The sequence below is a fragment of the Mycobacterium sp. ITM-2016-00318 genome (assembly GCF_002968285.2).
Lineage (GTDB): Bacteria > Actinomycetota > Actinomycetes > Mycobacteriales > Mycobacteriaceae > Mycobacterium.
On sequence record NZ_CP134400.1, the window covers coordinates 574,468 to 630,055 of the forward strand.

Consider the following 55,588-nt stretch of genomic DNA (forward strand, 5'->3'; position numbering starts at 1 on the left):
GCCTTCTTGCCCTTGAATCCCGGGGTGGCGCTGGTGTCGACGTCGGACACCAGCGCGCCCTGCCGATACACCAGATGGTCGTGCGGTTCGTGGGTCCACAGTTCGGGTAGTTCGGTCGAGGTACTCATCTCTTGAGCAACTGTGGCGGAAGAAGCGGCGACGGGTGTGGCATTCCCCGGAATTCCTCCAGGGAGCCGCCCACCTCGACGATGCCGCACAGGGCATTCCACGACAGCATCGTCAGATAGTCGATCAGCTCGTCGCTGCTCATCCGCGGATGCGACATCCACGAGTGCGTGGCCAGCTGCACGCCGCCGACGGTGTGGTAGGCCCACGGCTCGACACCGCCGGTATCCATGCCGACAGCGTTCATCTGCCTGCGCAGCATGACCGCCAGCATGCGGGCGATGATCTCCTCGCTGTTGGCGATGACCTTGTTCTTGCTCGCCGAGTTGTTCGCCATCACGAAGCGGTAGGGCTCGGGTTCGGCCGCGACCGTCTCGACGTAGACCTTGATGACCTCGCGGGTCAGGTCGTAACCCTGCAGGTTGGATGAGAGCGCGGCGGCCATGTTGGGGATCAGCGTGGTCTGGGCGAACCGCATCATCACCGCGGTCGTCAGGTCGTTCTTGTCGACGAAATAGCGGTAGAGGACCGTCTTCGAGACGCCGATTTCGGCGGCGATCTCATCCATGCTGACGTTGCTGCCGCGTCGCCGAATGGCCACCAGCGTGCCGTCCACCAGCTCATTGCGGCGCTCCACCTTGTGTTGGTGCCAGCGCCGCTTTCGGCCATCGGTCTTGACCGCCGCCTGCGGAGTCTGCTGTGCCACTATCGCGCTAGTCCGTTCGTCTAGATCAACTCGATACTACGGCGAATGATCACTGCATCGCCGATGGGCACGGCCGACACTCCACGATGTAGCGGATGATGGAGAAGTGGCACACAGACCCGACGCAGGATCCAGCGGTTTGCAGGCACTTCCTGCGCCGCAGGCGGACCGGCTGAGCTTCGCGGACTCGCTGGCCGGCGCCGACAGCGCCGCCGACGAGGAACGCCGCAGCGGACTGCGACGGATGAAGCTCGTCGCGCTGAGCTTCCTCGTCGGTGCGACCGTGCTCTTCCTGTTCTGCCGGTGGGCCGAAGCCAACGGCGCCGGCGCGTGGGCCGGTTACGTCGCCGCCGCCTCGGAGGCCGGCATGGTGGGCGCGCTGGCCGACTGGTTCGCGGTGACCGCGCTGTTCAAGCACCCGCTGGGCATCCCGATCCCGCACACCGCGATCATCAAACGCAAGAAGGACCAGCTGGGCGAGGGGCTCGGCGCCTTCGTCCGGGAGAACTTCATGTCGCCGGAGGTCGTGGAGACCAAGCTGCGCGACGCGGAGGTGGCCGGCCGGTTGGGTAAGTGGCTGTCGGAGCCTGCGCACGCCGAGCGGGTGGCCGCCGAGGCATCCACGGCGTTGCGGGTGCTGGTGGAGATGTTGCGCGACGAGGACGTCCAGGCGGTGCTGGACAGGATGATCGTCAAGCGGATCGCCGAGCCGCAGTGGGGGCCGCCGATCGGTCGTGTCCTATCTACCCTGCTTCAGGAGCGCAGGCAGGAGGCGCTGCTGCAACTGCTCGCCGACCGCGCCTTCCAGTGGTCGCTCAACGCCGGTGAAATCATCGAGCGGGTGGTGGAGCGTGACTCGCCGACCTGGTCGCCGCGCTGGGTCGACCACCTCGTCGGCGACCGCATTCACCGTGAGCTGATGGACTTCACCGACAAGGTGCGGCGCAATCCCGATCACGAACTGCGCCGCTCGGCCACCCGCTTTCTGTTCGAGTTCGCCGACGACCTGCAGCACGACGAGACGACGATCGGCAAGGCCGAAAACGTCAAGAACCAGATCATGGCCCGCGACGAGGTCGCCCGCGCAGCCGAGACGGCATGGAATGCCGCCAAGCGGATCTTCCTCGAATCGGTCGACGACCCGTCGTCGGCCCTGCGCGCCCGCATCGCGGACTCCGCGGTGCACATCGGGGAGTCGCTGCGCGACGACGCCGACCTACGCGACAAGGTGGACAACTGGATCATCAGGGCGGCTCAGCACCTGGTCGGCCAATATGGGGCGGAGATCACAACGATCATCACCGACACGATCGAGCGGTGGGACGCCGACGAAGCCAGCCGACGCATCGAACTCCATGTCGGCCGTGACCTGCAATTCATCAGGATCAACGGCACCGTGGTGGGCGCCCTGGCGGGCCTGGCCATCTATTCGATAGCCCAGCTACTCTTCTGACCTGCGCTAACTAGTGCTTGCAAAAGTTAGCACCCCCATCGTACGGTGGTGTCGTCGCAACGAATAACCGAGGCACCGAGGGGGTAACCCATGTCGCAGGACGAGAAGCTCGTCGATGTGGTCTCCAGCGCTGCGCAGGACATCGGGAGCTTCATCCGGTCCCAGCGTGAGGCGGCTCAGGTATCGGTGCGGCAGCTGGCCGAGAAGGCCGGCGTGAGCAATCCCTATCTCAGCCAGATCGAGCGGGGATTGCGCAAGCCCTCGGCCGATGTGCTGAGCCAGATCGCCAAGGCGTTGCGGGTCTCTGCGGAGGTGCTCTACATCAGGGCCGGAATCCTGGAGCCCAGTGAGGCCAACGAGGTGCGCGACGCGATCATCACCGACACGGCGATCACCGAGCGGCAGAAGCAGGTGCTGCTCGACATCTACACATCGTTTTGTGAGCAGAATGAGGCTTCCCTTGTCATAGAAGACGGGCCATCACGTGAGGAGCCGACGACTGACTGAGACAAGACGAACCGCTGTTCAGACGACCGAGTGAAATCAGTGAAAGGAATTACCGACATGGCGAAGAAGACTGCCAAACCCACCAATACTCAGCCGACCGTTGACGACCTGAAGGCCCCGCTGCTCGCCGCGGTCGGTGCCGCGGATCTCGCGCTCGAGCGGGTCAACGAGATCGTCGCGACGCTTCGCGACCGTGCAGGCGAGGCTCGCACCGACGCCGAGGCGCGCGTCGGGGAGAGCCGTGCCCGAATCACCAAGCTGCAGGAGGACCTGCCGAACCAGTTCGGTGACCTGCGCGACCGGCTGAGCAGCGAGGAACTGCGTAAGTTCGCCGAAACCTATGCCGAGACCGCGCAGACCACCTACAACAAACTCATCGAGCGCGGTGAGGTCGCCCTCGAGCGGCTTCGGAACCAGCCCGCCCTCGAAGAGGCCGCCGGACGCGTGCAGACCCGCACCGACCAGGCCGTCGAGCTGACCCAAGAAGCGCTGGGCAACGTTGCTTCGCAGACCCGCGCGGTCGGCGAGCGCGCCGCCAAGCTGGTCGGCGTTGAGCTGCCCAAGAAGGCGCAGAAGGGCGCGGCGCCGGTGAAGAACGCCGCCAAGAAGGCGCCGGCCAAGAAGACCCCGGCCAAGAAGGCTCCCGCCAAGAAGGCGCCGGCCAAGAAGGTCACCCAGAAGTAAATTCGACGCCAACGGTGGCGCCCGCTTAGGCTGGTGAGGTGATCCTTGCCGACCTAGCGGGCGTCATTGTTTTGGTCCTCGTCGTTGCTGCATTCGCCGTGGCCGCCTACGCCTTCGTCCATGCAGCCATGCAGAGGCCCGACGCGTACACCGCGGCAGGCAAGCTCACCAAGCCGGTCTGGTTGATGATCATCGGGGGCAGCGTGCTTCTGCTGCTGGTGTTCCGCGATCCCTTCGGCGCCGCGATCGCCGCCGTCGCCTCGGGCATCTATCTCGTCGACGTCCGCCCCAAGATCCTCGATATCCAGGGAAAGTCGCGGTAGTTCGATGCGCCGTATCGTTGCCGCCTCGGCGGCGGCCATGACCGCTGCCCTCATCCTCGCCGGAACCGCCACGGCCGACACCGTGCCCGGCCCGCCCTACGTCGCACAGGCCGAATGGGCCAAGTGGGCCGACTTGTCCAGTCTCCGTGTGTATCCCACCGACGCCGCACGCGTCGCGTCGGCCCAGACCGGCACCACCGCTGCGGCCGACGAGGCCTGGACCGAAGTGCTGACACTGTCGCCCGACGCCGACATCCCCGGGATGCGCGAGCAGTTCATGTGCCACTGGTCCTACGCCGAACTGGCTTACCCCGGTAAGTCCAGCTGGAATCTCGAACCGTGGCGGCCCGAGGTCTCCGGCGACGAGATGGTGGCCGCACACTGCAATCCCGGCGGCACAGAAGAACCGTTCTAGTGGCGCAGACGTTGCACCGCGACGATGTCGCCGCGGTGGTCGACCACACGCTGCTCAAACCCGAAGCGACGCAACGCGATGTGACGGCGCTGGTGTCCGAGGCCGCCGAGCTCGGCGTCTACTGCGTGTGCGTATCTCCGTCGTCGGTGGCGGTCGCAATGATGTCGGCGCCGGCAGGTCTGCACATCGCCTCGGTGGTCGGTTTCCCATCGGGCAAGCATCTTTCGGCGATCAAGGCGGCCGAGGCAGCCCACGCCGTCGCGGCGGGCGCCGACGAGATCGACATGGTAATCGACGTCGGATCCGCGGTGGCCGGCGAATTCGACGCTGTCCGTGCCGATGTCGCCGCAGTACGCGCCGCCGTTCCCGGCGCCGTGCTCAAGGTGATCGTCGAGTCGGCGGCGCTATTGGACCTTGCAGGCGAGGACACCCTCGCCGCAGCGTGCCGGTCTGTGGTCGACGCAGGCGCCGATTTCGTCAAGAGCTCCACCGGATTTCATCCCAGCGGGGGTGCATCGGTCCGAGCCGTCGAGCTGATGGCGGCGACCGTCGGACCCGGCGTCGGGGTCAAGGCCAGCGGCGGTATCCGCACCGCCGATGACGCCGTCGCGATGCTGAGCGCGGGCGCGACCCGGCTGGGGCTCTCCGGCACCCGCGCGGTGCTCGACGGGCTGGCCTAGGGTGAATGACCGCGCTTCACAACGCGGCTCGTTTCTCGCCGCTTGATCGTCGCGCGGCTAGAGGTTTGCGAAGCAGGGGTCGGTGTTGCCCTTGGGGATCGAGGCGTTACGGGTGGAGAAATGCGCGGACACCCCGTTGTCGCTGACCGTGACGTCGTCGGCCTTGACGCCGAGCGGATAGTCCTTGGTCAGCGTCGCCGAGAAGGCGTCGAGCGCGGGCTGCACCATCTCGCGAGGCAGGGTGAAGCCGAGGCCGTTCAGGCGGACCATCTGCAACGCGATACCGCCATCCTGCACCGTCGGCTTGGTGGTGACGCTGCTGCCGAGCGCGGCCTCCAGCTCGATGGTGCCGTCCGACGGATTGGTCTTCACGTCGGTGATGAAGCTGCCGATCACGGGGATGGCGTTCTGCACCGTCTGCTTGATGCCCTCGGCGGTCCAGGTGATCGTCGCGTCAAGGGCGCCGATGGTGCCCTTGGAGTCGCCGCTGTCCTGCAGCCGGACATCGTCGATATTGATCTGCGCCTTCATCCCTTTGGCCTCGCGGAGCTGGTTGCCCGCGGTCTCGATCGAGATGTTGCCGTAGTGCCCGGTCATGTGCTGGATCAGAAACGGGGACGCGCCGAACGAGACGGTGACGTCATCCTGCACCACGCATTCCGTGGCCGAGGCGACCACGTCGTCGGCCCGGCTGCGCGCGTAGAGCTCCGCGGCGAGCACGCCCGCGGCGACGAGTGCCACGACGATGACCACCACCAAGACGATGGTGAGCGGGTCGCGGAAGAGGTTTTTGACCTTCCCGGCCAGCGAGGAGTCCTTCTGCCCGGGGCCGCCGGGCGGGCCAGCCGGCTGACCCGGTAGGTTCGGCGGGTACTGCGGCGGGCGAGGCTCTTGCGGCGCTTGGCCAGGCTGGGGCTGGTTGGCCGGGCGAGCCCAGGGATCAGTCACGCCCGCGATTCTGCCCTATGAACATCAGCGAAGTCTGAGCGGTTGCGGAGCACCGCGATCGTGTCCCTGACCGAGGCCACCGTGTCGGTGTCGATATCGGTGACGAGCAGCGACGGTTCGGCGCCCTCAACGTCGAGAACCTCGCCGAGCGGGGAGGCCACCACGCTGCCGCCAACCCCGGTCGGCCCGATCGCGGCGATCTCGTCGCCGGGATACGCCTGACCGACGGCGGCGACGAAGCTGCCGGTGTCCAGCGCCCGTGCGCGGGCCAGCAGCGTCCACTGCTCGAGCTTGCCCGGCCCGGTGCCCCACGACGCATGCACGGTTATGACCTGCGCGCCGCGCCGCGCCAACTCGACATACAGCTCGGGGAAGCGGACGTCGTAGCAGAGCGTCAGCCCCACCCCGACCCCGTCGACGGTGATCACCACGGGTTCGTGACCGGGCGCGACGGTGCGCGACTCGGTGAAGCCGAACGCGTCGTACAGGTGAATCTTGTCGTAGTGCGCGTCCACCCCCGGCCCCGCTGCGATCAGCGTGTTGGTGACGCGCACCTGCCCGTCGTGTGAGTCGGCGGGCACGAACATCCCGGCGACCACAGTGATTCCCGCACCGGCCGCGATGGCCCGAACGCGGTCGGCCCACGGCCCGTCAAGCGGCTCGGCGACATCAGCCAGCGGCACCCCGAAGCGACACATGGTGGCCTCGGGGAACAGCACGAGGCCCGCGCCCGCGTCGGCGGCGCGACGGGTGTACTCCTCGACCAGGCCGAGGTTGGCCGCGGGCTCGGTGCCCGCCTGGATCTGCGCCAGCGCGATTCGCATGTGACCAGGGTAATGCCGGGATCACGGCCCCCAGGCTGGCCGATCCAGGGATGCGGACTTCTTGCCGAGTTTGCCGGACCGCACCTGCGCGGCGAGGCTGTCCAGGATCACCCGCGAGCTCATCAAAGCGGTCTGTTCGGCCCAGTCATAGGGCGGCGAGCACTCGACGACCTCGATGCCCGCCAAACCGGGCTCGGAGACCATCTTGACCAGGTTGAGCGCCTCGCGGGGCAGCAGCCCGCCCGGCTCCGGCCAACCGGTGCCGGGGACGAAGCCGGCGTCGATGACATCGATGTCGAACGACAGGTACACCGCCTTGGCGCCTTTCCAGGCGATCTCGAGCGCCATCTCGGCGATGTTCTCGACGCCCACGCGTTCCACGTCGCCGACGGTGATGACCGTCGACTTGCGGTCCCGGCCCACCTTCACGCCTTCCCGCGGGCTCTGCCAGCCGCCGATCCCTATCTGGACCAGGTTGGTCGCAGGGGCGTTCTTGATGTTGGTCGCGTGGAACCACGGGGTGGTGTGCATCCGCTCGTCGAGGTCGGTCTCCTGGGTATCGACGTGACGGTCGAAGTGGATGATGCCGATGTTGCCGTCCATGTACGGGGCGAGCCCGCGGACGGTGGGAAAGCCGATGGAGTGGTCGCCGCCGAGCACGATCGGCATCACGCCCTTCTGTGCGACGTGCGCCATCGCCTGGCTGATCTGGTCGAACGACTTCTCCAGATTGCCCGGAATGGTGAACACGTCACCGATGTCGACGATGTTGAGCTGCTCGCGCAGGTCGACGCCGGACTCGTAGTTGTAGGTGCCGAACAGGTTGGTCGAGCGCCGGATGCCCTGCGGGCCGAACCGGGTGCCGGGCCGGTAGGTGGCGCCGGCGTCCAGCGGCACGCCGAAGACGGCGACCTCGGCGTCGTCGACCTCGTTGACGTCCTCGATGAACGGACACTTCAGGAACGTGCCGCGTTCGCCGGCGAAGTGCGGCTTCTCGCCGCGGACGAATGTGGAGATGGTCCGGTCGTTGATGGTCGGCGCGGCCTCGAGGCCGAAGCTCAGACCACGCTCGATCTCCTCGCGCAGCCGGCGATCGCCGAGGTTCGCCTCGGCCTGCTGCGCCCAGGCACCTTCGGCGTTGAGGGGTGGATTGTCGCTGCCGTCTGCTCTTCGCCCGAGCGGCTCATCGGTGGTCACGGGGTGCTCCTCACGCGTCGTCTTGTCGCTTACCGGGTACGACGCACCTCGTCCGGGGAGTCCGTGGGGCTCCTGCTGTCCTATCTTGGCAGCGATCGGCGAACCCGCCACCGGAAGAAATCGCAACGAGCCGTTAACACGGTTCGCAATTCGCCGTAACGGGGCGGGGTTTGTCTGGCTGACGACTCACAAGCGGTTGTGAGGCGCGTCTAGGGTTCCGCCGATTCACGGGTCTGGTCCGAGAGACGCAGGCGGACGGCGACGAGGCCGGCTGTTCCACGGCGGGATAAAAGCCCGGGAGGCTCCACGTGCAACAAGGAGGCTCCCCAATGATTCTTCTCGGTGTCGGACTCAGCATCGCCGTCGTCGTCTTCGTCGGCTTCATGGTGTCGAAACGAATAGCGGGCGACAGCGCCAACTTCCTTGTCGGCGGCAGGATGTTGCCGTTGATGTTGGTCGGCGGCGCGCTGATGGGCTCGGCGGTCGATACCAACGCCACCCTCGGAAACACCGACCTGGCAGCCCAATTCGGGTTCTGGGCGGGTGCCTGCCTACCGCTCGGCCTGGCACTCTGCCTGTTCTTCACGGGCCTGTTCTTCGCCAAGCCGATGAACCGGATGGGGCTGACGTCGTTCCCGGATTACTACCGCCTCAGGTTCGGTCGGGCCGTGGAGAAGGCGGCCTCGGTGATGCTGATCATCGGGTTCTGCATCCTGGTCGCAGGAAACCTGGTGGCGGGCGGCTTCCTGTTCAACTACTTTCTTGGCTTTCCGTATTGGGTGGGCACGGTGCTCATCGCCGTCCTCGCGGTCGCCTACACCGGCACCGGCGGCCTGCTGGCCGATGCATACACCGCGATCATCCAGATGGCCCTTGTGCTCATCGGCGCGGTCGGTCTGCTGATCTGGATGGCCGTCACTCACGGGCTCGCCTTCGCCGACGGAATGGGTCCGCTGGACCTCGGTCAGATGACCGATCCGGCTCAGGGCGCCACCATCAACTGGGCGACGCTGATCGCGCTCGGTATCGGCGATATCGTCGCAATCGACTTCATGCAAAGGGTTTTCGCGGCGAAGTCGCCCGAGACGGCCCGCCGGGCCTGCTTCGGCGCGGCGACCGGCGTTGTGGCGATCTGCGTACCGTTCGGTCTCGTCGTGCTCTCGGCAAAAGCATTCCTGCCCGCAGAACTGGACGGGCCGATCCTTTTCGTCCTGCTGGACCGGTACGCGCCGCTCTTCCTGACGATCATCGTGTTGTGTGGTCTGGTCGGGGCGTCCATGAGTACCGCCAACGGCGCCATCTTGGCCATCTCGAATGTCTCGGTCCGCAACCTGGGCGGTGTTCGGCGTGTGCACGTGCCGGGCCAACCGGACCCGCTGTTGCGGGCCACCCGCATCGCGATGGTTCCGATGACGCTGGTGTCGATCCTGATCGCCATCTACGTCAAGCAGACTGGAATCCTCCTGACGCTGGCCTTCGACCTTCTGTTGGCCTGCCTTGTCGTGCCGTTCATCCTCGGGCTGGTCTGGCGCAGGGGCACCGCCACCGCGGCCCTCGTGTCGATCGTCGTCGGTCTGGCCGTGCGGCTGGTGCTGTTCGTCATGACGCCGACGATGTACGGCCTGGACAACACCATCCTCTACATCCCCAACGGCGTCTTCGACGCGACGTTCGACGGCTGGCCGACGTTCATCGCGTTCGGCGCGTCATTGGTCACGTACGCGGCCATCGCACGGCTCACCCCGCCTGCGCCGATTCGCGGCCTCGACATCCGGGTCGCCGAGGATGTCGACGACGCACTCGACGAGGTGGACGACGCCCAACCGGACCTGGTCAGGATCGAGGCGGGGCAACAGTAGCCCACGGCACGGTGAGCACCCCGTCGCGCATGCGGCGGCGGGGCGGCTCGACGGGTAACCCGCTCTCGCGCAACATGTTCAGCATCGCCCGCCACCGCTCCCTCGGGCCGAACACGCCGTGACCGGCGACGCTGGCCCACCCGTGATCGGCGGCAGCCAGGAGCGTGTTGATCGGCTGACCCGAGACATTGTGGTGGATAAGGATTTTGGGTAGCCGCTCGGCGAGGTCTGACGGACGCTCGATGGCGAACGGATCGCACGCCATCGTGAGGCTCACGGGACCCTGGCTGTCGAGCAGTACCCAACCGCACCGCCTGCCGATCTCGTCGCAGGTGCCGTCGATGATCAGGCCCCCTGGCGCCAGCCGTGTCCGCATCAACGTCCACGCCTCGTCGACCGCGTCCTCCGGATACTGCCGCAGCACGTTGAACGCCCGCACCAGCACGGGCCGATGGCCGGCCAATTCGAAGCCGCCGAGCCCGAATTCGACGGCGTCGCTTCCCGCGGCGCGCGCGGCGCTGACGCGCTCCTGATCGATCTCCAGCCCGATCACGCGAACATCGAGACGAACCGTCCGCAGCCGACTCGCCAGTTCGAGCGTGGTGACGGGCAATGCGCCGTAGCCGAGATCGACGACCAGCGGGTCAGCGGCCGATTGCAGTGCGGTGCGCACCCTCGGCGAGTGCACGAGCCAGCGGTCGCAGCGGCGAAGCCGGTTGTGCCCGGTGGTGCCCCGCGTCAGCTGTCCGACCGGAGCGCCCATGGTTCGATTTTAGGTGCTCGGGCGTCATTCACACTGATCCACGCCGTGGGGCAACGGGTTTCCCGACGGATCAGGTGTGGTAGTCGAGCCACGCCGTGGTGAACCGCTGCTCGGCGATGAGCAGTTCGACCAGTTGGCTGCCGATGAAGTTCTCGATCTTGCCGCCCACGAGCGGGATGCGCACCTCGACGGTCGCGGTGAACTGCAACCGCGAACCGCTTCCCGCGGGCGCCAGCACTGCGGTGCCGGTCAGCGAGACGGGCGCGCCGGGAGTCGCACCGGTCACCGTGGCCCTCGCCGTGCCGGCGTCCACCGGACTCCACGCCTCCTGCCGCACGATCGACAGATCACCGGGATGGAACTGCGCGACCACGCCGGGTAGCCGGCCGCGGCGCAACACCTGCGTGGTGACGACGTCGATGCCGCCGCCTGCGTCCACCGTCATCGAATCCAGCGTGGCCCGATCGGCGCCGGAATCGGCCAGCCGCTCGAGCCAATAGGTCCGATCGCCGAATGCCCGGTGTACCTGTTCGACGGTGCGCTCGTACTCGGCGGCCATGTCGAATGAGCGCGGCATAGCTGGCCAGGCTACCGTTACGGGCCGTGGTCAGTTCGCGCGTACGGGGTGTACCCGTCGCCGTTGAGGTGCCGCTGGCACCGCTCACCACGCTGCGCATCGGCCCCGTCGCACGCCGGATGTTCACCTGCGAGACCACCGATCAAATCATCGCCGTCATCCAGGCGCTGAACGGCGAATCCGATGCGCGAAGCCGTCCGCTGGTGTTGGCGGGCGGCTCCAACGTCGTGCTGGGCGACGACATACCCGACCTCACCGTGGTGCGGATCGCCAACACCGGCATCCACGTCGACGGTGACATCGTGCGCGCCGAGGCGGGCGCGGTGTGGGACGACGTCGTCGTCGCCGCACTCGAAAAGGGCCTCGGTGGCCTGGAGTGTCTATCGGGCATCCCGGGCTCGGCGGGCGCGACACCCGTGCAGAACGTCGGCGCGTACGGCGCCGAGGTGTCCGACACCATCCGGCGGGTCCGGCTGCTCGACCGCGCTACCGGCGAAGACCGCTGGGTCGGCAACGCAGAACTCGGATTCGGTTATCGGACAAGCATTTTGAAGCACTCCGAGGCGACCATCGCGCTCGAGGTCGAGTTCGCCCTCGACGCGTCGGGCCGCAGCGCGCCGTTGCGCTACGGCGAACTGGCGGCGACGCTGGGCGCCGATCCGGGCACCCGCGCCGATCCCGCCGCGGTGCGAGAAGCGGTGCTGACGCTGCGTAGGCGCAAGGGCATGGTGCTCGACGAGGCCGACCACGACACCTGGAGCGTCGGGTCGTTCTTCACCAACCCGGTCGTCACCGTGGCGGACCTGGACCGGATCACGGCGCGGTCGACGGCACCGGTGCCCAACTATCCCGCGCCGGGCGGCGTGAAGCTGGCCGCGGGCTGGCTGGTCGAGAACGCCGGCTTCGCGAAGGGTTATCCCGGCCCCGATGCGCAGGCCCGGCTTTCCACCAAGCACGCACTGGCCCTGACCAACCGTGGCGCAGCCACCTCCGCTGACGTGACCGACCTGGCCAGAAGGGTGCGCGACGGGGTGAAGTCGGAATTCGGGATCGAACTCACACCTGAGCCGAGCCTGATCGGCGCTGCACTCTAGGTATCTTTGGAACACGTGAGTGCAGCTCCCGACAAGCAACCCCCGCTGCCGCTGGTGAACAGGCGGCGGGCCTTGACCGCGCTCGCGGTCGGGGTGGTCGCTCCCGGTGTGCTGGCCGCCTGCTCAGGCAAGGAGAAGGCGTCGTCGCAGGCTGCCGAGGCGCCGGCCGCGCCGTCGCTGACCTACAGCCCGGAGAACGCCGCCTCCGACGTCAACCCGACCACGCCCGTTCGCGTCGAGGTGCGCGACGGCTGGTTTCAGCGGGTCACGCTGACCAACACCGACGGCAAGGCCGTCGCCGGCGCCGTCAACCGCGAACGCACCGTCTTCACCGTGACCGAGCCGCTGGGCTACGGCATGGAGTACACCTGGGCGGGCTCGGTGGTCGGCCGCGACGGCAAGGCCGTCCCGGTGGAGGGCAAGTTCACCACCGTGAACCCGTCGACTCAGGTGAACGGCCAGTTCCAGCTGGCCGATGGGCAGGTCGTCGGCGTCGCCGCCCCGGTGATCATCCAGTTCGACGCGGCGATCGCCGACGAAAACCGGGCCACGGTGGAGAAGGCGCTCAAGGTCACCACCCAGCCGCCTGTCGAGGGCAGCTGGGCCTGGCTGCCCGACGAGGTCGGCGGCTCGCGGGCGCACTACCGCACCAAGGAGTACTACCCGGCCGGCGCGACGGTGAATGTCGACGCGAAGCTCTACGGGCTGGAGTTCGGCGACGGCGCCTACGGCGCGGAGGACATCTCCCTGAACTTCGCCATCGGTCGGCGCCAGGTCGTGAAGGCTGCGGCCCCGTCACACCGCATCCAGGTGGAGACCGACGAGGGCATCATCATGGACTTCCCGTGCAGCTACGGGGAGGGCGACCAGCCGCGCAACATCACCCGTAGCGGAGTGCACGTCGTCACCGAGAAGTACGAAGACTTCTACATGACGAACCCGGCCGCCGGCTACAGCAATGTCCACGAGCGGTTCGCGGTGCGCATCTCCAACAACGGCGAATTCATCCACTGCAACCCCAACAGCCTTGGCGCGCAAGGTAACACGAATGTCACCAACGGCTGTATCAACCTCAACCTCGAGAACGCCCAGCAGTACTTCAGCACGGCGGTCTACGGTGACCCCGTCGAGGTGACGGGCACCTCGATCGAGCTGTCCTACGCCGACGGCGATATCTGGGACTGGGCCGTCTCATGGGAGGACTGGACTGCGATGTCGGCATTGTCGTCGCAGGATCCGCCGTCCGGCATCCCGAGCTCCGCGCCCGCCACGCCGACGGGTGCACCGCAACCGGTCGACGACCGGCCGCCAGGCGGCTAGCCGAGCCGGCCCGCGCTTCCGCGAACAGCATCGATGGTCGTAGTTTTCGGGCGGGTCCAGCCCTGACTTCTCTTTCGCGGGTCGAGTCAGGCTTTCATTTGCTGATCTTGACCCGGCCGCGCGGTTCACGCGTGCGTGATCGCCTACTTCACTCGCGGCGGTTGAAGCGTGACCCGCTCGCCCCGGTGACCTGGTCGCGGGGCCGCACGACGATCAGGTCGAGGTCGACGTGCGACGGCCTGCTGGCGACGAACCCGATCACCTCGGCGATGTCCTCGGCCACCAACGGGTTGACACCCTTGTATACGGCGTCAGCGCGGTCCTGGTCGCCGTCGAAACGGCGCAGCGAGAAGTCCGTCTTGACCATGCCCGGCGCCACCTCGGTGAGCCGCACCGGTTTCCCGATCAGCTCACTGCGCAGCGTGCGGTGCAGCACGCCCTGCGCATGTTTGGCTGCGGCGTAACCCGATCCGCCGTCATAGATCTCGAGGGCCGCAATGGATGTCACAGTGACGACCAGCCCGTCGCCCGACTCGACGAGCTTCGGCAGCAGCGCCCGCGTCACGTGCAGCGTGCCCAGCACATTGGATTCCCACATCCACCGCCAGTGGTCGACGTCGGCCCCGGCCACCGTCTCCAGGCCACGGGCGCCGCCCGCGTTGTTCACCAGGACGTCGACGCGGTCCAACCCGGCGGCAAGTGCGGCCACGGCCGCCTCGTCGGACACGTCGGCGACGACCGCGCTGCCGCCCAACTCCGCGGCGAGCTGCTTGATCGGGGCCTCGCGACGCGCCACGCACACGACGTGAAAACCCTGAGCGGCAAGGGTTTTGGCGGTTGCTTCGCCTATGCCTGCGCTGGCGCCGGTGACCACCGCTACTCGGTCCGCATCGGGTTTCGTCATGCGACCAACTGTAGTTCGCGTGAGTCGAGTAGTCGGCTACTCGTGTGCGGACGCCCGCAACGGCGAAGCGTTGAGCCGTCCGCTCCACCAAACGAAGGAACACACCGATGAAGAACCACACCGTCCAGCCGGGCGAAACCCTGTTCGGCATCGCCACGCACGAGTACGGCGACGGCGACCTGTATCCGGTGATCGCCCGCATGAACAACCTGGCCAATCCCGACCTGATCCTGGTCGGGCAGGAGTTGCTTGTCCCGTTCGTCACGCGCCGTCACCTGTTCACCACCACCGACAGCACTGCCGCACGGGCGCAGATCACCCAGCATTACTACGGCACCCAGGACACCAAGATGCAGCTGATCTGGGAGGTCGCCAGCGGGGTCGCTCAGCGGCCGATCGAACCGGGCGCATGGCTGCTCATCCCGGATCTGAGCGACGTCGGCCACCACACCGTCGTCGACGGCGAGAGCTTCGCGGGCCTTGCGGCCCGCTGGTACGGCGACGACCACCTGGCCGTCGTGATCGCCTTCGCGAACGAGATGGACCCGGCCACCGAACCCGCCCCTGGCACGGTGTTGATCAGGCCGGGGATGAACTTCTCGATGAGAATCGCCGGTGACACGCTGGAGTCGGCATGCCGCTTCGTCTACGGCGACTCGGACCTGATTCCCACGTGGATGGGTGTCGTCGCAGCGGCGAACAACCTCAGCAGGCCGCACAAGCTGTTCTCCACGCAGACGGTGCATTTCCCGCGTTAGTGGCCGACGTCACTGGGCAGCGAGCTAGTTGGCTGTGCTAAGTTCACGGCGTGACCCGCAGTAGTCAGGCTCTCGGCGCACGGCGCGCATGTTGTTGTTGTCGCCGCGCAACCCGCCGCGCCTGACCGAGTCCGGACTTCCGCTGTCCTAATTGAGTCGCAGGTGTGGCACAGACCCACCAGCCGACTACGACGAGGACACGCCGTGCGCACCACCACTCTCCGCCCCGCTTCCACCCCGGCTCACACCAAGCGCGCGCTGTTGTCGCGCCACCACATAGTGGCGCCGTCGCTGTGCGTCGCCGATGCGGCTGCGGCGTCGGTGTTCAACGCGGCCCGCTCGCGGGGGCCGATCGCGCGGGACGTCATCGCCAAGGTCACCCAGCTGTCGATCGCGACGGTGAACCGTCAGGTCACGGCGCTGCTCGACGCGGGTGTGCTGCGTGAACGCGCCGACCTCGCGGTCTCGGGTGCGATCGGCAGGCCGCGGGTGCCCGTCGAGGTCGACCATGAGCCGTACCTGACGCTCGGTATCCACATCGGTGCGCGCACCACCTGCATCGTGGCCACCGACCTGTTCGGCCGCACGCTCGACGTCGTCGAGACACCGACGCCGCGCGGCTCCCAGGACGCTGCACTGGCGTCGCTGGCTGCCAGCGCGCGTCGCTACCTCAGCCGCTGGCACCGCCGTCGCCCGCTGTGGGTCGGTGTCACTGCGGGCGGTGTCGTGGACAGCGCGACCGGCTACCTCGACCACCCGCGACTTGGCTGGGCCGATGCGCCCGTCGGTTCCGTCATCGCCGAGACGCTCAGCCTTCCGGTCTCGGTCGCCTCCCACGTCGACGCGATGGCAGGCGCCGAACTGCTGTTGGGCACGCGCCGGTCGTCGCATCCGGCGACGAGCCTCTATGTGTACGCCCGCGAGACGGTGGGTTACGCGCTGTCGATCGGCGGCAAGGTCCATTCGCCCGCCAGCGGCCCGGGAACCATCGCGGCGCTGCCCACCCAATCGGATCTGCTGGGCGGCACCGGCCAGTTGGAGTCGACGGTCAGCGACGAGGCGGTGCTGATCGCCGCACGCAGGCAGCGGGTGATCCCCGCGCAAGGGCCGGCCTCCACCATGACGGCCGTGTTGCGGGCGGCGAGGCAGGGCAACGAACAGGCGCGCGGCCTGCTCAGCGAGCGCGCGCGAGTGCTTGGTGAGGCCGTTGCGCTGTTGCGCGACATGCTCAATCCGGACGATCTGGTCGTCGGCGGTCAGGCGTTCACCGAGTACCCGGAGGGCATGACCCCCGTCGAGGAGGCCTACCGTGCGCGCTCGGTGCTGCCCGCGCGTGACATCCGGGTGACGTCGTTCGGCAACCGGGTCCAGGAGGCGGGCGCGGGTGTGGTGTCGCTCGGCGGCATCTACGCCGACCCGATCGGTGCAATGCGGCGCGCACTTGCGCGTCGGCCGGAAGCGACCGCTTGAATCTCCGCGAAATTGCATTCCAGCAGGCGCCGACTCGACATTTGCCTGCCTGGATGCAGTCTCGCGGCAGATGCTCGGCGGCCTGGCCCTGCGGTGGCGGTGTAGACATGTCTGTGTGCGCCTAGCGACGGAAGTTGTTTCGCCCCGCAGGGTGGCCGTGTTGTCGGTGCACACCTCCCCGCTGGCCCAGCCGGGCACCGGCGATGCCGGCGGCATGAACGTCTACGTGCTGCAGAGCGCGCTGCAGATGGCCCGTCGCGGCGTCGAGGTGGAGATCTTCACGAGGGCGACGTCATCCGCCGACCCGCCGACGGTGCGGGTGGCGCCCGGCGTGCTGGTGCGCAACGTCGTCGCCGGACCGTTCGAGGGGCTGGACAAATACGACCTGCCCACCCAGCTGTGTGCGTTCACCGCAGGCGTGCTGCGTGCCGAGGCCACCCACGAGCCCGGCTACTACGACATCGTGCATTCGCATTACTGGCTGTCGGGTCAGGTCGGCTGGCTGGCGCGCGATCGGTGGGCGGTGCCGCTGGTGCACACCGCGCACACCCTCGCCGCGGTCAAGAACGCCGCCCTCCCCGACGGCGACGCACCCGAGCCTCCGTTGCGCGCGGTCGGTGAGCAACAGGTGGTCGACGAGGCGGACCGCTTGATCGTCAACACCGAACACGAAGCGCAGCAACTAGTTTCACTGAATCACGCCGATCCCGAGCGCATCGACGTCGTGCATCCGGGCGTCGACCTGGAGACGTTCACTCCCGGGGAAAAGCGTGGGGCGCGTCACGTGCTCGGCGTCTCCGAGACCGAGCGCGTTGTGGCGTTCGTCGGCCGCATACAGCCGCTCAAGGCGCCCGACGTGCTGCTGCGCGCGGCCGCCAAGCTGCCCGACGTCCGGGTGTTGGTGGCCGGCGGCCCTTCGGGGAGCGGGTTGGCCGCACCCGATGGACTTGTTCGGCTCGCCGACGAATTGGGTATCGCCGATCGGGTGACGTTCCTTCCTCCGCAGTCGCGCGATGAACTCGTCAGCGTCTACCGCGCCGCCGACGTCGTCGCGGTGCCCAGCTACTCCGAATCGTTCGGCCTCGTCGCCGTCGAGGCCCAGGCCTGTGGCACCCCGGTGGTGGCCGCCGCGGTCGGCGGGTTGCCCGTCGCGGTCCGCGACGGTGTCAGCGGCGCACTGGTCGACGGCCACGATTCCGACGACTGGGCGCAGGCGATTGCAGGCGTGTTCGACCGCGGCCCGGAAACGATGCGGCGCGCGGCCGTCGAGCACGCCGCCACGTTCTCGTGGGCGCACACCGTAGACGGGCTGCTGGCCAGTTACGGGCACGCGATCAGCGACTACCGCGCGCGTCACCAGCGCAGCGTCGGCCGCCGCACCGGGCGCCGGTTCTCGATGCGGCGCGGAGTTCGCGCATGAGCGAGACGCGCGCGAGTGAGGACCGCTGGGCCCACGCCCGCAGGGCAGGGGACGAGGCACGAGCGAGGACCGGTGGGCCCACGCCCGCAGGGCAGGGGACGAGCGGGAAGTCGAGCAAATGAGCAGCGTCCAACAGGTGATCGAGGACGCCTGCAGGGAGAACGACCTCGTCTGCACGCGTCACGAGGGCGCGCACGGCGGGCTGCCGGGGATCATCGTCGAACTGCCAGGTGAGCGGCGGCTGAAGACGAACACGATCCTGTCCATCGGTGAGCATTCGGTGCGCGTCGAGGCCTTCGTCTGCCGTAAGCCCGACGAGAACCACGAGGGTGTCTACCGGTTCCTGCTCAAGCGCAACCGCCGGTTGTACGGGGTGGCCTACACCATCGACAACGTCGGGGACATCTACCTGGTGGGCCGGATGGCGCGGCACTCCGTCACCCCCGAGGAGATCGACCGCGTGCTCGGCCAGGTGCTCGAGGCCGTCGACAGCGACTTTAACACCTTGCTTGAGTTGGGTTTTCGCACATCCATCCAGAAAGAATGGGAGTGGCGGGTGTCGCGCGGCGAGTCGCTGAAGAACCTCCAGGCGTTCCAGCACCTGATCGACGACGACGACTGATTTCCCCACTAGGGATAGTCTCTTCGCCATGGGAGATTCCACGCTGATCCTGCTGCGCCACGGCGAAAGCGAGTGGAACGCGCTGAACCTGTTCACCGGCTGGGTCGACGTCGACCTCACCGAAAAGGGCAGGGCGGAGGCCGTAAGGGCGGGCGAGCTCATGAAGGAACTGGAGCGTCAGCCCGACGTCCTGTACACCTCGCTGCTGCGGCGTGCGATCACCACTGCGAATCTGGCGCTGGACAAAGCCGACCGGCACTGGATCCCGGTGCACCGCGACTGGCGGCTCAACGAGCGCCATTACGGGGCATTGCAGGGCCTGAACAAGGCCGAAACCAAGGAGAAGTACGGCGAAGAGCGGTTCATGGCCTGGCGGCGCAGCTATGACACGCCGCCCCCGCCGATCGAACCGGGCAACGAGTACAGCCAGGACGGCGATCCGCGCTACGCCGACATCGCGGGCGGCCCGCCGCGCACCGAATGCCTCAAAGACGTCGTGGAGCGGTTCGTGCCCTACTTCACCGAGACGATCGTGCCCGACCTCAGGGCCGGCAGGACGGTGTTGATCGCCGCGCACGGTAACTCGCTGCGGGCGCTGGTGAAGCACCTCGACAAGATGTCCGACGAGGACGTCGTCGGCCTGAACATCCCAACCGGCATCCCGCTGCGCTACGACCTCGACGGCGACCTTCAGCCGACGGTCGTCGGCGGCACGTACCTGGATCCGGAGGCGGCCGCTGCCGGCGCCGCCGCCGTCGCGAGCCAGGGTGCGAAATAACCCGGCAAAGGGCTTTCCCGGGCAAACGCTGGGTGAACGGGAACCGAACACCTGCACCAGCGTGTGTGACATGTCCCGTTTTGGCCGCACGCTGCTGGGATGACGTTCACCAGTTTCGTACCATTTGCTCGTGAGTGTGCTATCCGCACTGCTGCTGATGGCAGGCGTGGCACTGCTCGCGCTGGCGATCGGTGCGGTTGTCGGAATGCGTCTGGTTCCGAAGCTGACGGAGCACAGACAGCGGCGGGCAGTGGAGGAGTCGGGCATCACCGTCTCCCAGATGCTCGCCCACATCGTGTCGCAATCGCCGGTTGGCATCGTGGTGGTCGACACCTACCGTGACGTCGTCTACACCAACGACCGAGCCCGCGAGCTGGGCCTGGTGCGTGACCGCCTGCTCGACGACCGCGCCTGGCTAGCGGCGCAGCGCACCCTGACCACCGGCGACGACGTCGAGGTCGATCTCTCCCCGCGCAGGCGGGCGCAGCCCGGTCGGTCCGGCCTGTCTATTCGAGGCCACGTCCGGTTGCTGACCGAGGACGACCGACGGTTCGCCGTCGTCTACGTCGACGACCAGTCCGAGCACGCGCGCATGGAAGCCACCCGACGTGACTTCGTCGCCAACGTCAGCCACGAGCTGAAGACGCCCGTCGGGGCGATGGGTGTGCTCGCCGAAGCGCTGCTCGCCTCCGCCGACGAACCGGATACCGTCCGAAGATTCGCCGACAAGATGGTCATCGAGTCCAAGCGGCTGGCCGACATGGTCGGCGAACTCATCGAGTTGTCCAGGCTGCAGGGCGCAGAACCACTGCCCGACCTCGAAGCCGTCGACGTCGACACAGTTGTCGCCGAGGCGCTTTCGCGATACAAGGTGGCCGCCGACAACGCCGAGATCGCCATCACCACCGACGCGCCGACCGGCTACAAAGTGCTCGGCGACCAACCCTTGCTGGCCACTGCGTTGGCCAACCTGGTCTCAAACGCAATCGCCTACTCGCCCAAGGGAACTCCGGTTTCGATCAGCCGTAGGCGCCGAGGCGACAACGTCGAGATCGCTGTCACCGATCGGGGAATCGGCATCGCCCCCGCCGATCAGGAGCGGGTGTTCGAGCGGTTCTTCCGTGTCGACAAAGCCAGATCACGGGCAACCGGAGGCACCGGCCTCGGGCTTGCGATCGTCAAACATGTTGCAGCCAATCACAACGGCTCCATCCGGCTGTGGAGTCAGCCCGGTACGGGATCGACATTCACCTTGTCGATTCCGGCCTATCCGGACCGCGTCAGCGAGTCCGACGAACGAGAGGAACCAGAACGGCCATGACCAATGTATTGATCGTCGAGGACGAGGAGTCCCTGGCCGATCCTCTGGCTTTCCTGCTGCGCAAGGAGGGCTTCGAGGCCACCGTGGTGACCGACGGGCCTTCTGCGCTTGCCGAATTCGAGCGCGCCGGCGCGGACATCGTGCTGCTCGACCTGATGCTGCCGGGGATGAGCGGGACCGACGTGTGCAAGCAGCTGCGGTCGCGCTCCAGCGTCCCGGTGATCATGGTGACCGCACGGGACAGTGAGATCGACAAGGTCGTCGGGCTGGAACTCGGCGCCGACGACTACGTCACCAAGCCGTATTCGGCGCGCGAGCTGATCGCACGCATCAGGGCGGTTTTGCGCCGCGGCGCCGACCCCGACGACTCCGCCATAGCCGACGGCGTACTGGAGGCGGGACCGGTGCGGATGGACGTCGAACGCCATGTCGTGTCGGTCAACGGCGAGGCGATCACGTTGCCGCTCAAGGAGTTCGACCTGCTCGAGTACCTGATGCGCAACAGTGGGCGCGTGCTCACCCGCGGACAGCTCATCGACCGGGTGTGGGGTGCCGACTACGTCGGCGACACCAAGACGCTGGATGTCCATGTCAAGCGGTTGCGCAGCAAGATCGAGGCCGACCCGGCCAACCCGGTGCACCTGGTGACGGTGCGCGGGCTGGGTTACAAGCTGGAAGGCTAATCGCTCGACTCGGCCAGCCGGGTGGCGGGGTGCACGGCTATCAGCCCTAAACCACTGCGGCGCTTACACATCGCCGCCAACTCGGCGTAAGCCTTCTCGCCGAGCAGTTCTTTGAGTTCTGGCTCGTAAGACTGCCATACCTGCTTCTGGCCGACGTGCACGTTCGGGTCGCCGGTGCAGTACCAGTGCAGGTCTGCGCCGCCCTCGCCCCAACCCCGCCGGTCGTATTCGGTGATCCACGTCTTGAGGATCTCGGTGCCGTCCGCCAGGGTCACCCACTCCTGGGTGCGCCGGATCGGCAACTGCCAGCACACGTCGGGCTTCATCGTCAGGGGTTCGACACCGATCTTGAGTGCCTTGCTGTGCAACGCGCAGCCGATGCCGCCCTCAAAGCCGGGCCGGTTGAGGAAAATACAAGCGCCCTTGTACTTTCGGGTGCGCAGGTTGGGCTTGTCCTCGAACTCGTCCATTTCGAGGTAGCCCTTGCGGCCGAGGCCCTTGTCCCGGAACTGCCAGTCCTCGTCGGTCAGCGTCTTCACCGCGCGGTCGAGGCGCTTGCGGTCGTCCTTGTCGGAGATGAACGCGCCGTGGCTGCAGCAGCCGTCGTCGGGCCTGCCCTCGACGGTGCCCTTGCACGCGGGGGTGCCGAAAACGCACGTCCAGTGCGACAGCAGCCACGTCATGTCGGCGGCGATCATGTGCTCGGGATTATCGGGGTCGTAGAACTCCACCCACTCGCGGGCGAAATCCAGCTCAACCTCGCCGGGATGTTCTGACGTCACGGGAATCAACGCTAGCGCTCGAACCCGCAGAACGCTAAGTAGCCACGGCGGTCGGGACGTGAACATCTCGATGATCATGATTGCGGCGGCGACCTGTGAAATCTCGTGCCCTCACGCCACACCGCGATGCGATCACGAAGTTCACTCGCCGAACGGTTAGGTTGAGTGCGTGCGGCTGGGTGTGCTCGACGTGGGCAGTAACACCGTCCACCTGTTGGTGGTGGACGCGCGCCGCGGCGGCCATCCGACGCCGATGAGTTCCACCAAGGCATCGCTGCGGCTGGCCGAGGCCATGGATTCGTCGGGGAAACTGACCCGCAAGGGTGCCGACAAACTGATCGACACCATCGACGAGTTCGCGAAGATCGCCGCGAGTTCGGGCTGTGTGGAGTTGATGGCCTTCGCCACCTCCGCGGTACGCGATGCGAAGAACTCCGAGGACGTGCTGGCCCGCGTGCTGGCGGAGACCGGGGTAGCGCTGCAGGTGCTCAGCGGGGTCGACGAATCCCGTCTCACGTTTCTCGCGGTGCGCCGTTGGTACGGCTGGAGCGCCGGCCGGATCATCAACATCGACATCGGCGGCGGTTCGCTGGAATTGTCGAACGGGGTCGACGAGGAGCCGGAGGTGGCGTTGTCGCTGCCTTTCGGCGCGGGTCGGCTGACCAGGGAGTGGCTGCCCGACGATCCGCCCGGCCGTAGGCGGGTGGGGATGCTGCGCGACTGGCTGGCCACCGAGCTGGCCGACGCGGGCGCCGAGATGCTCAAGGCGGGCGCCCCCGACCTCGCGGTCGCCACATCGAAGACCTTCCGGTCGCTTGCGCGGCTCACCGGGGCGGCGCCTTCCGGTGAGGGACCGCGCGTGAAGAGGACACTGACAGCTACCGGCCTTAGGCAGCTCATAGCTTTCATCTCTAGGATGACCGCGGCTGACCGAGCAGAGTTGGAAGGGGTGAGTGCCGAACGGGCGCCACAGATCGTGGCAGGAGCTTTGATTGCGGAGGCGAGCATGCGAGCCCTGGCGATAGATTCCGTGGACATCTGCCCGTGGGCGTTGCGGGAGGGCCTCATTCTGCGGAAACTCGACAGTGAAGCCGACGGAACCGCACTGGTGGAGACATCCGTACGCGATGCCGACCGACCCGCCGCCAAACCCAGAGGCAACAGACGATGACAGGACCAGAAGAGAGCCACAGCAACACCCGACCGATTTCGGTCGCCGAGTTGCTGGCAAAGAACGGGACCATCGGCGCACCGCCCGTCGGCGGCAGACGCCGTCGCCGCCGCGGCAACTCCGACTCGGTCAGCGTCGCCGAGCTGACCGGTGAGATCCCGATCGTCACTGCAGATACCCCCCGCGGCGCCGCCGATCCCGCCACCGACCAGCTCGAAGAGGTCCGCGACGACTACACCGGGCCGCTGCCGGCCAACGGCGCAGACAGGTACACCGACGAGGTCGAAGAAGTCGAGCAGATCGAAGACCTCCAGGGCAGCCACGACGCGTATGACATTCACGACGACTACGACGTGCATGACGCGCCGGTCGCCGCCGTTCCGCTGACCGACGAGGAAGCCGACTACGCTGCGCACCTCGAGGAGCGCGAAGCGGCGCCCTTGTTCTTCGAGCCGCCTGCCCGCAGGCCGCAGTACGGCCTCGGGCCCAAGCGCTATCCCGGTGGCGTCGGCGCCGAGGAGATGAGCCCGGATCCGCTGGACGTCGACGACGACGATGTCAGCGACTCCGATTCCGCCGATATGACCAGGCCATCGATGGCCGCCGCCACCGCACCGGACACCGACGCCGACGAGCTGCCGTCGTATCTACGGTCCTCTGGCGGCACGCTGTTCGGCGGCGACTCGGTCGCCGACGACCTGGCGCGGCGCAACCGCTCGAACCTCGATGACCTCGAGTTCGGCGAGGTGGAACACGACGACGATGTGGACGCCGACGACGTCGCGGACGTGTCGGCGATGTCGTCGATCGCCCACGGCGCCCTTGTCGTCGGCCAGTGCATCCTCGCGGTGCTCTTCGGTGCGGGCCTGTTCATCGGCTTCGATCAGCTGTGGAAGTGGAACAACATCGTCGCGTTGGTGCTGTCGGTGCTGGTCATTCTCGGCCTCGTGGTCGGCGTGCGGGTGGTGCGCAAGACCGAGGACATCGGCAGCACGCTGATAGCGGTCGCGGTCGGCGCGCTGGTCACGCTCGGGCCGCTTGCGCTGCTGCAATCGGGATAGCCGCAAGCCGACAAGTGCGCCCCGCCATCCAGGTCGGTCTCTCGACGGCCTCGGTCTATCCGTTGAGGACCGAGGCCGCTTTCGAGTACGCGGCCAAGCTCGGCTACGACGGTGTCGAGCTGATGGTGTGGGCCGAAACGGTCAGCCAGGACATTGACGCCATCGAGGCGATGTCGGCGAAGTATTCGATGCCGGTCCTGTCGGTGCATGCGCCGTGCCTGCTGATCTCGCAGCGGGTGTGGGGAGCCAACCCGATCACCAAGCTGGAGCGCAGTGTGCGCGCCGCTGAGCAGTTGGGCGCGCAGACGGTCGTGGTGCACCCGCCGTTCCGCTGGCAGCGCCGCTACGCCGAGGGATTCTCCGAGCAGGTCGCCGAGCTCGAGGCGGGCAGCGACGTGATGGTGGCGGTGGAGAACATGTTTCCGTTCCGCGCCGACCGGTTCTTCGGCGCGGGCCAGACGTCCATCGAGCGGATGCGCAAGCGCGGGGGTAAGCCGGGACCGGGCATCTCGGCGTTCGCGCCGTCCTACGACCCGCTGGACGGTGATCACGCCCACTACACGCTGGACCTGTCGCACACCGCGACGGCGGGCACCGACGCTGTCGACATGGCCCGCCAGATGGGCATCGATGGTCCCGACGGGCTGGTGCATCTGCATCTGTGCGACGGCAGCGGCGCGTCGGCCGACGAACATCTGGTGCCGGGCCGCGGCACCCAGCCGACGGTCGAAGTCTGCGAAATGCTTGCGGGAAGCGATTTCTCCGGCCATGTGATCCTGGAGATCACCACCTCGGGCGCGCGGACCGCCGCCGAACGCGAGGGCCTGCTCACCGAATCGCTTCAGTTCGCCCGCAAGCACCTGCTGCGCTGACCAGCGCGCTGACAAACGAAGGACACCTGTTGGCTGGATCGACTCTGTTCACCGACGCGATGGCGCTCACACCCGCAGGCGACGGCCGCTACGACGGAGAACTGAACGAGCACTGGACGATCGGCCCGAAGGGTTCCGGACCGAAGGTGCACGGCGGGGCGATGCTGGCGTTGTGTGCAAACGCTGCACGAATGGAGCACGCGGACGAGAAGGTCTGGCCGATCGCGATATCCGGAAACTTCTTGTGGGCACCGGATCCCGGCCCGATGCGGGTGACGACGACGGTGCGCAAACGTGGGCGCCGCGTCAGCCTGATCGATGTCGAGCTGACCCAGGGGCAGCGCACGGCCGTGCGGGCCGCCGTCACGATGGGGGACCCGGAACACCACGTCCCGCCGCTGCTCTCGGTCAACCCGGTGGTGCCGCTGATGACCCCCGAGCCACCGCCGGGATTGGAGTCGATCGCTCCCGGTCATCCCATGGCCGACGTCGTCAACCTTGCGCACGGCTGCGACATCCGGCCGTCGCTGACCACGATGGAGCCCCGCGCCGACGGCGGGCCGCCGGTGATCGAGTACTGGGTCAAGCCGAAGGGTGTCGCTCCCGACCCGCTGTTCGCGCTGCTGTGCGGCGATGTGTCGGCGCCGGTCACCTTCGGCGTCGACCGATTCGGCTGGGCGCCCACGGTGCAACTGACGGCCTTTCTGCGCACGCTGCCCGCCGACGGCTGGCTGCGCATCATGTGCACGACGGTGCAGATCGGCCAGGACTGGTTCGACGAAGATCACATCGTCGTCGACTGCGAAGGCCACATCGTCGTTCAGAGCCGTCAGCTCGCCATGGTGCCGCCCGCGCAGTAATCGCAGGCGGCGTCTGCGATGCTTTGACGGTGGCAAGGATCGCGATCATCGGGGGCGGAAGTATCGGCGAAGCGCTGCTTGGCGGGCTCATCCGGGCGGGCAGGCAGGCCAAGGACCTCGTGGTGGCCGAGAAGTCACCCGAGCGTGCGAAGTACCTATCGGAGAAGTATTCGGTGCTGGTCACTTCGGTGGCCGACGCCGCGGAGAACGCGTCGTTCGTCATCGTCGCCGTCAAGCCCGCCGATGTGTCGACGATCGTGGAGGAGATCGCCGATGCCGCCGCGCACGCCGAAAGCGAGAGCGTCGAGCAGGTTTTTGTGACGGTAGCCGCGGGTGTCACCACCGAGTACTACGAATCGAAGCTGCCCGCGGGTGCGCCCGTTATCCGGGTGATGCCCAATGCGCCGGTCGTCGTCGGCGGCGGTGTGAGCGCGCTGGCGCCCGGCCGGTTCGCGACCACCGAACAACTCAAGGAGGCGTCGGCGATCTTCGACGCCGTCGGCGGCGTGCTGACCGTGTCGGAATCACAGATGGACGCGGTCACGGCAGTGTCGGGATCGGGCCCCGCATACTTCTTCCTCGTCGTCGAGGCCTTGGTGGATGCCGGCGTCGCCGCGGGCCTCACCCGGCCGGTGGCCACCGATCTGGTGGTGCAGACCATGGCCGGATCGGCCGCCATGTTGCTCGAACGCCTCGATGTGGCCCAATCGGTGAGCGACTCGGCGCTGGGTACCGGGATGGACACCACGGCGGCCCAGCTGCGGGCCACGGTGACCTCTCCCGGCGGCACAACCGCCGCTGGTCTGCGGGAACTCGAAAGGGGCGGCCTGCGGCACGCTCTGGCCGAGGCCGTGGATGCCGCGAGACGCCGATCTTCGCAGCTGGGAATGACATCGGGGTAATTCAACGAATTTCAATCGATTAGCCCACTCCCGTCGCAATAACCCCAATAACCACGCTATTCTCCTCGAGTAAGCGCGGGGTCGTACCCAGCGGTGGGGAAGCCGCTGGAACAGCCCGTGCCTGAAGGATTGGGTTGCGATGACGTCTATGAACGGGCCATCGGGGCGGGATTCGGCGAGCGGGAAGCAGGCACGTAACGACGCGGCTCCCGACCAGCCGCCGCGGGCTCAATTTCTCACCGTCGCCGAGGTGGCCTCCCTCATGCGGGTCAGCAAGATGACGGTGTACCGCCTGGTGCACAACGGCGAACTGCCCGCGGTGCGGGTCGGCCGGTCGTTCCGGGTGCACGCGAAGGCAGTGCACGATCTCTTGGAGACGTCGTACTTCGACGCTGGTTAGACCAGCGCGAGCGCGCACCGTTGTACGCTTTGCGGCGGCAAATCCGTACAGGGATGAGCGCTCGGCGGCACCCGCAGCGTTCGGCGGTTTTCGCTCCGCCACACCGGCCCGGTAAAGTGTGCGGGTCGACGCCAAGTGGGGTTGTCACACACATCTAGGTAGCGGAGTTCATGGGTTCAGTCATCAAGAAGCGGCGTAAGCGCATGTCGAAGAAGAAGCACCGCAAGCTGCTTCGTCGCACCCGGGTGCAGCGCAGAAAACTCGGCAAGTAGCCGCGGCGCTCCGTCGATAGGCTGAACCGGATGGATTCGCAAGACCGCTCCGGGGGCCGCAACCCGCGGCAAGACGACGACGCATCGGACACCCTGCGCCACCCCAAGGTCGTGCTGGTCACCGGCGCCTGCAGGTTTCTTGGCGGTTATCTCACCGCCCGGCTCGCGCAGAACCCGCAGATCGAGCACGTCATAGCCGTCGACGCCGTCGCTCCGAGCAAGGATCTGCTGCGGCGCATGGGCCGCGCGGAGTTCGTTCGTGCCGACATCCGCAATCCCTTCATCGCCAAGGTCATCCGCAACGGCGACGTCGACACCGTCGTGCACGCCGCTGCGGCGTCCTACGCGCCCCGCTCCGGCGGCAAGGCGGCGTTGAAGGAGCTCAACGTGATGGGCGCCATCCAGCTGTTCGCCGCCTGTCAGAAGGCGCCGTCGGTGCGGCGGGTCATCGTCAAGTCGACGTCTGAGGTGTACGGCTCCAGCCCGTGGGATCCGGTGATGTTCACCGAGGACTCCAGCAGCAGGCGGCCGCCGGGTGAGGGCTTCGCCCGCGACAGCATCGACATCGAGGGCTACGCGCGCGGCCTCGCCCGCAGGCGCCCGGATATCACGCTGACGATCCTGCGGCTGGCCAACATGATCGGCCCGGCCATGGACACCGCGTTGTCGCGGTATCTTTCGGCCCCGGTTGTTCCCACGGTCATCGGCCGTGACCCCAGGATGCAACTGCTCCACGAACAGGATGCGCTTGGCGCACTGGAGCGCGCGACCATGGCGGGCAAAGCAGGCACCTTCAACATCGGCGCACCAGGGATCATCATGATGAGTCAGGCCATCCGGCGCGCGGGCCGGGTTCCGCTGCCGGTGCCGCGCTTCGCATTGTCTGCCGCGGATTCGCTATGGCGCGCAACTCGCTACACTGAGGTGGATCGCGAGCAGCTGGACTACTTGAGCTATGGCCGGGTGATGGACACCGCGCGAATGCGCAATGATTTAGGCTATAGCCCCAAGTGGACCACAACGGACGCTTTCGACGATTACGTGCGTGGTCGGGGATTGACTCCGATCGTTGACCCGCGATGGGTACGCTCAATGGAGAGTCGCGCCGTCTCGGCGGCGCAACGGTGGGGACGTTGATTACAGACTCGAAATCGGTTGGGGAGAAGGTTAGACGTGGCGGGCGAATCTAAAGCCAACGTGATTCCGCTGCATTCGAATACGGGTCGGCAGGCCGCGCAGCGGAGGGCGGCTGCCCGTGGCGAAGCCGCGCGCCGACATCCCTCCTTGCTCAGTGACCCCAGCGGCCGCGCCTCGGCCGAGCAGATCGCCGCCGTGGTGCGTGAGATCGACGAGCGTCGCGCGGGCGCGGCGGGCGCGCAGGCCGCGGCTGAGTCGCCGAACGAACTCGCGAAGCGGGTCGCCGCCGTTGCTGAATTCGTCCGCAAACGGATGATGGGCGATTACACCGTCGACGAATTCGGGTTCGATCGACACCTCAACAATTCGGTGTTCTTGCCTTTGCTGAGGGTGATTTTCAACTCGTGGTTCCGCGTCGAGGTGAGCGGTATCGAGAACCTACCGGAAACCGGCGCGGCACTCGTCGTCGCCAACCACGCGGGCGTATTGCCGTTCGACGGGCTGATGGCGTCGGTGGCAGTGCACGACAAGCATCCGGCCCACCGGGATCTGCGGCTGCTGGCCGCCGACATGGTCTTCAACATGCCGGTGATGGGCCAGGCGGCGCGCAAGGCGGGCCACACCATGGCATGCACCTCCGACGCACACCGGCTGTTGGCGGCCGGCGAGCTGACCGCGGTGTTCCCCGAGGGCTACAAGGGCCTCGGCAAGCACTTCAAGGACCGTTACAAGCTGCAGCGATTCGGTCGTGGCGGATTCGTCGCGGCTGCACTGCGGGCCAAGGCGCCCATCGTGCCGTGCTCGATCGTCGGGTCCGAGGAGATCTATCCGATGATCGCCGACGTGAAGCTGCTGGCTCGGCTGTTCGGGCTGCCGTACTTCCCGATCACTCCGTTGTTCCCGCTCGCAGGCCCTGCGGGCCTGGTGCCGCTGCCGTCGAAATGGCACATCCAGTTCGGTGAGCCCATTGAAACGGCCGACTACGACGACGCGGCCGCCGACGATCCGATGGTCACATTCGAATTGACAGACCACGTCCGCGAAACCATCCAGCAGACGCTTTATCAGTTGCTGGCCAACCGCAGGAATATGTTCCTAGGCTGATATCGGCGCGACCGCTCCGAAATTTACCCGGCTAGCCCTTAGAGCTTTGCCCGGCAATCATTTTCGCGATGGCGGCGTCGCGGCGTTCCTTGATCGTCGCACTGATCTCGTCGGCTTCCTCGTCGTATTCCGCCTCGCCGATGACCGTGACGATGCTGGTGATCACCGGCTCGCCGTTGGCGTCGCTGGCCTCGCCCCGGATCTCGGCGACGACGGTGCCGTGTGCCTCGATCACCGAATCGAGGTAGGAGTCGAAGAACAGCTTGTCGCCGGCGAGGATCGGCCGGTGGAAGTGGATCTTCTGGTCGCGATGCAGGATCCGCTCCATGTTGACCGGGATCGCGAACTGGTTGAAGATCTCCAGCTGCACCTTGCGCCCTGCCACTGCCAGGAATGTCAGGGGCGCCACGATCGCGTCATAGCCGAACTCGCGGGCAGCGTCCTCGCGGTAATGCGCGGGATGGTCGTCTTTGACCGCGCGCGCGAACTCGCGGATCTTCTCCCGGCTGACCTCGAAGTGGTCCGGATACCGGTAGTGCGTTCCGACGATGTCTTGCGCAATGGCCATAGCGGGCGAGAGCCTATCAGCGCTCGCAGGAACCGTTCACCTGTCGTGACGTCGCGAGGCGATGGCGGCAAGTGCGCCGCCCGCCGCGCCGAGCGCCAGCGCAGAGGGCACCCCGATTCGTGCGGCCTTGCGCGCGGTCCGGTAGTCGCGGATCTCCCAGCCGCGTTCGCGAGCCAGGTCACGCAGGTCGGCATCAGGGTTGATGGCCACCGCCGTGCCGACCAGAGACAACATCGGCACGTCGTTGAAGCTGTCCGAGTAGGCGGTACAACGGCGCAGGTTGAGGCCCTCGCGGATGGCCAGTGATCGCACCGCATGCGCCTTTCCGCTGCCGTGCAGGATGTCGCCGACCAGGCGGCCGGTGAAGATGCCGTCGACCGACTCGGCGACGGTCCCGAGCGCGCCGGTCAGCCCCAGCCGGCGGGCGATCGTGTCCGCCAATTCATACGGGGTCGCGGTGACCAGCCAGACCTGCTGGCCCGCGTCAAGGTGCATCTGCGCCAGCGCGCGCGTGCCGGGCCAGATCTTGTCCGCGATGATCTCGTCGAAGATCTCCTCACCGACGGCGACGAGTTCCGCAGTCGACCGTCCCTCGATGAACGCCATCGCCTTGCGCCTGCCTGCGGCGACGTCGTCGCTGTTCTCCCGGCCGGTGAGCTGGAACTTGGCCTGTGCGTAGGCGAATCGGGCCAAATCGCCGTAGGTGAAGTACTTGCGCGCCGCCAGTCCGCGCGCGAAGTGAACCAGCGACGACCCCTGCACGAGCGTGTTGTCGACGTCGAAGAACGCAGCAGCGGTCAGGTCCGGCGGCGGCGCCGCGGGGGCGGCGTCGTCCCCCTCGACGAGGTGCGCGACAGCGGTCTGCGCACTCGCGTCGCCTGCCAACGCCTGAACGGCGGCTTCCTCACCATCGCGAACGGGCACCTCTCAACCCTAGGACACCGGTTTTACCGATACTGGTACCCGTGAACCGAGCACAGGTGGTGTTGCTGACCAGAGCGGGCTGCTCGCTGTGCGAGCGGACCGCCGCGCGGCTGTCCGAGCTGGCGGGCGAACTCGATTTCGACTTCAGCAGCACCGACGTGGACGCCGCCGCGGCCGCGGGCGACTCGTCGCTGCGCGCAGAGTACGGCGACCGGCTGCCGGTGGTGCTCCTCGACGACAGGGAGCACAGCTATTGGGAGCTCGACGAGCCCAGGTTGAGGGCAGATATCGGGCGGCGGAACGAGGGTTAGACGCGTCACGAATTTGGAGACCCAACCGACTAGCGATTAACCTGGTCAACGTGGTGACGAGGCCATGAGCGTGCTGCTATTCGGGGTGTCGCACCGCAGCGCGCCGGTGTCCGTCCTGGAGCAGTTGAGCACCGACGAGTCCGATCAGGCCAAGATCGTCGACCAGGTGCTGCAGTCCTCACTGGTCACCGAGGCCATGGTCCTATCCACCTGCAACCGGGTGGAGATCTACGCGGTTGTCGACGCCTTCCACGGCGGTCTCTCGGTTATCGGTCAAGTGCTCTCCGAGCATTCCGGCATGGGCCTCGGCGACCTCACCAAGTACGCCTACGTCCGCTACGCCGAGGCGGCCGTCGAGCATCTGTTCTCCGTTGCCAGCGGGCTGGATTCGGCAGTTGTCGGCGAACAGCAGGTGCTCGGCCAGGTGCGCCGCGCCTACGCCTCCGCCGAGGCCAACCACACCGTTGGACGCACGCTGCACGAGCTGGCTCAGCGGGCGTTGTCGGTCGGCAAGCGGGTGCACACCGAGACCGGCATCGACTCGGCGGGCGCCTCGGTGGTGTCCGTGGCGCTCGACATGGCCGACACCAAGCTGGGCGGGCTGGCCGGACGCAGCGCCGTCGTCGTCGGCGCAGGCGCGATGGGCGCCATGGCCACCAAGCACCTCGTGCGGGCCGGTGTCGAACGGGTGCACATCGTGAACCGCACGCTGCCGCGCGCCAAGAAGCTCGCCGAGAAGGTCCGCGAACTCGGCGTGGCCGCCGACGCGTTCCCCTTCGACCACCTCACGCCCGTGCTCACCGACGCCGACGTGGTCGTCAGCTGCACCGGTGCCGTACGGCCGGTGGTTTCCCTGGCCGACGTGCACCGCGGTCTGGCCCACGGCCAGGAGCCGAAACAGCTCGTCGTGTGCGATCTCGGCATGCCGCGCAACGTCGATCCGGCCGTGGCGGGCCTGCCCGGCGTTTTCGTCGTCGACATGGACCGCATCCAGCGCGACCCGGCGGCCCGCGCGGCGTCCTCGGACACCGAGGCGGCCCGCACGATCGTCGCCGCGGAAGTGGCCACCTATCTCGCCGGACAGCGGATGGCCGAGGTGACACCCACCGTGACCGCGCTGCGCCAGCGGGCCGCCGATGTGGTCGAGGCGGAGTTGTTGCGACTGGACAACCGGCTGCCGAGCCTGGAGGCGACCCAGCGCGACGAGGTGGCCCGCACTGTGCGCCGCGTGGTCGACAAGCTGCTGCATGCGCCCACGGTGCGCGTCAAACAGCTGGCCAGCTCACCGGGCGGCGACAGTTACGCCGAGGCGCTGCGAGAACTGTTCGAACTCGACCCACAGGCCGTCGAAGCGGTCGCGGCGTCCGAGTTGCCCATCGTGGCAGGCGACGAATTTCCCTTTGTCACAACCGATCTCGAAAAACCTGAGTAACACTTGGCAGATCTCATCCGGATAGGCACTCGGGGCAGCCTCTTGGCGACGACCCAGGCGAATCTCATCAAAGACGCCCTTGTTGCCAGAGGCCATGCCGCCGAATTGGTCATCATCGCCACCGAAGGCGACAAATCCAGCGAACCGATCCCCTCGATCGGCGTCGGCGTCTTCACCGCGGCGCTGCGCGAAGCCGTTCACGACGGTCGGGTCGATATGGCCGTCCACTCCTACAAGGACCTGCCGACCGCCGAGGACCCTCGGTTCACGATCGCCGCGATACCTCCGCGGGAGGACGCCCGCGACGCCCTGGTGGCCCGCGACGGCATGGTGCTGGGGGAATTGCCGGTCGGCTCGGTGATCGGCACCTCGAGCCCGCGACGGACCGCGCAGCTTAGAGCATTGGGTCTCGGTTTGGAAATCCGCCCCCTACGAGGCAACCTTGACACCAGGTTGAACAGGGTAGGAAACGGTGATCTCGACGGCGTCGTCGTCGCCCGGGCGGGACTGGCCCGCATCGGGCGTTTGGACGATGTCACCGAGGCTCTGGAGCCGGTGCAGATGTTGCCAGCGCCGGCCCAAGGTGCGCTTGCGGTGGAGTGCCGCGCCAGCGATACCGAGCTCGCCGCGCTGCTGGCGGAGTTGGACGACGCCGACACGCGCGCCGCAGTCACCGCTGAACGGGTCCTGCTCGCCGAACTGGAGGCGGGTTGTTCCGCACCGGTGGGGGCGATCGCGGAAGTGGTCGAGTCCATCGATGAGGACGGCCGCGTCTTCGAAGAGCTGTCGTTGCGCGGTTGCGTGGCGACGCTGGACGGATCCGACGTGATCCGTGCGTCCGGGATCGGGACTCCGGAGCGGGCACGAGAGCTTGGCCTCTCGGTCGCCGCGGAGTTGTTCGAACTGGGTGCACGCGATCTCCTGGCGGATTCCGGGAGAGGCATGGGAGAAGGAACATGACGACCCGAGGGCGTAAGCAGAAGCCCGGCCGCATCACATTTGTCGGCTCTGGACCCGGCGACCCCGGCCTGCTGACCATGCGGGCGCGGACCGTGCTCGCCAACGCCGCGCTGATCTTCACCGACCCCGACGTGGGAGAAGCGGTGCTGGCCGTGTGTGGGTCCGAGCTGCCCCCGCCGTCGGGCCCCGAGCCGGCAGAGGCCGCGACGGACGCAGACGGCGACGCGCAGACGATGACCACGATTGCGGGCGGCCCCGACATCCGGCCAGCGCTCGGCGATCCGAGCGAGGTGGCCAAGACGCTGGCCACCGAGTCCCGCACCGGGGTCGACGTGGTTCGGCTGGTCGCGGGTGACCCGATGTCGGTGGATTCGGTGATCACGGAGGTGAACGCGTTGACGCGGTCGCACCTGCCGTTCGAGATCGTGCCGGGCCTGCCCGCCACCACGGCGGTACCCACCTACGCGGGCCTTCCGCTGGGTTCGTCGCACACCGAGGCCGACGTTCGCGGCGACGTGGACTGGGCGGCGCTGGCCGCCGCGCCAGGCCCGCTGATCCTGCAGGCGACCGCGTCGCATCTGGCGGACGCGGCTGCCACGCTGATCGAGTACGGCTTGGCCGACACCACACCGTGTGTCGTGACCGCGCAGGGCACCACGTGCCAGCAGCGCTCGGTGGAGACCACGCTCGGCGGACTCAACGACAAGACGGCGATCGGCGCGAACGAGGCCGCGGGCCCGCTGACCGGGCCGCTGGTCGTCACGATCGGCAGGACGGTCGCCAACCGCGCCAGGCTGAACTGGTGGGAGAGCCGCGCGCTGTACGGCTGGACCGTGCTGGTGCCGCGCACCAAGGACCAGGCAGGCGAGATGAGCGAAAAGCTGGTGTCGCACGGCGCATCGCCGATCGAGGTGCCGACCATCGCGGTGGAGCCGCCGCGCAGCCCCGCGCAGATGGAACGCGCCGTCAAGGGCCTCGTCGACGGTCGCTACCAGTGGGTGGTGTTCACCTCCACCAACGCGGTGCGCGCGGTGTGGGACAAGTTCAACGAGTTCGGTCTCGATGCCCGAGCATTCTCCGGGGTGAAGATCGCCTGCGTCGGACAGTCCACCGCCGAACGGGTGCGCGCCTTCGGTATCGAGCCGGAACTGGTGCCGTCGGGTGAGCAGTCCTCGCTGGGGCTGCTCGACGAATTCCCGCCCTACGACGACGTTTTCGATCCGGTGAACAGGGTGCTTCTGCCGCGCGCCGACATCGCCACCGAGACGCTGGCAGAGGGTCTGCGTGACCGCGGCTGGGAGATCGAGGACGTCACCGCCTACCGCACGGTTCGTGCGGCACCGCCACCGGCGCATACCCGCGAGATGATCAAGACGGGTGGATTCGACGCGGTGTGCTTCACGTCGAGTTCGACGGTGCGCAACCTGGTCGGCATCGCAGGCAAGCCGCATGCCCGCACCATCGTGGCGTGCATCGGCCCCAAAACAGCGGAAACGGCAGCCGAATTCGGGCTGCGGGTCGATGTGCAGCCGGAGGTCTCAGCAGTCGGACCGTTGGTCGAGGCGCTGGCCGAGCATGCCGCAAGGCTGCGGGCCGAGGGTGCGCTGCCGCCGCCGCGTAAGAAGAGTCGCCGCCGCTAGCGCCTCGGTGGGAGGAGGTGTCCTAGCGTGACTTTTCCACGTCACCGTCCGCGTCGGCTCCGGTCGACACCGGCACTTCGTCGGCTGGTAGCGCAGACGTCGCTTGAGCCAAGGCATTTGGTGCTGCCGATGTTCGTCGCCGACGGTATCGACGAGCCGAAGCCGATCGGATCGATGCCTGGGGTGGTGCAGCACACCCGCGATTCGCTGCGCAAGGCCGCTGCCGAGGCGGTGAACGCCGGAGTGGGCGGGCTGATGCTGTTCGGCGTTCCTCGCGCGCAGGACAAGGACCCCACCGGGTCGGCGGGGGTGGCCGAGGACGGCATTCTCAACGTCGCGCTGCGCGATCTCGCCAAAGACCTCGGCGACGCGACCGTGCTGATGGCCGACACCTGTCTCGACGAGTTCACCGACCACGGGCACTGTGGGGTGGTGGACGCCTCTGGACGCGTCGACAACGACCTCACCAACACCCGCTATGTGGAACTGGCTGTCGCACAGGCCGATTCCGGTGCACATGTCGTCGGCCCGAGCGGAATGATGGACGGGCAGGTCGCGGCGATCCGCGACGGGCTGGACGCCGCGGGCCACACCGATGTGGTGATCCTCGCCTACGCCGCGAAGTTCGCCTCGGCGTTCTACGGCCCGTTTCGTGAGGCGGTGTCGTCGAGCCTGAGCGGGGATCGCCGCACGTATCAGCAGGATCCGGCCAATGCCCGCGAGGCGGTGCGCGAGATCGAGCTCGACATCGCCGAGGGCGCCGACATCATCATGGTCAAGCCCGCGATGTCCTATCTCGATGTGGTGGCTGCGGCGGCCGAGGTCTCGCCGGTGCCGGTGGCCGCCTATCAGATCTCCGGTGAGTACTCGATGATCAGCGCTGCTGCCGCCAACGGCTGGATCGACGGCCGGGCTGCCGCGCTGGAGTCGTTGATCGGCATCCGCCGCGCGGGCGCCGACATCGTGTTGACCTACTGGGCGGCCGACGCGGCCGATTGGCTGGCGTGAGCGAAACGGCGTGAGCGACGAGGCGGGGCGCCCGACCGACGTCGACACCGGCTTCTGGCTCTGGCTGGTGGCGGTGCCGTTCATGGTCACCGGGTATCTGGTCGACGTCGTGAGCACGAAGGATCCACATCCGCCCGCTATCGTCATCGTCTTTTCGTGTCTGTTCGTGTTGGTTCTGGCGGCGGTCGTGGTCACGTTTCTCTTCCTGATGCGGCAGGGCTACCGGTGGGCCCGCACCCTGCTCACCGGCGGTGGGGTGGCGTCGGTGGTGTACGCCGGGTCCAGCCTGTTCTCCGTCGATCGTCCGACCACACCCGCGTTGGTGTACGCCGTCAGCGCCATCGTCGGCTCGGTGCTGATCGCCGGGGGAGTGTTCCTGCTGCACCGCAAGGACGCCCACGCCTTCTTCGTTCGTTAGGCTTGCCGACCATGTCAGCACCCGTGCCCGCGCGGCCGCGCATCGTCGAAGCGGTGTTCTGGCTGTGGCTGTTGGCGGCGATATCTCTGGTGGTCCTCGGCATGCTGATGGCGCTCACGCGAGGCAACCTGCCGCCCGTCTTCCGTGGCGCTGGTGTTCTGTTCGCGCTCGCGGGCTTGGCGCTGGGCTTTCTCGCGGGCCGGACTAGGACGGGCCATGCGGGGCTGCGACGGGCCGGGGTCGGGCTGGCGCTGGCCTTGGTGGTGCTACTGGCGCTCTTCACGCTCATGACGGGCGGGGCGCTGTGGTTGATACCGATGATCCTGACGATGGTGGGCGCGGTGCTGATCGTGCGGCCATCGGCGCAGCAGTTCTTCCATCCCGAGGAGGCGCGGTGACGCAGGGGAGGGAGCCGGCCAACGTCCTGTTCTATGAACAGGGCGCCAGCTGGTGGTGGGTAGCGGCGGGTCCCGCGGCTGCCATTGCGATGCTGCTGATCCAGATGTCGGTCGGGTTGGGGTTCCAATGGCTGGTGCCGACGGTGTTCTTCGTGCTGGTGTCGGGCTTCGTCGCCATCCAGGTCAAGGCGGCCAGGATCCACACGTCGGTGGAGCTGACGCCCACCACGCTGCGCCAGGGCGCCGAGCGCATCCACATCGACGACATCGTGCGGGTCTATCCCGCTCCTGAGGGCAACGAGGAACACAAGTGGATGTCGGCGCGGGCGCTCGGCGAGCTCACCGGGGTGCCGAAGGGCCGGACGGGTATCGGCGTGCGGCTGAGCAACGACCGCACCGCGCAGGCGTGGGCCCGAAAGCATCAGCAGCTGCGGGCACAGCTGGTGCATCTGGTCGACGAGCGGATTCCGCCGGAGCCGAAGTCATGAGGCCGGCCCTAGCGACGCGACAGAAGCGCCGGGTCACGGTCGAGCTGGTGCTGGCCGTCGTCGCGGCGGCAGCCGCGGTGTGGAGTTGGTTCGGTGCGCGCTCGATGGTCACGGTCGCTCCGATCCTGCCGGGTGAGCCGCAGACGACGTCGGTCGCGCTCAGCCCGCCGATGCTGGTGTTGATGCTGCTGCTTGCGACCGTTGCCGGTGTGCTCGCCGTCGATGGCGTCGCCCGCTTGCGTCGCCTGCGCGCTGCCTCCGACATCGCGAAATTGGGGGCACCTCCCGCTTGCGGGGGACATTCCTGGTCGTGATCTCGGCGATTCCGCAGCCGCAGCTTCTCTCTCGCGGCCGGTGCCGGCTATGAGCCGCCTCACAGATCGTTGTTACAAAGTTCAGAATTTGTAACACTGTTCCGCATGACCGAGTTGGCGCAGAACGCGCGACAGCTGGACGCACTGCCGCTTGGACCGCAGTCGCTGATCTGGCGCTACTTCGGCGACAACCGGATGTACCTGATCGGGCCGCGGCCGGCCGTCCTGCAGAACATGCTCGCCGAACTGGGCCAGGGCGTGCTCGACCATTCGGTGTTTTTCGACGACACCGCCGCGAGGGTGAAGCGCTCCCTGCCGCCGATCTTCATGACCGTGTACGGCAGCGACGACGAGAATCCCGGCCAGCAGGTCCGCGACTTCCACACCGATATCAAGGGCGCGATGCCGGGCGGCGCGCGCTATCACGCGCTCGACCCGGAGACGTACTTCTGGGCGCACGCCACGTTCGTCGAGCAGGTGCTCTACTTCGCCGACACGTTCGTCAAGCGCCTGCGCCGCGAGGAGAAGGAGCAGATCTACCTGGAATCCAAGACCTGGTACCGCCGCTACGGGGTGAGCGATCGCGTGATGCCCGCTGACTACGACGAGTTCGAGCGGTACTGGAACCGGATGATCGACGAGATCGTCGTCGCGCACCCGACCGCGGAGTACGGCGTCGGCTACGTGACGAAGGGCTTTCCGTGCCCGAAGGGTGTACCCGCACCGCTGTGGCGGGTGATCTCCGCGGTGTTCAACCCGGTCGCCGCGTTCCTGACCACTGGCGGTATGCCGCCGCCCACCCGTGTCCTGCTCGGCCTGCCATGGAGTGAACGCCAGGAGAAGCGCTACCAGCGCTTCGCGGCGATCTGGCGGTCGCGTCCGGTCAACTGGCTGTGGGATCATCTGCCGATGCGGCTGCGCTTCAACAAATTCGCCCAAGCCGGGTATGGCCACTGCAAACCAGCCTGCTGACCCCAGCACCGAAGCCATCCTCGACGCCGCCGTCGTCGAGTTCGAGCGGCATGGCCTGCGCAGGGTTGCGCTCGAAGACGTGGCTCGCCGCGCGGGTGTCAGCCGAACGACCATCTACCGGCGGTTCTCCAACAAGGACGAGCTCGTCGCGGCCGTCATCGAACGCGAGAACGTGGCGCTGTTCGCCGACATCGCGACCGACCTGAAAAAGGCTGCGCCGCGGTCGAATTACTACGTCGAGGCGTTCACCCTGTCGATCCTGCGGTTCCGCAGGCACCGGGTGCTGAACCGGATGATGAGCGACGAACCCGCCCTGGTCCTCGAGCTGGCGCGCACGCACTACGGCGCCGCTACCGAGCGGATGGCCGACGCATTGCGCGAGATCTTCCCCGCCGGGTTCGCCGACCGCATCGGCGAGCAGGCGGTCAACGAATTGGCCGACACGATCCTGCGCTACGCGGCGATGGCGCTGCTGCTGCCCGGTGCGCAGCCTCTGGACACCGCCGACGACATCCGGGCGTTCGCGACCGACATTTCCTGCCCAGCCTCCCCACCGCCCTGCGGGCGGTGCCCGCGTGACCGCGCTTCGTACACGCGTCAGCGAGCAGACACAGAATCGTCCGCTCGCCAGATCAGCCTGCGCCGACTAGCCGAAGAAGATGCAGGTGGGATCGCGATCGATCTCGTCGAGAAGACGTCGCACTTGACGCGTCGGCTCAACCAAGTCGTACACGTGGAATTTGGAGTCCCTGTCTGACCAGTAGAGCTGCCAGCCCTGCGATCGCGTGAAACGCAGGCGGGCGAACGGTACCTCGAACCAACTCGTGTCAGAGCTCGAGGGATCCATGGTTCGACACTCGAAGAAGGTGATCGCGTTTCGATGCACCTCGGCGCGATATTTCAGCTGGGCGGCTACATGTGGGGGCATATCCGCGTTGAGCGCTTCGACCCATCGATCCACTGCGGCTACGTCCTCGGCTTGTAGCGGCATGATGCCTAAGCTAGTCGGCGATGACCCCGCTGGACCAGATCGCGCCCGCCTTCGTCGAGATGGCGCATTCGATCGTGTGGGCGTCGGTGGCGACCGTCGACGCCGACGGCAAGCCGCGCACCCGGATTCTGCACCCGTATTGGGAGTGGGACGGCATCGACCTGTTCGGTTGGATAGCCACCGTGCCCAGCCGGGTCAAGCGGGCCCACCTCGCCGCGCATCCCGAGATGTCGGTCAGCTACTGGTCGCCAAGCCACGACACCTGCAGCTCCGAATGCCTGGTGGAGTGGTACACCGATGACGAGACCCGAAAAGCGGTGTGGGACAGGTTCGCCAACGGCCCGCAGCCAGTGGGCTACGACCCGAGGATAATTCCGATGTGGAAGGATGGCCCGACGTCGAAGGAGTTCGCCGTGCTGCGGCTGAGCCCGTACCGGCTGAGGGTCATGCCGGGCACGGTGATGACACAGGGTGAGGGGGAGGTTCTGCTCTGGCACTCGTGAGCGACGTCAGCACGCTGCCGTTGGCCCCGAAGAACCCTCTGCCCCTGAGAGATCTGTTGAAGCTGCTACGGCGGCTCGACACAGGCCAGGAAACGATCCGCGACGCGGGCGGACCGATCACCCGCATCCAGTTCGGGCCGAAGAGGTTGTTCCCGCCGATCGTGGCGGTGTTCTCACCCAATGCGATGCGCGACGTGTTAGGGCGCTCCGACGCCTTCTCCGAGCGGTGCATCATCCACAACGAGGTGCGCGACATCGCGGGCGACAGCCTTTTCGTGTTGCCCAACGAGCAATGGCGGCCCCGCAAGCGAGCGCTGCAGCCTGTCTTCACCAAGCACAATGTGCGCGCCTTCGGCGGCCACATGTCCGGTGCGGCACAGAAATTCGTCGATCGCTGGCTGGATGGCGCAGAAATCGACCTGGATGTGGAGTGTCGCAAGGTCGCCATGGCTTCGCTGGGCCGCTCGATCCTCGGCGTCGATCTCAACGAACGGGCAGACACGATCGCCCGGTGTATGCACGTCGCATCGTCCTATACCGCCGACCGCTCATTGCGCCCGGTGCGGGCGCCGAGATGGCTCCCGACCCCGGCCCGGCGCCGGGCCCGCGCGGCGGTCGCGGCGATGCGTGCGATCACCGACCAGATGGTCGCCGCCTGCCGCGCCGACCCGAACCGCGACGCGCCCTTGGTGCAGGCGTTGATCGCCGCCAGCGATCCTCAAACCGGGCAGCCTCTTTCCGACGCCGACATCTCCAACGATCTGTTGTTGTTCATGCTCGCCGGCCACGACACCACGGCGACAGCGCTGACGTACTCGCTGTGGATCCTCGGCCACCACCCCGACATCCAAGCGCGGGTCGCCGCCGAGGCCGCCGCCATCGGCGACCGCGAGCTGACCCCCGAGGATGTGTCACACCTCGGTTACACCACGCAGGTGCTGCACGAGGCATTGCGGCTGTGTCCACCCGCGGCGGGTGTGGCGCGCCTGGCCACTCGCGACATCGCCGTCGACGGCTACCGCGTGGAAGCGGGCAGCCTGATTGCCGTGGGTCTCTATGGGCTGCACCATGATCCGGCGCTGTGGGACCGGCCGTCGGACTTCGATCCGGACCGATTCAGCCCCGAGAACAACAACGCCAGGGACCGCTGGCAGTTCCTGCCGTTTCTCGGCGGCGGACGCCCATGTATCGGTGAGCACTTCGCGCGGTTGGAGACGACGCTCGCGCTGGCCACCATCGTCCGCGCGGTGGTGATCCGATCGCTGGATCCCGATTTCCAGTGCGAGGTGCCGTTCACCACGGTCGCGAAGGGTCCGATCCGCGCGCAGGTGGCGGCGCGGACGTGAACGCGTCATCGGTGATCCGGGTCGCCGCCGCGGTGGTCCTCGACGCTGACCGCCGAGCAGTTGCGCCGCGCCGGCCATTGCGGTAGCCGCACTCCGACAGCAGACTCGTAGGACATGGCCTACATCAAGCCCCCGTGGTTCGTCCGCAAGATCTTCAACAAGGTCGCGATGGCGACCGGAGTCGGCAACAGCCAGACGCTGACCGTGACCAGGCGCGTCAGCAAGGAGCCGCAGCACATCCCCGTCGTCGTTCCCGAGGTCGGCGGGGTGAAGTACCTGGTGTCGACCCGCGGCGAGGCCGAATGGGTGCGCAACGTCCGCGCCGACCCGCACGTCAAGCTGGGCGACACGAAGTACGTGGCCACCGAGGTGCCCGTCGAGGAGCGTGCGCCGGTCATCGCCGCCTACCGGCCGCTGGCGGGCAAGGTCGTCGAGGGCTACTGGAAGCAACTGCCCAATGACGCCGACCACCCCACCTTCGCGCTGACGCCCGGCTGATCTGCGCCGAATTCTGCGCGACGGCTGCTATCGCCGGCTGATCACGACCCTCGCGCAGAATTCGAGGCCAAAGGGTGAACTCCTACACCCTGTAGTTGACGCTTCCTGGCCAGCTGGGACACTGGTGCCATGTCCGGCACCGACGTCTCCGCGAAGCTCTTCGCCGACGCGTGCGCCCTCATCCCCGGCGGCGTCAACTCGCCGGTGCGCGCCTTCTCCGCGGTCGGCGGGACCCCGCGCTTCATCACCTCGGCCAAGGGCTACTGGCTGACCGACGCCGACGACAACCTGTACGTCGACCTGGTGTGCTCCTGGGGCCCGATGATCCTGGGACACGCGCACCCGGCTGTCGTCGAAGCCGTCCAGCGCGCCGCGGCGGGCGGCCTGTCCTTCGGCGCCCCCACGCCAAGCGAGAGCGAGCTGGCCGCCGAGATCATCGGCCGGGTCGACGCCGTCGACCGGCTGCGGCTGGTCAACTCGGGCACCGAAGCGACCATGAGTGCGATCCGGCTGGCCCGCGGATTCACCCGCCGCGCCAAGATCGTCAAGTTCTCCGGCTGCTACCACGGCCACAGCGACGCGCTGCTCGCCGACGCGGGCTCCGGCGTCGCGACGCTCGGGCTGCCGTCCTCGCCGGGCGTCACCGGCGCCGCCGCAGCCGACACCATCGTGTTGCCCTATAACAACGTTCCCGCGCTCGAAGAGGTGTTCGGCCGCTTCGGCGACGAGATCGCGTGCGTGATCAGCGAGGCCAGCCCCGGCAACATGGGCACCGTCCCGCCGCTGCCCGGCTACAACGCCGCGCTGCGCCGCATCACCGCCGAGCACAGCGCTCTGCTGATTCTCGACGAGGTGATGACCGGGTTCCGGGTCAGCCGATCGGGTTGGTACGGCATCGATTCCGTCGACGCCGACCTGTTCACGTACGGCAAGGTGATGAGCGGCGGACTGCCCGCGGCGGCGTTCGGCGGAAGGGCCGAGGTCATGGAGCGGCTGGCGCCTCTCGGTCCCGTGTATCAGGCGGGCACCCTGTCGGGTAACCCCGTGGCGATGGCTGCCGGGCTCGCGACGCTGCGCGCCGCGGACGACGACGTCTACGCCAAGCTCGACGCCAACGCCGACCGGTTGACCGACATGCTGTCGCGTGCCCTGACCGATGCCGGTGTCGCGCACGGAATCTCGCGGGCGGGCAACATGTTCAGCGTGTTCTTCACCGACGCGCCCGTCACCGACTTCGCGGCGGCCAAGGCGACCGAGACGTGGCGCTACCCCGCGTTCTTCCATGCACTGCTCGACGCGGGTGTATACCCGCCGTGCAGCGCGTACGAGACCTGGTTCGTGTCGGCGGCCCTCGACGACGCGGCGTTCGACCACATCGCCGCCGCGCTGCCGGGCGCCGCGCAAGCCGCTGCCGAGGCGCAACCGGGATGACAGACAAAACAATCGTGCATGTGATGCGGCACGGCGAGGTGCACAACCCGGACAAGATCCTCTACGGCCGACTGCCCGACTATCACCTGTCGGAGAGGGGTCGGGCGCAGGCGCAGCGGGTCGCCGACTGGCTCGCCGAGCGTGACGTCGTCTACGTCGTCGCCTCCCCGCTGGAGCGCGCTAAGGAGACCGCGACCCCGATCGCCGAGCGGCGCGGCCTGTCGATCGACACCGACGACGACCTCATCGAATCCATGAACATCTTTCAGGGTCAGAGGGTTTCCCCCGGCGACGGCGCCCTTCGCGACCCGCGCAACTGGTGGCATCTGCGCAATCCGCGCACCCCGTCGTGGGGTGAGCCCTACGCCGAGATCGCGGAACGGATGACGGCGGCGCTGCACCGGGCCAGGAGCAAGGCTACGGGCCACGAAGCGGTCTGTGTCAGCCATCAGCTCCCGGTGGAGACCTTGCGACGCGCGATGACGGCAAAGACGTTGCACCACTTCCCGACCCGGCGGCTGTGCAACCTCGCGTCCCTGACGTCCTTCTACTTCCACGGTGACACCTACGTCGGCTGGGGCTATTCGGAGCTGGCGGGGCAGTGAAGTGGTGGGTCGTCATCGCGGGTGCGGCGCTGGTCGCACTCGCCGGATGCTCAACGGGTGACGACGCCGTAGCCCAGGGCGGCACGTTCGAATTCGTCGCCCCGGGTGGCAAGACCGACATCTTCTACGATCCACCCGAAAACCGCGGTCGCCCAGGCCGGTTGGCCGGACCCAGCCTGACCGACCCCGCGAAGAGCCTTTCGCTCGACGACTTCGCCGGCAAGGTCGTCGTCGTCAATGTGTGGGGACAGTGGTGCGGACCGTGCCGCTCGGAGATCGGTCAGCTGCAGCAGGTGTACGACGCCACCAAGGCCGACGGCGTCGCATTCCTCGGCATCGATGTTCGCGACAACAACCGCGATGCCGCCCGCGACTTCGTCACCGACCGCAAGGTGACGTTTCCGTCCATCTACGACCCGTCGATGCGCACGATGATCGCGTTCGGCGGCAAGTACCCCACGACCGTCATCCCCTCCACCATCGTGCTGGACCGCGAGCACCGGGTCGCGGCAATCTTCCTGCGGGAGCTGCTGGCTTCCGATCTGCAGCCCGTCGTGGCGCGGCTCGCCGCCGAACCGGCGCCGCAGACATGACCGGTTTCGGCGAGATCGCCGCTGCCGGACCCGTTCTGGCGGCGCTGGGTGTCTCTGTCCTTGCCGGGCTGGTGTCGTTCGCGTCGCCGTGCGTCGTGCCCCTGGTCCCCGGCTACCTGTCCTACCTGGCCGCGATCGTCGGGGTGGAGGACGAGCCCCACCTCCCACGCCCAGACTCACGTTCCGGCGAAGAAGTGCGAGAGAAATCCACCGAAACGTCCATCTCGACGAAGTCCGCGCGGCTTCGCGTCGCGGGAGCGGCAGCCCTGTTCGTCGCGGGCTTCACAGCGGTGTTCGTGCTCGGCACCGTCGCCGTGCTCGGAATGACGGGCGCGCTGATCACTAACCAAATGCTGCTGCAACGCATCGGCGGGGTCGTGACGATCCTGATGGGGCTGGTGTTCGTCGGTTTCATCCCGCTGCTGCAGCGCGACACCCGGTTCGCGCCCCGTCAGCTGTCGACCATCGGCGGCGCCCCGCTGTTGGGCGCGGTGTTCGCCCTTGGCTGGACGCCGTGCCTCGGGCCGACGCTCACCGGCGTGATCGCGGTCGCCTCGGCCACCGAAGGCGCGAACGTCGTGCGAGGCGTCCTTCTGGTGATCGCCTACTGCCTCGGATTGGGAATTCCCTTCGTGCTGTTGGCCTTCGGCTCCGCGCGAGCCGTACAGGGCATGGGCTGGCTGAGGCGCCACAGCCGGCAGATCCAGATCTTCGGCGGCGTGCTGCTCATCCTGGTGGGCACCGCACTGGTCACCGGTGTGTGGAACGACTTCGTGTCGTGGGTGCGCGACGCGTTCGTCAGCGACGTCAGGCTGCCCATATGAGGCGGCTAGGGGCGCTCACACGCAACACCTGGCGCACGCTGACCTCGATGGGCACGGCGCTGGTGCTGCTGTTCCTGCTCGCGCTCGCCGCGATACCGGGCGCCCTCTTGCCGCAGCGCAGCCTGAACGAATCCAAGGTCGAGCAGTACATCGCCGAACATCCGACGATCGGGCCGTGGTTGGACCGGCTGCAGGCGTTCGCGGTGTTCTCCAGCTTCTGGTTCACCGCCATCTACGCGTTGCTCTTCATCTCCCTTGTCGGCTGCCTGACGCCGCGGCTACTCGAACACATCCGCAGCCTGCGCGCCACGCCCGTCGCCGCACCGCGCAATCTCGCCCGGCTGCCCAAGCACCACACCGCCGAGGTGGCGGGCGAACCCGACGCTGTCTCCGCCGCCGTGACGGAGCGGCTGCGCGGCTGGCGACGCGTCACGCGCACCGAGGGCGAGGCCATCGAAATCTCCGCGGAGAAAGGCTATCTGCGCGAGTTCGGCAACATCGTTTTCCACTTCGCGCTGCTGGGACTGCTCGTCTCGGTGGCTGTCGGCAAGCTGTTCGGCTACGAGGGCAACGTCATCGTGATCGCCGACGGCGGACCGGGCTTCTGCTCGGCCTCACCGGCCGCTTTCGACTCGTTCCGGGCGGGCAACACCGTCGACGGCACCTCGCTGAACCCGATCTGCCTGCGTGTCAACGACTTCGACGCGCAATACCTGCCGTCGGGGCAGGCGCTGGCATTCGCCGCCAACATCGACTACCAGGAAGGCGCGGATCTCGACACCGACACGTGGCGGCCCTACCACCTGAAGGTCAACGAACCGCTGCGCATCGGAGGCGACCGCGTCTACCTGCAGGGCCACGGCTACGCGCCCACGTTCACCGTCACTTTTCCCGACGGCCAGACCCGCACCCAGACCGTGCAGTGGCGGCCCGACGACGCGGTCACACTGTTGTCGTCGGGAGTCATGCGTTTCGACCCGCCGGGCGGCACGTACCCCGACGCCGACGAGCGCCGCAAGCACCAGATCGCGATCCAGGGACTGTTCGCGCCGACCGAGCAGCTGCATGGCACCCTGCTGTCGTCGAGCTTCCCCGCACTGAACGACCCCGCGGTGGCCGTCGACATCTACCGCGGCGACGCGGGGCTGGACACCGGTCGGCCGCAGTCGCTGTTCACCCTCGACCCGCGGCTCATCGACCAGAAGCGGCTGACCAAGGTGGCGCGGGTGAACCTGCCCGCAGGCGAGCAGGCCCGCCTGGATGACGGCACGCTTGTCCGCTTCGACGGGGCGGTGCCCTTCATCAACCTCCAGGTGTCCCACGACCCGGCACAGGTGTGGGTGCTGGTGTCGGCGCTGACGATGATGGCAGGCCTGCTGGTGTCGCTGATCGTGCGCAGGCGCCGGGTCTGGGTTCGAATCACGCCCGCGCACGCGAGGAGCATGGACGGTCCAGGTGGTGCGGGTACGGTAAGCGTCGAGCTGGGCGGACTGGCGCGCACCGACAACTCCGGCTGGGGCGACGAGTTCGAGCGGTTGACGGCCCGCCTGTTCGATGGACTCGATGCCGCGGAGCCGTCCAAGGAGAAGGTCTAGAAGGAATGAACACCCGAAGACGAGCGCGAGTGAGGATCTCTGGGCCCACGCCCGCAGGGCAGGGGACGAGGGACGAGCGAGGACCGGTGGGAGCGGGAGTCGAGGAATGAACACCGAGCACATCGATATCGGGCTGGCCCGCTCCTCTGACTGGGCGTTCACCTCCTCGGTCGTCGTGCTGGTAGTGGCGCTGATGTTCCTGGCCGTCGAGCTGGCCTACTCCCGAAGCAGAAGAGTGGAGGACCGCGAACTCGTCGGAGCCGCTCGGTCGGTGGCGACATCCGGCACAGCCGCGGGGGCGCGCACGCGAGGAGCAGATGCATCCAGAGTGAGCGCCGACAGCGCCACCCCGGGCCTGGTCGCGGACAGGCCGCGGCGCCCGTTCGACGAACGCATCGGGCGGTCCGGGCTGGCTCTGGTCTACGCAGGCATCGGCCTGCTGCTGGTGTGCATCGTGCTTCGTGGCATGGCGACCTCCCGGGTGCCGTGGGGCAACATGTACGAGTTCATCAACCTCACCTGCTTCTCCGGTCTGGTCGCCGCAGCGATCGTGCTGCGCCGTCCGCAGTACCGCGCGCTGTGGGTGTTCGTGCTCGTGCCCGTGCTCGTCCTGCTGACGGTGTCGGGTCGCTGGCTCTACACCAACGCCGCACCGGTGATGCCCGCGCTGCAGTCCTACTGGCTGCCCATTCACGTCTCCGTCGTGAGCCTCGGCTCCGGCGTCTTTTTGGTCGCGGGGGTGGCCAGCATCCTGTTCCTGGTCAAGATGTCGAAGCTGGGCGCGCCGGACACCGAGGGCGCCGTCGCGGGGATCGTCGCGCGGCTGCCCGACGCGCAGACCCTGGACCGGATCGCCTATCGCACAACAATTTTCGCCTTCCCGGTATTCGGGTTCGGGGTGATCTTCGGCGCGATATGGGCCGAGGAGGCGTGGGGCCGGTACTGGGGCTGGGATCCCAAGGAGACGGTGTCGTTCATCGCCTGGGTGATCTATGCGGCCTACCTGCACGCCCGCTCGACCGCGGGCTGGCGCGACAAGAAGGCGGCTTGGATCAACGTCGCGGGTTTCGTCGCCATGGTGTTCAATCTTTTCTTCATCAACCTAGTCACCGTCGGTCTGCACTCGTACGCAGGCGTCGGCTGAGACATCCGTTCAACGAGAAGGGGCTAGCCGTTGTCTGACGATTCGTCGCACGGGTTTCGGTCACAGCAGCGGTTCACCGATCCGGCGACCGACGAATCGCCGCCGCCGGAGTGGACCGATCCCACACCGCCGACCGGAATCCGGATCAGCCAACCGGACCCTGTGCCGCAGCCGTACCCGGAGCTCTCCACCGCCTCGCTGCTGCGACAGAACAAGCGTCCGCCGTCGGCGGGTTGGCGCCGGTTGCTGTTTCTTGCGTCGGGCAAGCTGATCAACCTCGGCGAGGGCCCGAAGGCGATCCACCACAACAGCCTGCTGGCCCAGGTGAACCGCCCATTGCAGGGCTGCTACCGGATCGCGCTGCTGTCGCTCAAGGGCGGGGTCGGCAAGACGACCATCACCGCGACGCTCGGCGCAACGTTCGCGTCGATTCGTGGCGACCGGGTGGTCGCCGTCGACGCCAACCCCGACCGCGGCACGCTGAGCCAGAAGGTTCCGCTGGAGACGCCTGCGACCGTGCGCCATCTGCTGCGCGACGCCGAGGGCATCGACCGCTACAGCGACGTCCGCAGCTACACGTCGCAGGGCCCGAGCCGGCTGGAGGTGCTGGCGTCGGAGAGCGACCCTGCGGTTTCGGAGGCGTTCAGCGCCGCCGATTACAACAGCACGCTTGATGTGCTTGAACGCTTCTACAGCCTGGTGCTGACCGACTGCGGCACCGGGCTCATGCACTCGGCGATGTCGGCGGTGCTGTCGAAGGCCGACGTGCTCGTCGTGATCAGTTCGGGCTCGGTCGACGGCGCCCGCAGTGCTTCGGCGACGCTGGACTGGCTCGACGCGCACGGCCACGAGGACATGGTGCGCAATTCGATCGCGGTGATCAACGCCGTGCGGCCGCGCTCAGGCAAAGTCGACATGCAGAAGGTTGTCGACCACTTCAACCGCCGCTGCCGGGCGGTGCGGTTGGTGCCGTTCGACCCGCATCTCGAAGAGGGTGCCGAGATCAGCCTGGAACTCCTGCGGCGCGAGACGCGTGAGGCGCTGATCGAGCTGGCAGCGGTGGTCGCAGACGGTTTCCCGGGCGCGCAGCGACCCAACGACCTGTTCTAAGGTCAGTCGAAGTCAGTTCGGGCGGGGTTTGTCGCCGCCGAGCCGACGCAGAAAATCCGGGTCGTCGTCAGGGCCGATTGTTCGCGTCCGCGGCCTCCCGGCCGTGGCGCGCGTCAGCCGCCAGCCGATGTAGATGAGGCCGACCAATACGACGACGAGGAGCAGAAAAGCCACGCAGAAAACCTCCTTGCCTTCTGAATATACGCGCCGTCGGTAGGCTCGGGCCGTGTCTGAGTCACGTGCAGGATCCCGGCTCCTCGTCGATGTGCTGGCCTACATGCTGGCCCGGCTTCTGCTCGTCGCAGTACTGGCCGCGATGATCTTCGGGGGCGCTCATCTGCTCGGCGTGCGCGACTTCCCGCTCATCATCGCGTTGCTGTTCGCGATCGTGATCGCGCTGCCGCTCGGCATGTGGATCTTCGCCCCGCTGCGCAGGCGCGCCAACGCGAGCATCGCCGCGATCGACGAGCGGCGGCGTCAGGATCGCGAGCAGCTTCAGGCCAGACTGCGCGGCGACGAGCCGCCGTCGAAGAAGTGAGCCGTGAAGCGTTTGGCGCTGAATTCGTCGGCGCCGAAGGGTTTTTGAACTCGCCGACGTATGGGTTACCGCCGCGGTTCATGTTCGATGCTCTGCAGGACTGCCTCCACGAATGGCAGGCGGGCACGATGGACGTACCGTCGTTCGACGAATCCGTGCGCGCGGCGCGGGCCGGTTATGCGGCGCTGGCCGGCGTGTCCGTGGACTCGGTGACGATGGCGGGCACCGTCTCCTCTGCGCTGGGCCTGGTCGCCGCCGCCATTCCCGACGGCAGCCGGGTGGCGACGCTGCCGAATGAATTCACTTCCACCAGTTTTCCGTTCGCCGCCCAGGCGTCGCGCGGCGTCACGGTCACCGAGCTGGATTCTGACAAATTGGTGACGACGGCCCGTGACTACGACGTGGTGACGGTGAGCCTCGTGCAGTCGTCCAACGGCGCACTGGTGGACGTCGACGCGCTCCGGGCGAACGTGGCGGGCACCGACACCCTGACCGTCATCGACGTCACCCAGGCGCTCGGCTGGAAGGACATCGCCCTGTCCTGGGCCGACGTCACCGTCGCGGCGGTCTACAAGTGGCTGCTGGCGCCGCGTGGCACCGCGTGGATGTCGCTGAGCGAACGGGTCTCGCGCTCGATGATCCCGCACGCCGCCAACTGGTACGCGGCCGACAAGCCGTGGTCGACGATCTACGGGCTGCCGCTGAAGTCGGCCGACGATGCGCGTCGCTTCGATGTGTCGCCGACGTGGTTCAGCGCGCTTGGATCCGGCTTGACTCTGTCCTGGGTGGCGTCGCTGGACCGGGCCGCGGTCGAAGCGCACTCGGTGGGTTTGGCCACCCTGCTGCGCACGGAACTGCAACTGCCGCAACAACCGTCGGCGATCGTGTCGATTCCGACCACCTCCGCCGAGAAGCTCAGGGACGCCGGCATCCGAGCGTCGATCCGGGCGGGCGCTGTCCGCGTCGGCTTCCATCTGTACAACACCGAAGATGACCTCGACCACCTGCTCGACGTACTGCGCTAGCAGCACACAGTTCAGTCGCGTCGTTTGCGAGAGGCGGCCGACCTCGGCGGGAGCGAACGCATGTGGTCGCGCGCACGGCTCATGATGTCGCCTAGCGAGCGGACGTCCTGATCGGACAGTGTGTCGAACAACAGGTCGCGGACAACTCGGATATGGCCCGGAAGCACCGTGGCGAGGCGCGCCGCGCCCGCATCGGTGATGTCGACGACCGTCTCGCGCTGGTCGGTCGAACTCGGTTCGCGGGTAATGAGGCCGGCCTTTTCGAGTAGCCCGGCTTGGTGGGTCAGGCCGCTGCGGCTGTACACCACGCCGTCGGCCAGATCGGTCATGGTCAGCGGCCGCTGCGCATCGCCGAGGAGGGCCAGGATCTGGAACTGCACATAGCTGAGATCTCCCTCGGCCCGCAGTTGCTGCTGCACGGCATATTGCAGCAGGCTGACGCCCTCGGTGAGGGCGAAGTAGGTGCGCATCTGCTGTGGGTCGAGCGCCTTGGCCACACCCCATCATAAGCTTCGATATCGAAGCATTGTGATCGACATCACTCCGGGCGGGGGATTGCTTCTACTTCGAAGCAAGTTACACGGTCTGTAACTGCTTCAACATCGAAACAACAAGGAGCCCACGATGAAAGCTGTCCTCTATGACCGCTACGGCGGTAGCGACGTTCTGCGGTACGACGACGTCGAGCGTCCGACGCCCGGCCCCGGGCAGGTCCTGGTGAAGGTGGCGGCGACATCGTTCAACCCGGTCGACGCGGGCATCCGCGGCGGCTATCTGTCTGACGTGTACAAGATCACTTTCCCGCACGTGCCCGGCGTCGACGTCGCTGGAACGATCAGTGAAATCGGTGACGACGTCACCGGCTGGAGGGCCGGCGACGCGGTCATCGGAATGCTTCCGCTCGACGCCGACGGCGCGGCCGCCGAGTATGCCGTCGCGCCGGTCGAGGCGCTGGCAGCCGCGCCGACCACGGTGACGCTGGCCGATTCCGCCGCGCTGCCGACCGTCGGGCTCACCGCGTGGCAGGCACTCTTCGAGATCGCCGGCTTGACGGCCGGGCAGACGATTCTGATCAACGGTGCGGGCGGGGCGGTCGGTGGCTACGCCGTCCAGCTCGCCAAGCAGGCGGGCGCTGTGGTCACCGCAACGGCTTCGTCGCGCAGTACGGGCGGTCTGCGCGACTACGGCGCCGACCAGGTCATCGACTACATCGATTACAGCGCAACGCCACTTCTCGCGGGAGCGACGTTCGACGTCGTGCTCAACCTGGTGAGCACCTCACCGGAGGAGACCGCTGCCCTCGTCGGCCTCGTCGCCGACGGTGGTTTCCACGTCGGCACGATGGTGTCGGGGCAGGAGGAGCCCGAGCGTCGTGTGCGTGCGCAACGGGTCTTCGTCCGCAGCGACGCCGCGCAGTTGGCCCACCTCGTCAGCCGCGTCGACACCGGAGAGCTGGCGATCGCCGTCGCCGACCGCCGTCCGCTGACCGACAGTGCTGCGGTGCACGACGATTCCGATGCCAATCGCCTACCCGGGAAGACGATCCTGATTCCTCCGGGTTGGTGAACCGCAGCCGCAGCGCAACGGCAAGGACTGTCCCGCCTGCTGCCAACCGGCGGGACGGCTCAGTCGAAGAGGTCGGGTTGTTCGCGGGTGATGCGGGCGAACAGCGGCTGGAAGCTGAACCACCCGGCGAAGTGCGTGCCGACCTGTCCCGCAGTGTGTTTGGCCATGGCAGGCTCGATGAGTACCGGCTTACCGACGGCTTCCGCCGTCAACTGTGCCTGGCACGACCGCTCCATCGTGATGAACCACCACGCTGCCTCCTCGACCGAATGGCCGACGGTGAGCAGGCCGTGGTTGCGCAGGATGGCGGCCTTGCAGTCGCCGAGGCTGTGCGCGATCCGCTTGCCTTCCTCGATGTCGAGCACGACGCCGGAGTACTGGTCGAAAAGCGCATGGTCGTCGTAGAACGCGCATGCGTCCTGGGTGATCGGATCGAGCAGACGCGCGAGCGTCGACCACGTCTTTCCGTACACCGAATGCGAATGGGCGGCGCTGATCACGTCTGGTCGCGCGGAGTGAATCTGTGAATGGATAGCGAACGCCGCCTGGTTCAGCGGCTTGTCGCCGTCGACGACGGTGCCGTCGTGGCGCACCAACAACAGGTCGCTGACGCGGATGTGGCCGAAGTGCATGCCGAACGGGTTCACCCAGAAGTGGTCGGTCAGTTCCGGGTCGCGCGCGGTGATGTGACCCGCCACGCCCTCGTCGAAGCCGAAGCGGCTGAAAAGGCGGAAGGCCGCGGCAAGGTTCTGCTTGCGGTGCAGCCGCTCATCTTCGACCGAACGGCTTTCGTCGGGCAGCAGCGCCGCGACGTTGCCACTCGCGAGTTTGCTTGCTTGTTCGAGGTCGTCGCCAGTCATGCGCTGAGGCTACGCGCCGAAATCCGTCAGCCGGCGGCGTCTTGCAGTATCTGCCGGAGCTTCTCGTTCGGATCGCCGTTGCCCGGATCCAGGCGCAGCTCACCCGGTCGTCCCTCGGGATCCGTCGCGCCGACGGCAGGAGGTGGCGCCGCAGGTGGTGGCGGTGCGCCGGGCGGCGGAGGAGGCGGCGGTGGGGGTGGCGCGTTGTCGAGCCCGGCGATCTTCGCTTCCAGCCGCGGAACGGTGTCGTTGCGTACCGCGCGGCGTTCAGTGTCGGGATCGGTGTTGCCGCCGAAGCAGCCTGCCGGTGCGTCCGCGACGATGGCCAGCGCACTTTGATATCGCTGACGGGCCTGATCGGTGCGGCCTTCCCAGCCGTCGATGTCGCCTTGTCGTTCGCGCACCAGCTCGAGGTTCACCAGCACCGGGCAGGACTCCTCGCGCGCAGTCAGGGACAGCGCCTCCGAGAACCGCGCGTCGGCCTCGTCGAGGCGGCCTTGCAGTACCGCGGCCGTCCCCGCCGTGAAGGGAGCTTTCGCCCGCTCGATCACATTCAGCGTGTTGAGCGTCGAACTGTTGCCGTCAAGCCCGTCGGCATCGCCGTCACGGAAATTGGCGACCGCCGAATTGCCTGCGACCACGACGGAAATCAGTTTGATGGCGGCGATCAGGGCGATCAGCGCAATGGGAGCCGAGAAGAGAACGAGCCGCTTGCGCAATGCCAGCCGCGACGGTCTACGGGTAGCTGTCACACCGTCACGTCCCGTCTGGCCAACCGGGTGCGCCGAATGTCGCGGATGCCGGCGAACAGCTCGAACAGCAGCAGTACCGCGGCAAGCAGGGTGAACACCCAGTACAGCTCCGTGCGGCCGGGCACCTCGGACGGCGTCGTGGCGCCGGTGGTGGCCTGAGGTGTTCCGCCACCGGGAGCGAATTCGGCGATCGGCTTGCCGTCATCGCGATCGGCGTAGGGCACGCCGAGTTGCCCGGCAACGGCACGCAGGCCCGGCTCGTCTCGGGCGGCGCCGTAACCGAAGACCGCCCCGCCGTCCACCGCCCCGGCGGTCGGTTCGAATTCGCCCTGAGGCGCGCGGGAACCGGCTGGGCCGGAACCGAAGTAGAACACCAGGCTCTCGGAGTTCGGATATTGCTGCCCGGCTCCGATGAGCTGATAGCGCAGCACGTTGGCGGCGGCCGCAGCGTTCACGTCCTCGTTGTCGTCGTTCGCGGGATACGGCGTCAGCCGAGCCACCTCGGGACGCAGGCTCCAGGCGTCCTCCGACAGCGGCCAGTCCAGTGACGGGCGGGAGGCGAAGGCGATCATCGCGAAGCGCGCACCCGGGTACTGGTCGATCAACGCCTGGATATCGTCGCGAATGGCAGACATCCGTGACTGGTTGTCGCGGTGGTCTTCAACGCCCGAATCCGGCGACCGGTCGACGATGAAGAAGACGTTGGTGTTGTCGGCGGCCCGCGCCGCCGCGGCACCCCGCTCGCCGCGGTCGATGCCCGGCCTGGCCGCGGCGATGAGGA

Annotated in this window: 64 protein-coding genes, 2 pseudogenes and 2 riboswitches (2 of these 68 running past the window's edge); of the genes and pseudogenes, 49 read left to right on the top strand and 17 right to left on the bottom strand. The window is 67.4% G+C overall.

All coding sequences use genetic code 11. The features are described from left to right. Positions 1–128, bottom strand: partial view of a polyphosphate kinase 2 family protein gene (locus C6A82_RS02705; protein ID WP_105346407.1) — the 5' portion only. Its footprint begins 742 nt before the window's first position; the window shows 128 of its 870 coding nt (coding positions 1–128); the start codon lies at positions 126–128; its stop codon lies beyond the left edge, outside the window. After that, on the bottom strand, positions 125–832 hold the full coding sequence (locus C6A82_RS02710) for a TetR/AcrR family transcriptional regulator (RefSeq protein WP_105346408.1): 708 nt from the start codon (positions 830–832) through the stop codon (positions 125–127). The genes C6A82_RS02705 and C6A82_RS02710 overlap by 4 nt, the downstream gene beginning before the upstream one ends. Positions 833–938: 106 nt before the next feature. Here C6A82_RS02710 and C6A82_RS02715 point away from each other — a divergent pair, with 106 nt between their 5' ends. The 6 genes and pseudogenes from C6A82_RS02715 to deoC all read left to right on the top strand — a co-directional run bounded on the left by C6A82_RS02715 (position 939) and on the right by deoC (position 4,894). Then, positions 939–2,285 (top strand): DUF445 domain-containing protein, encoded by a 1,347-nt coding sequence (locus tag C6A82_RS02715; protein WP_199193826.1) that lies wholly within the window; start codon positions 939–941, stop codon positions 2,283–2,285. A 90-nt stretch (positions 2,286–2,375) separates the two neighbouring features. Next, complete coding sequence (locus C6A82_RS02720; RefSeq protein ID WP_105346410.1) at positions 2,376–2,792, top strand: helix-turn-helix domain-containing protein; 417 nt, start codon at positions 2,376–2,378, stop codon at positions 2,790–2,792. A 585-nt stretch (positions 2,793–3,377) separates the two neighbouring features. Then, positions 3,378–3,458, top strand: a pseudogene (locus C6A82_RS02725) (heparin-binding hemagglutinin); the annotation flags it as partial. Positions 3,459–3,514: 56 nt separating this feature from the next. Beyond that, positions 3,515–3,799: a DUF2516 family protein gene (locus C6A82_RS02730; RefSeq protein ID WP_105346414.1), complete on the top strand. Its 285-nt coding sequence runs from the start codon at positions 3,515–3,517 to the stop codon at positions 3,797–3,799. Between the two features lie 4 nt (positions 3,800–3,803). After that, positions 3,804–4,214, top strand: a complete 411-nt coding sequence (locus tag C6A82_RS02735; RefSeq protein WP_105346415.1) for a DUF2599 domain-containing protein — start codon at positions 3,804–3,806, stop codon at positions 4,212–4,214. Beyond that, complete coding sequence (gene deoC / locus C6A82_RS02740; RefSeq protein WP_233216996.1) at positions 4,214–4,894, top strand: deoxyribose-phosphate aldolase; 681 nt, start codon at positions 4,214–4,216, stop codon at positions 4,892–4,894. Before C6A82_RS02735 ends, deoC begins: the two co-directional genes overlap by 1 nt. A 57-nt stretch (positions 4,895–4,951) precedes the next feature. Here the strand turns inward: deoC and C6A82_RS02745 are convergent, their stop codons facing one another. From C6A82_RS02745 to C6A82_RS02755, 3 genes are read right to left on the bottom strand one after another with little or no spacing between them, the layout of a single operon-like run. Further along, complete coding sequence (locus tag C6A82_RS02745; protein ID WP_105346417.1) at positions 4,952–5,842, bottom strand: DUF2993 domain-containing protein; 891 nt, start codon at positions 5,840–5,842, stop codon at positions 4,952–4,954. Next, the gene (locus C6A82_RS02750) at positions 5,839–6,666 is read right to left on the bottom strand and encodes a carbon-nitrogen hydrolase family protein (RefSeq protein ID WP_105346418.1); all 828 of its coding nucleotides are present in this window, start codon (positions 6,664–6,666) and stop codon (positions 5,839–5,841) included. The genes C6A82_RS02745 and C6A82_RS02750 overlap by 4 nt, the downstream gene beginning before the upstream one ends. A 21-nt stretch (positions 6,667–6,687) precedes the next feature. After that, the gene (locus tag C6A82_RS02755; protein WP_105346439.1) at positions 6,688–7,863 is read right to left on the bottom strand and encodes an agmatinase family protein; all 1,176 of its coding nucleotides are present in this window, start codon (positions 7,861–7,863) and stop codon (positions 6,688–6,690) included. A gap of 11 nt (positions 7,864–7,874) precedes the next feature. Further along, positions 7,875–7,939: riboswitch (guanidine-III (ykkC-III) riboswitch) on the bottom strand. Between the two features lie 122 nt (positions 7,940–8,061). Next, positions 8,062–8,166: riboswitch (guanidine-I (ykkC/yxkD leader) on the top strand. A gap of 26 nt (positions 8,167–8,192) precedes the next feature. Here C6A82_RS02755 and C6A82_RS02760 point away from each other — a divergent pair. Next, complete coding sequence (locus C6A82_RS02760) at positions 8,193–9,722, top strand: sodium:solute symporter family protein (protein WP_105346420.1); 1,530 nt, start codon at positions 8,193–8,195, stop codon at positions 9,720–9,722. Here C6A82_RS02760 and C6A82_RS02765 read toward each other — a convergent pair. Together C6A82_RS02765 and C6A82_RS02770 are read right to left on the bottom strand one after the other, a co-directional pair. Further along, complete coding sequence (locus C6A82_RS02765; protein WP_105346422.1) at positions 9,697–10,485, bottom strand: SAM-dependent methyltransferase; 789 nt, start codon at positions 10,483–10,485, stop codon at positions 9,697–9,699. The genes C6A82_RS02760 and C6A82_RS02765 overlap by 26 nt on opposite strands. 70 nt (positions 10,486–10,555) lie before the next feature. Then, positions 10,556–11,062, bottom strand: coding sequence for a DUF2505 domain-containing protein (locus C6A82_RS02770; protein ID WP_105346424.1), 507 nt, complete (start codon positions 11,060–11,062; stop codon positions 10,556–10,558). Between the two features lie 26 nt (positions 11,063–11,088). Here C6A82_RS02770 and C6A82_RS02775 point away from each other — a divergent pair, with 26 nt between their 5' ends. Both C6A82_RS02775 and C6A82_RS02780 read left to right on the top strand, forming a co-directional pair. Continuing rightward, on the top strand, positions 11,089–12,156 hold the full coding sequence (locus tag C6A82_RS02775; RefSeq protein ID WP_105346425.1) for a UDP-N-acetylmuramate dehydrogenase: 1,068 nt from the start codon (positions 11,089–11,091) through the stop codon (positions 12,154–12,156). Positions 12,157–12,171: 15 nt separating this feature from the next. Further along, entirely contained in the window at positions 12,172–13,476 is a 1,305-nt protein-coding gene (locus tag C6A82_RS02780) for an Ig-like domain-containing protein (RefSeq protein WP_105346427.1), read from the top strand. Positions 13,477–13,624: 148 nt separating this feature from the next. Here the strand turns inward: C6A82_RS02780 and C6A82_RS02785 are convergent, their stop codons facing one another. After that, entirely contained in the window at positions 13,625–14,380 is a 756-nt protein-coding gene (locus C6A82_RS02785) for an SDR family oxidoreductase (protein WP_105346428.1), read from the bottom strand. 107 nt (positions 14,381–14,487) lie between these two features. Between C6A82_RS02785 and C6A82_RS02790 the strand changes: the two genes are divergently transcribed. The 7 genes from C6A82_RS02790 to regX all read left to right on the top strand — a co-directional run bounded on the left by C6A82_RS02790 (position 14,488) and on the right by regX (position 21,432). After that, entirely contained in the window at positions 14,488–15,138 is a 651-nt protein-coding gene (locus C6A82_RS02790; protein ID WP_105346430.1) for a LysM peptidoglycan-binding domain-containing protein, read from the top strand. Between the two features lie 204 nt (positions 15,139–15,342). Next, positions 15,343–16,608 carry an ROK family protein gene (locus C6A82_RS02795; RefSeq protein ID WP_311101636.1) on the top strand — a complete coding sequence of 422 codons (1,266 nt, stop codon included), beginning with the start codon at positions 15,343–15,345 and terminating at the stop codon, positions 16,606–16,608. Positions 16,609–16,723: 115 nt separating this feature from the next. Next, a complete protein-coding gene (mshA, locus tag C6A82_RS02800; protein WP_311101638.1) occupies positions 16,724–18,028 on the top strand; it encodes a D-inositol-3-phosphate glycosyltransferase in 1,305 nt (434 codons plus the stop codon). Between the two features lie 118 nt (positions 18,029–18,146). Next, positions 18,147–18,650, top strand: a complete 504-nt coding sequence (locus C6A82_RS02805) for a YbjN domain-containing protein (protein ID WP_105343149.1) — start codon at positions 18,147–18,149, stop codon at positions 18,648–18,650. Positions 18,651–18,678: 28 nt separating this feature from the next. After that, complete coding sequence (locus C6A82_RS02810; protein ID WP_105343151.1) at positions 18,679–19,428, top strand: phosphoglyceromutase; 750 nt, start codon at positions 18,679–18,681, stop codon at positions 19,426–19,428. Between the two features lie 130 nt (positions 19,429–19,558). Further along, positions 19,559–20,749, top strand: coding sequence for a cell wall metabolism sensor histidine kinase WalK (locus C6A82_RS02815; RefSeq protein ID WP_105343152.1), 1,191 nt, complete (start codon positions 19,559–19,561; stop codon positions 20,747–20,749). Continuing rightward, positions 20,746–21,432, top strand: coding sequence for a two-component sensory transduction protein RegX (regX, locus tag C6A82_RS02820; protein ID WP_105343154.1), 687 nt, complete (start codon positions 20,746–20,748; stop codon positions 21,430–21,432). The genes C6A82_RS02815 and regX overlap by 4 nt, the downstream gene beginning before the upstream one ends. On the opposite strand, the gene C6A82_RS02825 is transcribed toward regX, so the two are convergent. Further along, positions 21,429–22,214 (bottom strand): hypothetical protein, encoded by a 786-nt coding sequence (locus tag C6A82_RS02825; protein ID WP_105343166.1) that lies wholly within the window; start codon positions 22,212–22,214, stop codon positions 21,429–21,431. The genes regX and C6A82_RS02825 overlap by 4 nt on opposite strands. Positions 22,215–22,383: 169 nt before the next feature. On the opposite strand from C6A82_RS02825, the gene C6A82_RS02830 reads away from it, so the two are divergent. From C6A82_RS02830 to C6A82_RS02870, 9 genes are all read left to right on the top strand, one after another. Then, entirely contained in the window at positions 22,384–23,385 is a 1,002-nt protein-coding gene (locus C6A82_RS02830; RefSeq protein ID WP_199193651.1) for a Ppx/GppA phosphatase family protein, read from the top strand. Further along, a complete protein-coding gene (locus C6A82_RS02835; RefSeq protein WP_105343156.1) occupies positions 23,382–24,446 on the top strand; it encodes a hypothetical protein in 1,065 nt (354 codons plus the stop codon). Before C6A82_RS02830 ends, C6A82_RS02835 begins: the two co-directional genes overlap by 4 nt. A gap of 14 nt (positions 24,447–24,460) precedes the next feature. Next, positions 24,461–25,318 (top strand): sugar phosphate isomerase/epimerase, encoded by an 858-nt coding sequence (locus C6A82_RS02840; protein ID WP_105343157.1) that lies wholly within the window; start codon positions 24,461–24,463, stop codon positions 25,316–25,318. A 29-nt stretch (positions 25,319–25,347) separates the two neighbouring features. Beyond that, positions 25,348–26,178: a thioesterase family protein gene (locus C6A82_RS02845; protein WP_105343159.1), complete on the top strand. Its 831-nt coding sequence runs from the start codon at positions 25,348–25,350 to the stop codon at positions 26,176–26,178. A 29-nt stretch (positions 26,179–26,207) separates the two neighbouring features. Next, on the top strand, positions 26,208–27,080 hold the full coding sequence (gene proC, locus C6A82_RS02850; RefSeq protein ID WP_105343161.1) for a pyrroline-5-carboxylate reductase: 873 nt from the start codon (positions 26,208–26,210) through the stop codon (positions 27,078–27,080). Positions 27,081–27,219: 139 nt separating this feature from the next. Further along, on the top strand, positions 27,220–27,480 hold the full coding sequence (locus tag C6A82_RS02855; RefSeq protein WP_105343162.1) for a helix-turn-helix domain-containing protein: 261 nt from the start codon (positions 27,220–27,222) through the stop codon (positions 27,478–27,480). A 170-nt stretch (positions 27,481–27,650) separates the two neighbouring features. Next, the gene (locus C6A82_RS02860) at positions 27,651–27,752 is read left to right on the top strand and encodes a 30S ribosomal protein bS22 (RefSeq protein ID WP_003402602.1); all 102 of its coding nucleotides are present in this window, start codon (positions 27,651–27,653) and stop codon (positions 27,750–27,752) included. A 30-nt stretch (positions 27,753–27,782) separates the two neighbouring features. Then, positions 27,783–28,889, top strand: a complete 1,107-nt coding sequence (locus C6A82_RS02865) for an SDR family oxidoreductase (RefSeq protein ID WP_311101639.1) — start codon at positions 27,783–27,785, stop codon at positions 28,887–28,889. Between the two features lie 18 nt (positions 28,890–28,907). Beyond that, positions 28,908–29,993: a lysophospholipid acyltransferase family protein gene (locus C6A82_RS02870; RefSeq protein WP_233216705.1), complete on the top strand. Its 1,086-nt coding sequence runs from the start codon at positions 28,908–28,910 to the stop codon at positions 29,991–29,993. A 31-nt stretch (positions 29,994–30,024) separates the two neighbouring features. Here the strand turns inward: C6A82_RS02870 and C6A82_RS02875 are convergent, their stop codons facing one another. Both C6A82_RS02875 and C6A82_RS02880 read right to left on the bottom strand, forming a co-directional pair. Further along, positions 30,025–30,561 (bottom strand): MaoC family dehydratase N-terminal domain-containing protein, encoded by a 537-nt coding sequence (locus tag C6A82_RS02875; RefSeq protein WP_105341493.1) that lies wholly within the window; start codon positions 30,559–30,561, stop codon positions 30,025–30,027. A gap of 36 nt (positions 30,562–30,597) precedes the next feature. Further along, positions 30,598–31,485 (bottom strand): HAD family phosphatase, encoded by an 888-nt coding sequence (locus C6A82_RS02880; protein ID WP_105341492.1) that lies wholly within the window; start codon positions 31,483–31,485, stop codon positions 30,598–30,600. A 41-nt stretch (positions 31,486–31,526) separates the two neighbouring features. Between C6A82_RS02880 and C6A82_RS02885 the strand changes: the two genes are divergently transcribed. From C6A82_RS02885 to C6A82_RS02935, 11 genes and pseudogenes are all read left to right on the top strand, one after another. Further along, positions 31,527–31,796, top strand: coding sequence for a glutaredoxin family protein (locus C6A82_RS02885; protein ID WP_233216704.1), 270 nt, complete (start codon positions 31,527–31,529; stop codon positions 31,794–31,796). A gap of 64 nt (positions 31,797–31,860) precedes the next feature. Next, positions 31,861–33,228, top strand: a complete 1,368-nt coding sequence (locus C6A82_RS02890; protein ID WP_311101640.1) for a glutamyl-tRNA reductase — start codon at positions 31,861–31,863, stop codon at positions 33,226–33,228. 3 nt (positions 33,229–33,231) lie between these two features. Next, on the top strand, positions 33,232–34,188 hold the full coding sequence (hemC, locus tag C6A82_RS02895) for a hydroxymethylbilane synthase (protein WP_105344586.1): 957 nt from the start codon (positions 33,232–33,234) through the stop codon (positions 34,186–34,188). Then, complete coding sequence (locus tag C6A82_RS02900) at positions 34,185–35,828, top strand: uroporphyrinogen-III synthase (protein ID WP_105344585.1); 1,644 nt, start codon at positions 34,185–34,187, stop codon at positions 35,826–35,828. The genes hemC and C6A82_RS02900 overlap by 4 nt, the downstream gene beginning before the upstream one ends. A gap of 27 nt (positions 35,829–35,855) precedes the next feature. Next, complete coding sequence (hemB, locus tag C6A82_RS02905; RefSeq protein ID WP_105344583.1) at positions 35,856–36,836, top strand: porphobilinogen synthase; 981 nt, start codon at positions 35,856–35,858, stop codon at positions 36,834–36,836. Between the two features lie 10 nt (positions 36,837–36,846). Further along, entirely contained in the window at positions 36,847–37,254 is a 408-nt protein-coding gene (locus C6A82_RS02910) for a hypothetical protein (protein ID WP_105344582.1), read from the top strand. Between the two features lie 11 nt (positions 37,255–37,265). Then, complete coding sequence (locus C6A82_RS02915; RefSeq protein ID WP_199193720.1) at positions 37,266–37,652, top strand: hypothetical protein; 387 nt, start codon at positions 37,266–37,268, stop codon at positions 37,650–37,652. Beyond that, positions 37,649–38,140: a DUF3093 family protein gene (locus C6A82_RS02920; protein WP_233216901.1), complete on the top strand. Its 492-nt coding sequence runs from the start codon at positions 37,649–37,651 to the stop codon at positions 38,138–38,140. Before C6A82_RS02915 ends, C6A82_RS02920 begins: the two co-directional genes overlap by 4 nt. Beyond that, positions 38,137–38,454, top strand: a complete 318-nt coding sequence (locus tag C6A82_RS02925; RefSeq protein WP_233216900.1) for a hypothetical protein — start codon at positions 38,137–38,139, stop codon at positions 38,452–38,454. The genes C6A82_RS02920 and C6A82_RS02925 overlap by 4 nt, the downstream gene beginning before the upstream one ends. A 105-nt stretch (positions 38,455–38,559) precedes the next feature. Further along, positions 38,560–39,426, top strand: a complete 867-nt coding sequence (locus tag C6A82_RS02930; protein WP_105344580.1) for an oxygenase MpaB family protein — start codon at positions 38,560–38,562, stop codon at positions 39,424–39,426. Then, positions 39,401–40,005: pseudogene (locus C6A82_RS02935) on the top strand (TetR/AcrR family transcriptional regulator). The gene C6A82_RS02930 and the pseudogene C6A82_RS02935 overlap by 26 nt, the downstream one beginning before the upstream one ends. A gap of 67 nt (positions 40,006–40,072) precedes the next feature. Here the strand turns inward: C6A82_RS02935 and C6A82_RS02940 are convergent. Then, positions 40,073–40,417: a DUF3024 domain-containing protein gene (locus C6A82_RS02940; RefSeq protein ID WP_105344578.1), complete on the bottom strand. Its 345-nt coding sequence runs from the start codon at positions 40,415–40,417 to the stop codon at positions 40,073–40,075. Positions 40,418–40,437: 20 nt separating this feature from the next. On the opposite strand from C6A82_RS02940, the gene C6A82_RS02945 reads away from it, so the two are divergent. The 10 genes from C6A82_RS02945 to C6A82_RS02990 all read left to right on the top strand — a co-directional run bounded on the left by C6A82_RS02945 (position 40,438) and on the right by C6A82_RS02990 (position 50,066). Continuing rightward, a complete protein-coding gene (locus tag C6A82_RS02945; RefSeq protein ID WP_105344577.1) occupies positions 40,438–40,920 on the top strand; it encodes a pyridoxamine 5'-phosphate oxidase family protein in 483 nt (160 codons plus the stop codon). Next, positions 40,917–42,266, top strand: a complete 1,350-nt coding sequence (locus C6A82_RS02950) for a cytochrome P450 (RefSeq protein ID WP_233216899.1) — start codon at positions 40,917–40,919, stop codon at positions 42,264–42,266. The genes C6A82_RS02945 and C6A82_RS02950 overlap by 4 nt, the downstream gene beginning before the upstream one ends. A 114-nt stretch (positions 42,267–42,380) precedes the next feature. Continuing rightward, entirely contained in the window at positions 42,381–42,764 is a 384-nt protein-coding gene (locus tag C6A82_RS02955; RefSeq protein WP_105344573.1) for a nitroreductase/quinone reductase family protein, read from the top strand. 129 nt (positions 42,765–42,893) lie between these two features. Next, a complete protein-coding gene (gene hemL / locus C6A82_RS02960) occupies positions 42,894–44,195 on the top strand; it encodes a glutamate-1-semialdehyde 2,1-aminomutase (protein ID WP_105344571.1) in 1,302 nt (433 codons plus the stop codon). Continuing rightward, on the top strand, positions 44,192–44,800 hold the full coding sequence (locus C6A82_RS02965; protein WP_105344570.1) for a histidine phosphatase family protein: 609 nt from the start codon (positions 44,192–44,194) through the stop codon (positions 44,798–44,800). Before hemL ends, C6A82_RS02965 begins: the two co-directional genes overlap by 4 nt. After that, positions 44,797–45,393: a TlpA disulfide reductase family protein gene (locus C6A82_RS02970; protein ID WP_199193719.1), complete on the top strand. Its 597-nt coding sequence runs from the start codon at positions 44,797–44,799 to the stop codon at positions 45,391–45,393. Before C6A82_RS02965 ends, C6A82_RS02970 begins: the two co-directional genes overlap by 4 nt. After that, entirely contained in the window at positions 45,390–46,217 is an 828-nt protein-coding gene (locus tag C6A82_RS02975) for a cytochrome c biogenesis CcdA family protein (RefSeq protein WP_105344567.1), read from the top strand. The genes C6A82_RS02970 and C6A82_RS02975 overlap by 4 nt, the downstream gene beginning before the upstream one ends. Next, complete coding sequence (locus tag C6A82_RS02980) at positions 46,214–47,812, top strand: cytochrome c biogenesis protein ResB (RefSeq protein WP_311101642.1); 1,599 nt, start codon at positions 46,214–46,216, stop codon at positions 47,810–47,812. Before C6A82_RS02975 ends, C6A82_RS02980 begins: the two co-directional genes overlap by 4 nt. Positions 47,813–47,918: 106 nt before the next feature. Further along, positions 47,919–48,956 carry a c-type cytochrome biogenesis protein CcsB gene (ccsB, locus tag C6A82_RS02985; RefSeq protein WP_105343417.1) on the top strand — a complete coding sequence of 346 codons (1,038 nt, stop codon included), beginning with the start codon at positions 47,919–47,921 and terminating at the stop codon, positions 48,954–48,956. Between the two features lie 30 nt (positions 48,957–48,986). Then, complete coding sequence (locus C6A82_RS02990; protein WP_105343419.1) at positions 48,987–50,066, top strand: MinD/ParA family protein; 1,080 nt, start codon at positions 48,987–48,989, stop codon at positions 50,064–50,066. Between the two features lie 12 nt (positions 50,067–50,078). Here C6A82_RS02990 and C6A82_RS02995 read toward each other — a convergent pair whose 3' ends face one another. Then, entirely contained in the window at positions 50,079–50,240 is a 162-nt protein-coding gene (locus C6A82_RS02995) for a hypothetical protein (RefSeq protein ID WP_199193665.1), read from the bottom strand. A 52-nt stretch (positions 50,241–50,292) separates the two neighbouring features. Between C6A82_RS02995 and C6A82_RS03000 the strand changes: the two genes are divergently transcribed. Then, positions 50,293–50,604: a DUF4229 domain-containing protein gene (locus C6A82_RS03000; RefSeq protein WP_105343421.1), complete on the top strand. Its 312-nt coding sequence runs from the start codon at positions 50,293–50,295 to the stop codon at positions 50,602–50,604. Further along, entirely contained in the window at positions 50,601–51,629 is a 1,029-nt protein-coding gene (locus C6A82_RS03005; protein WP_105343423.1) for an aminotransferase class V-fold PLP-dependent enzyme, read from the top strand. The genes C6A82_RS03000 and C6A82_RS03005 overlap by 4 nt, the downstream gene beginning before the upstream one ends. An 11-nt stretch (positions 51,630–51,640) precedes the next feature. On the opposite strand, the gene C6A82_RS03010 is transcribed toward C6A82_RS03005, so the two are convergent. After that, positions 51,641–52,126, bottom strand: a complete 486-nt coding sequence (locus C6A82_RS03010; protein ID WP_105343425.1) for a MarR family winged helix-turn-helix transcriptional regulator — start codon at positions 52,124–52,126, stop codon at positions 51,641–51,643. Positions 52,127–52,253: 127 nt separating this feature from the next. Between C6A82_RS03010 and C6A82_RS03015 the strand changes: the two genes are divergently transcribed. Continuing rightward, positions 52,254–53,195 (top strand): NADP-dependent oxidoreductase, encoded by a 942-nt coding sequence (locus tag C6A82_RS03015; protein ID WP_105343427.1) that lies wholly within the window; start codon positions 52,254–52,256, stop codon positions 53,193–53,195. Between the two features lie 59 nt (positions 53,196–53,254). Here the strand turns inward: C6A82_RS03015 and C6A82_RS03020 are convergent, their stop codons facing one another. The 3 genes in view from C6A82_RS03020 to C6A82_RS03030 are tightly spaced (at most 26 nt apart) and all read right to left on the bottom strand, a layout consistent with a single transcriptional unit that may run on beyond the window. Beyond that, a complete protein-coding gene (locus C6A82_RS03020) occupies positions 53,255–54,055 on the bottom strand; it encodes a class II aldolase/adducin family protein (protein WP_105343429.1) in 801 nt (266 codons plus the stop codon). A 26-nt stretch (positions 54,056–54,081) separates the two neighbouring features. After that, a complete protein-coding gene (locus C6A82_RS03025; protein WP_105343432.1) occupies positions 54,082–54,807 on the bottom strand; it encodes a hypothetical protein in 726 nt (241 codons plus the stop codon). Next, positions 54,804–55,588, bottom strand: partial view of a VWA domain-containing protein gene (locus C6A82_RS03030; RefSeq protein ID WP_105343434.1) — the 3' portion only. Its footprint extends 160 nt past the window's final position; only the last 785 of its 945 coding nucleotides appear in the window; the start codon falls outside the window, past its right edge; its stop codon occupies positions 54,804–54,806. The genes C6A82_RS03025 and C6A82_RS03030 overlap by 4 nt, the downstream gene beginning before the upstream one ends.

Excerpts from the sequence above, each read along its gene's own strand:
- C6A82_RS02720 (WP_105346410.1), top strand. The coding sequence starts at position 2,376 with ATGTCGCAGGACGAGAAGCTCGTCGATGTGGTCTCCAGCGCTGCGCAG.
- C6A82_RS02735 (WP_105346415.1), top strand. The coding sequence starts at position 3,804 with ATGCGCCGTATCGTTGCCGCCTCGGCGGCGGCCATGACCGCTGCCCTC.
- C6A82_RS02750 (WP_105346418.1), bottom strand. The coding sequence starts at position 6,666 with ATGCGAATCGCGCTGGCGCAGATCCAGGCGGGCACCGAGCCCGCGGCC.
- C6A82_RS02760 (WP_105346420.1), top strand. The coding sequence starts at position 8,193 with ATGATTCTTCTCGGTGTCGGACTCAGCATCGCCGTCGTCGTCTTCGTC.
- C6A82_RS02765 (WP_105346422.1), bottom strand. The coding sequence starts at position 10,485 with ATGGGCGCTCCGGTCGGACAGCTGACGCGGGGCACCACCGGGCACAAC.
- C6A82_RS02770 (WP_105346424.1), bottom strand. The coding sequence starts at position 11,062 with ATGCCGCGCTCATTCGACATGGCCGCCGAGTACGAGCGCACCGTCGAA.
- C6A82_RS02785 (WP_105346428.1), bottom strand. The coding sequence starts at position 14,380 with ATGACGAAACCCGATGCGGACCGAGTAGCGGTGGTCACCGGCGCCAGC.
- C6A82_RS02790 (WP_105346430.1), top strand. The coding sequence starts at position 14,488 with ATGAAGAACCACACCGTCCAGCCGGGCGAAACCCTGTTCGGCATCGCC.
- C6A82_RS02805 (WP_105343149.1), top strand. The coding sequence starts at position 18,147 with ATGAGCAGCGTCCAACAGGTGATCGAGGACGCCTGCAGGGAGAACGAC.
- C6A82_RS02810 (WP_105343151.1), top strand. The coding sequence starts at position 18,679 with ATGGGAGATTCCACGCTGATCCTGCTGCGCCACGGCGAAAGCGAGTGG.
- regX (WP_105343154.1), top strand. The coding sequence starts at position 20,746 with ATGACCAATGTATTGATCGTCGAGGACGAGGAGTCCCTGGCCGATCCT.
- C6A82_RS02835 (WP_105343156.1), top strand. The coding sequence starts at position 23,382 with ATGACAGGACCAGAAGAGAGCCACAGCAACACCCGACCGATTTCGGTC.
- C6A82_RS02855 (WP_105343162.1), top strand. The coding sequence starts at position 27,220 with ATGACGTCTATGAACGGGCCATCGGGGCGGGATTCGGCGAGCGGGAAG.
- C6A82_RS02860 (WP_003402602.1), top strand. The coding sequence starts at position 27,651 with ATGGGTTCAGTCATCAAGAAGCGGCGTAAGCGCATGTCGAAGAAGAAG.
- C6A82_RS02865 (WP_311101639.1), top strand. The coding sequence starts at position 27,783 with ATGGATTCGCAAGACCGCTCCGGGGGCCGCAACCCGCGGCAAGACGAC.
- C6A82_RS02875 (WP_105341493.1), bottom strand. The coding sequence starts at position 30,561 with ATGGCCATTGCGCAAGACATCGTCGGAACGCACTACCGGTATCCGGAC.
- C6A82_RS02890 (WP_311101640.1), top strand. The coding sequence starts at position 31,861 with ATGAGCGTGCTGCTATTCGGGGTGTCGCACCGCAGCGCGCCGGTGTCC.
- C6A82_RS02900 (WP_105344585.1), top strand. The coding sequence starts at position 34,185 with ATGACGACCCGAGGGCGTAAGCAGAAGCCCGGCCGCATCACATTTGTC.
- C6A82_RS02915 (WP_199193720.1), top strand. The coding sequence starts at position 37,266 with ATGTCAGCACCCGTGCCCGCGCGGCCGCGCATCGTCGAAGCGGTGTTC.
- C6A82_RS02925 (WP_233216900.1), top strand. The coding sequence starts at position 38,137 with ATGAGGCCGGCCCTAGCGACGCGACAGAAGCGCCGGGTCACGGTCGAG.
- C6A82_RS02930 (WP_105344580.1), top strand. The coding sequence starts at position 38,560 with ATGACCGAGTTGGCGCAGAACGCGCGACAGCTGGACGCACTGCCGCTT.
- C6A82_RS02940 (WP_105344578.1), bottom strand. The coding sequence starts at position 40,417 with ATGCCGCTACAAGCCGAGGACGTAGCCGCAGTGGATCGATGGGTCGAA.
- C6A82_RS02945 (WP_105344577.1), top strand. The coding sequence starts at position 40,438 with ATGACCCCGCTGGACCAGATCGCGCCCGCCTTCGTCGAGATGGCGCAT.
- C6A82_RS02955 (WP_105344573.1), top strand. The coding sequence starts at position 42,381 with ATGGCCTACATCAAGCCCCCGTGGTTCGTCCGCAAGATCTTCAACAAG.
- hemL (WP_105344571.1), top strand. The coding sequence starts at position 42,894 with ATGTCCGGCACCGACGTCTCCGCGAAGCTCTTCGCCGACGCGTGCGCC.
- C6A82_RS02965 (WP_105344570.1), top strand. The coding sequence starts at position 44,192 with ATGACAGACAAAACAATCGTGCATGTGATGCGGCACGGCGAGGTGCAC.
- C6A82_RS02975 (WP_105344567.1), top strand. The coding sequence starts at position 45,390 with ATGACCGGTTTCGGCGAGATCGCCGCTGCCGGACCCGTTCTGGCGGCG.
- C6A82_RS02980 (WP_311101642.1), top strand. The coding sequence starts at position 46,214 with ATGAGGCGGCTAGGGGCGCTCACACGCAACACCTGGCGCACGCTGACC.
- ccsB (WP_105343417.1), top strand. The coding sequence starts at position 47,919 with ATGAACACCGAGCACATCGATATCGGGCTGGCCCGCTCCTCTGACTGG.
- C6A82_RS03015 (WP_105343427.1), top strand. The coding sequence starts at position 52,254 with ATGAAAGCTGTCCTCTATGACCGCTACGGCGGTAGCGACGTTCTGCGG.
- C6A82_RS03020 (WP_105343429.1), bottom strand. The coding sequence starts at position 54,055 with ATGACTGGCGACGACCTCGAACAAGCAAGCAAACTCGCGAGTGGCAAC.